The sequence below is a fragment of the Aliiroseovarius subalbicans genome (genome assembly GCF_022678625.1).
Classification (GTDB): domain Bacteria; phylum Pseudomonadota; class Alphaproteobacteria; order Rhodobacterales; family Rhodobacteraceae; genus Aliiroseovarius_A; species Aliiroseovarius_A subalbicans.
This window is the reverse complement of record NZ_JALBYQ010000008.1, coordinates 1-53741: the sequence shown is the minus strand read 5'-3', so window position 1 is coordinate 53741 and position 53741 is coordinate 1. Positions and strand designations below refer to the sequence as shown.

Sequence of the window (53741 nt, the reverse complement as noted above, 5' to 3'; positions counted from 1 at the left end):
AATGGAATGCGGCCCGGCACACGCGCTTTGTTGAACTCACGCAGCCGGGAAAACACATCTACGCCCAGCTGAGCATAGACGTCCAGCAGATCGACCAGCACCCAGTTTTCGCGGATCAACCCGCCCTCGATGCGCCAGAAATCGAGGCTTTTCATGGTGATTTTCTGCCCGGCGGGGGCGATGCCCAGCCAGCCGTTCCCGGTCACGCTCATTTGCATGTTGGGCCAGCCGGTGACGGCGACGAAATTGCCCTCGGCAAAGAAATGCGAATTCAACGGGCCTGAGGTGCCGCCGGTGCGGTCGGGCAGGGCGTTCAGAAACGGGATCTGGTGCCAGTTGCGAAACCCCGCCAGGCCACGTGCAGTGCCGATGCCCGCAGGCCCATACCAATTCATGCGCGGATGCCAGAAGCGTTCGGCCTGCATGATCTCGGGGCCGCCCTGGGACGGGTGGCGCGACAGCTGGGTCAGCATGTCGATCACCAGGTCATGGCTGGCCTGACTGGCACCCGGATCATGCGCGGACAGCCCATCCTGCGTCATCGGTCCCGGCACGCAGACTTCGCGCCCCAAGCTTGGTACCATCGGCCAGGCCCCGGCCTGCATCATCAATTCCGGCAGATCCCAGATCGCCTGCATTTCGACAATGCGGCCCCCGTCCAGGCGAAAGAACTCGTGAAACCGCATATGGGCAAGGTGGCCGGTGGGGGGGATATCAAGAAAGGGCGCGGCGAAGGTGCCCATGTAGTGCCCCATGCAGCCAACCCAGTCACCGCCGTCGCCATCGTTTCCCGCAACCACGATCAGGTCGCGGCGTTCCAGGTCCGGCAGGGCTGCAAACAAGGGCGCAAAGGCGTTGTCGTAGAGCGCGGCCCCCGCCATTTCGCCCAACGGGTGAGAGAGGCGCACATGCGCCGTGTCAGCCAGAACATCGCCCAAGACCGCACGCACTCCATCCTCGGAAAACTCCGCCATGGCCTTGCGCAATGGGGCAATCAGGGATTTGAGATGCGCGGGCGTGGACATCACTCGGCAGCCTCGCCGTAAGGCACGTTCTTCCCGCCATAGCGGCGCACACGCAGGTTGCATTGCTCGGCATGGCCGACAAAGCCCTCCAGCAGGCACAGGCGCGAGCCATAGGCGCCGATCATGGCGGCGGCCTCGTCCGTTGTGACGCGCTGATAGCTGTGTGTTTTCAGATACTTGCCAACCCAAAGCCCGCCGGTATAGCGCCCGGCCTTCTTGGTGGGCAGCGTGTGGTTGGTGCCGATGACCTTGTCGCCATTGGCCACGTTGGTGCGCGGTCCCAGGAACAGCGCGCCATAGCAGGTCATATTCTCAAGGAACCAATCGTCGCGGTCGGTCATCACCTGCACATGTTCCGACGCAATATCATCCGCGACCGCCAGCATCTCGTCATAGCTGTCGCACAGGATCACCTCGCCGTAATCGCGCCAGCTGACGCCCGCGGTGCCGGCGGTGGGCAAGATCTTCAGGATGCGGTCAATCTCGCTCATCGTGTCGCGGGCAAGCTTGGGCGAGTTTGTCACCAGCACGGCGGGTGAGTTGTAGCCGTGTTCGGCCTGGCCCAGCAGGTCGGTGGCGCACATCTCGGCGTCCACGGTGTCATCGGCGATCACCATGGTTTCGGTCGGGCCGGCGAACAGGTCGATGCCGACGCGCCCGAACAGCTGGCGCTTGGCCTCGGCGACGAAGGCGTTGCCGGGGCCAACCAGAAGGTGCACCGGGTCAATCGTTTCGGTGCCAAGCGCCATCGCGCCGATCGCCTGGATGCCCCCCAGCACATAGATTTCATCCGCCCCGCCGATCTTCATCGCAGCGATCACCGCCGCATTTGGCTTGCCCTCGAAGGGCGGCACGCAAGCGATGATGCGCGGCACGCCGGCGACCTTGGCGGTGGCCACCGACATGTGGGCCGAGGCCACCATCGGGAACTTGCCGCCGGGCACATAGCAGCCCACTGATTGCACGGGGATGTTCTTGTGGCCCAGGATGACGCCGGGCAGGGTCTCGACCTCGACGTCCTTCATGCTGTCGCGCTGGATCCGGGCGAAGTTCACCACCTGGTCATGGGCGAAATGGATGTCCTCAAGGTCGCGCGGTGCGACCTGGGCCATGAGATCGGCAATTTCTTCCTCGGACAGGCGGTAAGAGGGCCGGTCGAAGCCATCGAATTTGACAGCCAGCTCATGCACCGCGCTGTCGCCGCGCGCCTCGATGTCTTTCAGCGTCGCCTCGACAACGGCACGCACCTTGGCGTCATCTTCGGCACGGTCGGCTTCGGGCATGCCGCGTTTCAGGTATTCAATTGCCATTGTATGGTCCTCACTTGTCGGGCCGGGGGGCGTCACGTTCCCCCCGATCATAGGCTTCCCAGCCTTCCCCATTGAAAATATCCACGCCCAGCTGCGCGGCCACATGGGCAAAGTCCACGTTCACCCAATTGTCGACGATTTTGCCATCGACGACCTTCCAGAAGTCCATATAGCGGATTTCAATTCGTTTTCCGGTGGCCGCGATCCCCAGGAAGGTCCCCGAATGGGTGGCCTCTTGTCGCCCGAACGCCGCCGCCCATTCACCCATGTAAAGCCGCGCCTCGTCGATGCAGGTCTTGTCGGAAAACGCGGCCTGAAACGGGCGCTGCCAATTGTCCTGAAACTCCTTCAACCCGGTTTTCGTGCCGCAGCCTTGATTGCCCATCCAGCGGAATCCTTCGCTGAAAAACTCGCCGATGTCGGCAATGCGATGGTCGTTAAGGCCATCCACCATGCTTTCGATCACCCGGCGGGTGTCGTCGGTCTTGGACATGTCCGTGTCGCGGGTCAGGACCGCTTGTTCGGGGCGGGAACCTTTCATGCTGCATCCTCACTTATGAATTCTGCGGCCCGGTAGCCGATCATCATCGACGGGGCGTTTGTATTGGCGGATGTGACCGCGGGCATGACCGACGCATCCGCGACCCAAAGCCCGCGGACCCCCGCGACAGCCAGGCGCGGCGTGACCGGCGCCGTGCCGTCGCCCATCCGCAAGGTGCCGACGGGGTGGTAGGCGGTCGCGCCCCGCGTCTTGATATGCTGGCGCAACGCGTCGTCCGAAGACACCGCGGGGCCGGGATGGACTTCGGGCGCGCGGTGGGGGCCGAACGCGGCCTTGTTCATCAGCGTGCGCAGGCGCTTCAACCCGGCGACCAGCGTTTCAACATCGTCAACGTCCTGGAACAGCCCAAGGTCGATCTCTGGCGCGACCCTTGGGTCGCTGGACACAAGGCGCAAGCGCCCGCGTGATTTTGGCCGACACACGCAGACATCGGCGAAATAGCCCGACCCAAGCGTGAAACGGCTGCCTTTCCAGTCCAGCATGAAGGGGATGAAGTGGCATTGCACATCCGGCGCGCCCGTGTCGCCACGCGCGTTGAAGAAGGCGCCGCCTTCGACCGTGGGCGAGGCAAAGCGCCCCGTGCGGGTGAAAAGATAGCGAAACGGCGCAAGGGCCCAGGCCAGCAATTGAGAAAAAGTCAGGCCATAGCCAGACCCGGGCCCGGCAAAGTGCAGCCCGGCGGCGGGATGGTCGTGAAGGTTCTCCCCGACTTCTTGTGCGCTGTGAACCAGCTCGATGCCAAGCTCCTTCAGGTGCTCTTCTGGGCCAACACCCGAACGCATGAGGATCGCCGGAGAGCTGATCGACCCCGCCGAGAGGATGACGCCCTTGGCTGCGCTCAGCTTCGTACCATCCACCAGCACGACCCGTTTTGCCTGCCCATTGTCGAACTCGACCCGGTCAACCACACATCCGGTCATGACCTTCAGGTCATGGGCGTCTTGTGCCGGGCGCAGGAACGCGTCCGCCGCCGACCAGCGCCGCGCGTTGCGCATGTTGAAGCAGAAAATGCCGGCACTTTCGTATTCCGGTGTCGGCGCGTCATCCGAATTGCCGCCAAACAGCCCGGACAGCGCCTGAACCAAGGGATGCACGCCGGTCATCTGCTTTGGCTGTAGCTTTGCCTCAACCGATTCAAACGCCGGTTCAACGTCGCGCCAGGACCAGCCTTTCACGCCCCAGCCATCAAAATCGTCACGCCGTCCGCGAAACCAAACCATGGAGTTGATCGAACCTGATCCTCCCAGCATCCGCCCACGCGGCACGGCAAGTTGGCGCCCGCCAAGGCCCTTTTGCGGTGAGGTCTTGAAACGCCAGTCCCGCTTGCTTCCCATCAGCCACGCCAGGCCAAACGGCATTTTGACAAGGGGGTGGTTATCTGTCGGACCCGCCTCCAACACCAGAACGCGTCCCACGTTCCGGCGCGCCAATTCGGCAGCAGCGATACAGCCCGCCGATCCCGCGCCTACAACGATGAAGTCAGCCGAGGGGGTCATGCTGCCTTCTCCACCTCGGCAAACAGGTCGTATCCGAGCTGCATCAGCACATGCGGGATGTCGAGCATGCACCAGTTTTCAATGATCTTTCCGTCCTCGCACCGCCACCAGTCGCAGTCACGCATAAAGACGCGTTTGCCGGTCGGGGCCAGCCCCAGGAAGGGGCGCACATGCACGCCGGTGATCATCGGCCAGCCGCTGAGAAAGGCATAGTCGCCATCCCCGGCCTTGCAATCGGCGCCAACCCCGGTGATGCCCGCCTCGCTGCCATCCCCCCAGCCGTCAAAGGTCAGTTCGAAGGGGCGTTGAAACGCGGCAAAGGCCTCTAGGGTGGCATAGGATCCAAGACCGCCGGGACCATACCAGACCATGCGGTCATGCCAGTCCGGGCGCCAGGCTTCGTCTTCGGAGGTGAGTTTTTTCAACATGCCTTCGACAAGGTCCGCGGAGGCACGGGAGCGGGCGGGGTCTGCCGGGTCGACAACGATCCCGTCATGGGTCGCGGGTCCCGGCACCACGCCCTCATATCCCTGGCTATTGGCCAGGGGCCACAGCCCAAGCGCGATGATCAGCTCGGCAAAGCCCAGAAAAACGTGGCTTTCGACGATCTTTCCGTGCTCCATCCGGTGAAATTCACCGAAGCGCAGAAAGGCCAGCTTGCCGCTGGGCGGAATGCCGAAAAGCGGGCGGGTGAAATGCCCGTGGAAATAACCTGTTGAAGTCACCCATTCGGTGCCGAGGTATTCCCCCCCGATCACAACATAATTCTGGCGCGTGCAGCCTTGGAACGCCGTCGTGATCGGGGCGACCACATCGCTGTAGTAACCAACACCGTCCTGCGCCGCATTGATGGGATGGCTGGCGTTTATCTTCGCTTCTGTATGGAAAGCCCCTGTCACAGCCCGTTCAACATTACCGGTTTCACACGCGCTCAGAAACTGACGATAGCGCGCCTTGTTTTCATGCGAGACATCGGTGGCGACACCCATCGCCGGGCGATTTGCACGTGCGCTCATGTCAATTGCCTCGCAACGGTAAGACGGAATCTCGGCCCATCCAGCTTACCCCTTGACCGCACCGGCGGTCAGGCCGCCGACGATTTGGCGCTGAAAGAACAAGACCATCAGGAACAGCGGTGCCGTCACCGAGACAACCGAAGCCACCGCGAACATGACATTGCCCTTGGTCTGGGTGGTGCCAAGGAAACTGTTGATCTTAGGGATCATCGTCTGGTTTTCCTTCGACAGCAGCATCGCGGTCACCGCAAAGTCGTTATAGGCCAGCAAGAAGGAAAACAGCCCCGTCGTGATCACACCCGGCCACATCACCGGGATGATCACATTGCGGAACGCCTGAAACCGTGTGCAGCCATCGACCATTGCGCTTTCATCCAGCTCGGCCGGAATGTTCTTGAAGAACGAGTGCAGCATCCACAGTGTGAACGGCTGGTTAATCGCAACCAGCACGACGATGGTCGTGGCTGTATGCCCCCAAAGGTTCCACTGGAAAAACACCGGCAGGTAACCCGAGACCAGGGTGATCGGCGGCATCGCGCGAAAGATCAGGGCGGCCAGCAGAAACCAGAACGCATAGCGATAGGTGGACCGTGCCAAGGCATAGCCGCCAAGTGTGCCCAGCGTCAGCGAAATTGAGACCACGAAGACGCAAACGATCAGAGAGTTCAGCGCCGCGCGCCAGAATTCTTCCTGAACCCAGGCGCCGTGGTAGCCATCGCCGGTGAAGCTTCCGCCGGTCTCAACCTGTGTCAGGGTTCCTTTTATGGCGTTTGCCCAATCGGCCTTGGAAAAGAAGTCGCCTTCGACTTTGAATGATCCCCAAAGCGTCCATAGGAACGGAAAGGCTGCCAGCATCATCCAGATCGCAAGAACAGCAACGACAAGAAAAGTGACGGCTGCGGGTTGGCGTTTTACTTTGTTAGACATGCTTCACCTACTTCCGATCGAAATCGCGCCACGTGCGCACTAGGACGGGGGACAAAAGAATGGCCACGCCGATGATTGTCAGAACCGAGGTTGCAGCCGCTGAGGATAGTTGCCGGGTCTCGCCCCCGAGGTCGTTGTAGATCGACCAACTCAGCGATGTGGCATGCGCGTTGGCGGCAAAGCTGACGATGGGTTCGAACACCCGGAAATTGTCCATCAACTGCATCAGCGCGATAAAGGTCGTAAGCGGCAAAAGATGCGGGATCACCACATGGCGGATCTGCAGCCAACGGTTTGCACCGTCCACGCGGGCGGCTTCCAATGTATCCTGACTGACAGTCTGAAGCCCGGCATAGTAGACGATGAAGGCAAAGGGTGCTGCGTGCCAAACGCCATAGACCATCAGCATGATCCACATCAGGGGCGTGGACGCTTTGACCGAGAGGTCCGGGTCGCCTGCAAGATATTGCAACGTGGTCCCGATGATGCCGCGTGCATCCACCATCCAAAAAAGGATCAGCGCGCCGACAAGGGGCGTGATCATCATGGGCAGAAGCGAGAAAAAGATCAGCGGGCCGCGCAGTGCTTTTGTCGCACTGTTCACCGCGATCGCAATGACGAAACCAAGGATGATGACCAGAGGCGTCACGATGAACGTGAATGTCAGCGTGAAGCCGATCGCCTTGTAAAAGGGCAGGTTCAGCATCTGCGACCCGAATTCGCGCCACCCGTTGCTTGACCCCCAGGTCGACTTTACCTCGTCAACGGCAAGGTGATTGCGATCCAGGTACGTCGCGAAACCGGCGAATTGGCCAAGAGGCTTGGCCTCGCGCAGGGCTGCAGTGGCCTCCTGGTCGATTGTCGTGGATTCCTTGCACCCGAACAGATCGCAGGTTTCGACTGTCTGGATGACCTGTTCATGATCAACGTGAAAGGATTGAACGATCACCGAAATAATCGGGAAGAATATGAACAGAAGCATCGCCAAAGCTGACGGAAGAACAAACCAAAAGAACGATTTATGTTTCATTGTCCAGCTGCCCCCGGGCGTTTGGTGGTGATGCTTGGAAGTGTCCGGGGCCGCCAGCGCCGCCCCGGACAGTTCGGTTTCCTTACTTCAGGAAGCCTTTTTCTTTCGCGGCTGCAGTATAGGCAGCTTCGGCGTCGGCCAGCGCCTGCTCGGCGCTTTCTTTGCCCAGCAGGAAGTCAGCCAGGTTGTCGCCCAAAGCCGTGTGCAACAGACCCTGGTAAGGCAGCATGGGATAGGACTTAGTGCCCATGGAAATCGCGGCAAAGACGCCGTCATTCACCGGTGCAGGGGTGTAGCCTTCGATCATCCAGACGGCCTGGCTCATCGTTTCGTCGTTCAGGATCGCCGGGCTTGTGCCATGCGCCATAGCCTGGAAAGTGGCCGCAGCATCTTCATCCGAGATATTCTTGGCCACAGTCCAGCCATCCCACCACAGGGTCGAAGCCGGGATCGACCCGCCACCAACGGTCAGCGGGGCGCCAACGGTGATGTTAGAGTAGACCTGCTCTTCAGCGCCTTCTTCGTCCATCAGGTTGCCCATGCGAGAGCCCCACATGTTCATCATCATGACGTTGCCAGCTTCCATCTCGGCGCCGGTGGCGTTGCTGTCATGGGTCAGGTAGTCGGGGTTCATGTACTCGGTCAGCGCTTTCATCATGTTCAGCGCGGCGACGCCCTGTTCATTGTTGATCGCAACTTCGGCAGAGCCGGCTTTGAAGAACTCGCCGCCGAAGCCGGTGTACATGTTCACAAACTCTTCAGCCAGGTTCCAACCAGCCTTGTATGCGCCGCCAACCGGGTATTCGCTCAGCCCGGCCGCACGGATCTTTTCAGCGGCTTCCAGAACCTCTTCATATGTCTTGGGAACATCCACGCCGATCTCTTCCAGCACGTCCTTGCGATAGGCAAGTGTCTGGGCGTTCGCCATGAAGGCCACCGCCATCACCTTGCCACCGATCGTGATCAGCTGTTTCTTCGGAATGTCCTGGCCGTATTCGGCAACCAGATCGTCCAGCGAGCGAATGACGTCCTCGTTCATCAAGGCAACAACCGAAGAGTTCGCGATGATCGCGCTGCTGTATTCCGCCGGATTTCCCTGCATGCCTGCAACGTTGATTTTCTGGTGATCCGCGGTTAGGTTCGATTTGACCTCACCGCCGGTGCATTCTGCGGCGCCGTTTGCCACCGTGTGAATGGCCGGAAATTCGTTGCCGACAATGCTGACATTGCCGGAGATCTGGCAATCTGCCAGGGCCGTGCCGGTCATCAAGGCCATCGCACTGGCCAAAGCTGCGTGTTTCAGAAACATCTTGTCTCTCTCCCTGTGTGGTTGGATGCACCTTCGAAGACTGCACCCGATTGTCCCGTCATGCGGGGTGTTGCGAGGGGGTTAGCCCTCGATACGCGCCCCTGTTTCGGTGTCGAACAGGTGGCAATGATCCTTGTGAACCTGGATGGATACAGCATCGTCGATGTCGGCGCGGAAGGTCTTGTCCGCCTTCACGCTGACCAATGCGCCGCTGATGCGGACCGACACCATTGTGGCGTCGCCCAACAGCTCCATCGTGTAGATCGGAGCGTTAATCTCGCCGCCGCTTTCGACCACTTCGGCGTCCTCGGCACGAAACCCCAGCGTGACCTTGCCGTCTGCCCCGGACAGGCCGGAAATCTCGGTGTTCTTGGCCCGGAAAACGCCATCTTTCAGCTCTCCGTCCACAAGGTTCATCGCTGGGCTTCCGATGAAGCTGGCGACAAAGGCATTTGCCGGGGTGTCATAGATCTCGGTCGGGCTGCCGACCTGTTGAACGACACCCTGTTTCATCACCACGACGCGGTCGGCCAGGGTCATCGCCTCGATCTGGTCGTGCGTCACATAGATCGTGGTCACGGCCAGTTCGTGGCTGAGGTTCTTGATCTGCGCGCGGGTCGAGACGCGCAGTTTCGCGTCAAGGTTCGACAGCGGCTCGTCCATCAGGAACACGTTGGGTTCACGCACGATCGCACGGGCCAAAGCCACGCGCTGGCGCTGGCCGCCTGACAGTTCGGCGGGCTTACGGTGAAGAAACTCGTCCAGTTCGACCATCGCACTGGCCCTGCGGACTTTTTCGTCATGGGTGTCGGGATCGATGCCGCGCACTTTCAGCGGAAACCGAATATTTTCATAGACATTCATGTTGGGGTATAGGGCGTAGCTTTGGAACACCATCGCCACATCGCGGTCCTTAGGCTCCAGGTCATTGACGCGCGCGCCATCGACCATAATGTCCCCCTCGGTGGCATCCTCAAGCCCCGCAATCATCCGCATCGTGGTGGTCTTTCCGCACCCCGATGGGCCGAGCAGAACCAGGAATTCCTTGTCGGCGATTGTCAGGTCGAAATTGTCGACGCCAACAAATGAGCCCCAACGCTTGGATAGATTGCGCAGTTGAATTTCGGCCATGGTTCCCCCCGGGCGGAATCGTTTGCATACGTTTGCAAGAGGCTAGACTCCGCTTCTGCGTTTTGGCAAGGTATTTTTGCAAACGTATGCAAAAACCAGTTCGGGCGAGGCGGATCAAACATGGGAAAACCATCTTTTCAGGATGAAAAGAAGCTGGTTAGGGACTACTACGCCCGACTTGATGCGGCTTCACCCGACGGTATGAAATCTGCGCAAGCACAGTATGTTGCGACCGATTACCTGTGGCGCGGCTTTCACCCATTCCATGAGATTCGCTGCGCTGAAGGGGTCGTGGATCAGTTCTGGACCCCGCTGAAAACCGCTCTTTCGCACATGCAGAGGCGCATGGATGTGTTCATGGCCGGGCAGAACACGATTGAAGACCAGGGCGGCGTTTGGGTCGTTTCCATGGGGCATCTGATGGGCCTGTTTGATCAGCCCTGGCTTGGCATTCCCCCCACTGGCAAGATGGCGATGCTGCGCTATTGCGAATTTCACAAGGTGGAAGCGGGCAAGATCACCGAAACCGCGATGTTCTTCGACATCCCACACCTGATGATGCAGGCAGGACTTGACCCGTTCCCACCGCAAACAGCGGCGCATCTGGTGCAGCCGGGGCCGATGACTCACGACGGGCTGATGTTCGAGGCACAGGACCCCGGGGAAGGCCGCAAAACGCTGGCCGCCATCGACCACATGGTAAGCGATATCAAGACCTGGCGCGGCGGGGTCGAAGAACCCCTGGTGGACGAGCTCAGGCGCAGCTGGAACGAAGACATGATTTGGTGGGGACCTGCCGGGATCGGCGCGACCTATACAATTGAACGCTATGCCCAGCAGCATTCCGGCCCGTTTCGGGCGGGCCTGACGGATCGCTCCTTCAACGGCCACATCTGTCGCATCGTCGAGGGCCAGTTTGGTGGCTTCTTCGGCTGGCCGAATCTCACACTCACCCCTGCGGGCGGGTTCATGGGCATGCCCGCAACCAACACGCCGGGGGACATGCGGGTGATTGATATCTACCGGCGCGACGGCGACAAGCTGACTGAAAACTGGATCTTCATCGACCTTCTGCATTTCTGGAACATGCAGGGCATCGACATCCTTGCCCGCACGACCAATATCGCGGCCGGGCAGGAAACCGGCGCGCGGGGGGCGGCGCCATGATCGACGCTCACCATCACCTTTGGGACCTGGGCGCGGTACATTACCCATGGCTGATGGCGCGTGGGGTAAGGCGGTTCTTTGGGGACCCGGCGCCAATCCAGCGCGACTATCTACTTGATGAATTTCGCGCCGAGGCCGGGGCGCAGGGCATCACCGGCTCGGTCCATATCCAGGTCGGGGCCGAGGATGGTTTGAGCGAAGCGAAATGGGTGCACTCCGTGGCCGAGGCCAACCCGGATTGGCCAATAAAACAGGTGGTGTTTTGCGACCTGACTGCGCCGGACCTGAACACGCAACTTGATACCTTCCAAAGCCTTTCAACGGTCGTTGGCGTGCGCCAGATTGTCGGGCGCGCACCCGAAGAAGATGCGGCGACCGGCACGAATGACCTTCTGGACAATCCGAAGTTTGCCGAGGGGCTGCGTGAGGCCGGCGCCCACAACTTGAGCTTCGATCTGCAGCTTATCCCAGAGCTTATGGAGAAAACGGCGCACGTGCTGAAACAGGCCCCCGATACCAGAATCGCGCTCTGCCACGCGGGCTCCCCTCATGACCGATCGGCACTGGGCTTAGCTGACTGGGCCGAGCAATTGCAGCACCTCTCGGCACTGCCGCAAGTGTACTGCAAACTTTCCGGGCTCGGCATGTTCGACCACAACTGGACGCCAGAGAGCATTCAGAAAATCGTGGAAACTTGCCTGGAGCAGTTCGGCCCCCACCGCTGCATGTTCGGTTCGAATTTCCCGGTGGATAAGCTCTACTCAGAATATGGCACCATCATTGCCGCATACCGAAAAATTGTACCGCAAGGGGACTACGAAAGGGTCTTTCAGAAATCCGCTGCCGAGTTCTATGCATTTTCGTAGAGCTATCGGAGGTTTCCGGCGCTGAACCCGCTACAGGAAAAGTATGCAAAGTCCCGTAAGGCTGTTCAGACGAACTGCATCTTGAATGATGGGTTTTGCGTTCTGTGGCAGACAAAGGACTTCCTGTTGGAAAGGCAGGGCTTCGCCATCGAAATTTTCGTTTTTGAGCTAGCACGCCCTGCAACGACGATTTCCATTCCTCAAAGACACAAATCCCCTCGTGCGACCCAGCACCCCCTGGTCAAAGGTTCAAGAGTGCTTCTTGGTGTATGTTTGTCTCAAGTTGCGTTCCATCAAGATACACATCCAGGGTTCGACGATCGACCATAGGAATGGCACTTCTCATACTGGCGGTCATCACGGTCTGGACTGCGAGGCCTGCCAAAAAGATCTCATGATGTCGCAAAAACCTCGCATCCAACAGTATCAACCCGACATCGATTAGGCGACCACAGCACGAGTGGCTACGGTATAACTTTGCTTCGCCAAGCTGTTTCAAGGCCGATGAGACAACGAGCTTTCAAGACACGGGCCTGAGAATACTGCGAAGGCAGTTTAGGGTGTCGGATTATTAAGCTGGTAGGGGGAAATACAGTGGTGCAAAAAATTTCAAAGGCCATGATAATCGCCTGCCTTTGATTTGGGGCAGGCATCTTATCCGCAAATGCTCAGACCGCGCGCGACGCGCTTTTATCCCAACAGGCAGGCGATATTCTCGCGCGTGGGTTCCTCAATCCCGTCATCGCGTAGAAGCTCGCCACACAGCAGGTGGACTTTCTCAGGGGCTGGGCTGCCTACAATCATCATCTTTTCCTCAATCTGACCGCTTTGCGCGATCCGAGCACAGGCTTTCAGAGGTATCGATGGGTCGTCACGCGGCTGAAACATTCCATTTCTTTGCGAAATGTCACCAACACCACCAGTCGCCACAATAGATGCCGTCGGGAGGGCAAGGAATTGCTGTTTGGGCAGAATGTTGACCATCACCAAAGTGACCAAACCCCGGCATGGGCAGATGTAATTGGCTGAAATATTCGAGCCGAAACGGACCCGCACCAAATTCGCAATTGGGGGCAAGGCTTTTAGTAAACCGGCTAAACGGCTGATCTGTAACGGGTATTAAAAGAGGTGATGGCGGACCGAGGAGGATTCGAACCCCCGACCCCCTGATTCGTAGTCAGGTACTCTATCCAGCTGAGCTATCGGTCCGTGGAGGCGGGATGTAACGACAGGCGCACGGGTTTGCAAGGGCGAAAATCAACCAAATCGTACCCACCACCGGTTCTTGGCATTTCGGGGCCGTACAAGCCCACGATGAGAGCTGCAAGGCCTGAAGAGCTGGCCTAGCCCTCGTCGAGACCCTTTGGCAGGTGGATGGTAAAGGCGGTGCCTTCGGGGCTGGTGTGCTCCAGATCCAACCGCCCACCATGGCCTTTCACAAGCTCGGCGGCGATGGCCAGTCCCAGCCCGGTGCCGCCGCGTCGGTTGGTGCCGGCGAAGGGTTGAAACAGCAAGTCCTGCGCGCGGGCGGGCAGGCCGGGGCCGGTATCCGTCACGCGAATGGTCCATTCGTCGTCCCCGTCGCTACCTTGGATCGCGATCTCTCCCGGCTGGCCACTGGCCACGATGGCCTGGCGCGCGTTGCGCACAAGGTTCGACAATACACGGTACAATTGCTCGGGATCGGCGCGCAGGGTCAGGCCTGCGGGGATATCTTCGCCGTAAGACACGTCATGCTCACCAGCCGCCAACCGTTCGCTATCAACAACATCCGCGACCACATCGGCCAGCACGACACGAGACAGCGTCGGCGCGGGCTCCTCGGCCTTACCGAAGGCCAGCGTGCTTTCGCACAGGTTCACCGCGCGGGAAATCGAATTCACCAGCTTGGGTGCTGCGCGTTTCACGCCGGGGTCCTCGCTCATCTCCATCCGGTCGGCGAACAGCTGCGCGGTGGTCAGGATGTTGCGCAGATCGTGGCTGATCCGGGCCACGGCGCCGCCCAACTGGGCCAGGCGCTCTTTCTGCTTCAATGCACCAGTCAGCTGCGTTTGCATCGATTGCAGCGCCACCTCCGCCTCGCGCAGTTCGGTCACGCCCGACGTGGGCTCGATGATCGTGCGGGCGTCTTCTGGCGCGGCGGCATAGGACGCCATGTGATTCACCACGCCCTTGATCGGGCGCACCATCAGGACGCGCACGGCCAAAAACAACAGCACCGCCGTGATGACCGAGATGAAGGCGGACAGAAGCAGGATATTCAGGCCATAATCCAGCATCGCGCGGCGCAGGGGTGCGGTTTCCATCGTGACCTCGATCACCAACCCGCCCTCGCGCACCGGGTCGCCGATCACGCGGATCACCTCGTTCTCAGTATCCGTCAGGCGCATCATCGCGTCACGGATCAGACCGAACGGCATCGGGTCACGCAAGTCATACGACCCCGCAACGGGTCCGGGCATGGGCAAAGACAGCATCAGCTCGCGCGCCTCGTCGCGGCGCAGCACCACGTTGAACACCTCGGCGTTTTGCAAAAGCTCAACCTCAAGTGCGGGGTCGATCATGTCCTCGGCCAGCAGCACCAGCGACGCAATCTGGGCGCGTTCCAGCCGCGCCAGCAGATAATCCTCGCGAAACCGCGCGACGGAGGGCACGAAGATCAGGATCTCGGCCAGCATGACGAAGGCTGTCGTCAGGATCAAAAATCGGCCTGAAAGCGAGTTCAAATGAAACGTCCTCGTTCGCGCTACGGCAGGAACCTCTGCACAAGCCCCACAATGCGCTTCACCTTCGGATTGTCAAACAGGCGCGGGGTGAAATAGGCGCCCGCAACGCGCTTGTTGATCTCGCCCATCGTGGGATAGGGCGCGACCATCGCGGCGACCTGGCTCATTTTCATGCCGTTGGCCAGAACCAGCGCCCAGAGATTGATCAGCTCGCCCGCCCCTGGGCCTGCGATCGACACGCCAACCGGTTTGCCCTTCACCACCATCGCCTTCACCCGGCCTTCGGTCTGGCCGGTCGCGATGGCGCGGTCGTTGCCTGCGAAGTCGAACCGGATCACCTCAACCCGGTCGCCGTGCACGGCGGTGGCCTCGGCCTCGGTCATGCCGACCTGCGCCAGTTCCGGCGCGGTATAGGTCGCCCAGGGGAGATGCGTGGTTTTCGCCTTGGACGGCAGGCCGAACAGCATCGAGCGGATGATCACGCCCGCCTGATACCCGGCCACATGGGTGAACTGCAGCCCGCCCGCCACGTCGCCGATGGCATAGACCTTGCGGTTCGTGGTGCGTAGCCCGGCGTCGACCTTGATGCCGGTGCGGGTGGGCTCGATCCCGGCCTTGTCCAGCACCAGGCGGTTTGTGTTGGCCTTGCGCCCCACCGCCATCAGCAGGTGCGAACCCTTGAACACGCGCCCGTCCTGTGCCTCGACCTCGATCATTCCGGCGGTGCCGCGGATTTCCTGAGCCATCGCCTCTTCTTCAATGGCAATCCCGCGCGCGCGTTGGGCGTCCAGCACCATCTGCGCCAGCTCCGGGTCGTCCTTGCCCAGCGCCTTCTGGCCTTCGATCACGGTGACATCGCAGCCCAGCGCCCGGTGCGCTTCGGCCATTTCCATGCCGATCGGGCCGCCGCCGATGATCAGCAGGTGCTTGGGCTGTTCCGCCAAATCGAAAATCGTTTCGTTCGTCTCATAGGGCACCGTATCCAGACCGGGGATCGGCGGCACGAAGGGGGAGGAGCCGGTCGCGATCACGAAGCGCCGGGCAGTGATGATATGATCGCCCGCCTGTACCTCGCTCGGGCTGACGAAGGCGCCGTATTCGGAAATCACCCGCACGCCCAACCCTTCGAAGCGCTCCACCGAATCGTGGGGTTCGATCGTGGCGATGGTCTGGCGCACATGGCCATGGGCGTCGGCCCAGCCCATGCCCGCCCGTCCGGCGTGCAACAGCGCCTTCGACGGCACGCAGCCGAAATTCAGGCAGTCACCGCCCATCTTGTGGCCTTCCAAAAGCACCACGGACGCCCCCATCTGCACCGCCCCCGCCGCCACCGAAAGCCCACCCGAGCCTGCGCCGATGACGCAGACATCCACTTTGATCCGTTCCATGCTCAGGCGTCCTTTTTGAAGAAGTTCAGAACCATGGGCAGCGCCGACAGGGCGGCAAGCCCCAACATCGGCAGCAAAACATGCGGCTCAAAGATGATGCCCAGATCGGGGGCTTCGCCACGGGCAAAGACCGCGCCCAGCCCGGCACCGACCGAGGTGAAGACCAGCGCGCCGGGGATGATGCCGAAAAAGGTCGAGATCACGAAGCGGTGCAGCGGCACGCCGACAAAGGCGGGGATCAGGTTGGCAACAAAAAAGGGCACGACCGGCACAAGGCGGATCATGAACAGCACCGACCATTGGTTGTCGTCGATCCCGTCCTTGATGCGTTTGACCGCGCCGTCGCTGTGCTCCATTCGGTCCGCCAGGCGGTCCCCCAGGCCCCAGCGCGCCGCCATATAGATCGCCGTGGCGCCCAGTGTCGCGCCAATCAAATTGAACAGCACCCCGGGAAACACGCCGAACAGGAAGCCACCCGTTAACGTGGCAATGGTGGCCCCCGGCAGGCTGAAGCCTGCGATGATGACATAGGCCGTCACGAACAGGACAGCGGCCAGCAGGTAATGCGCGTCGCGATAGGCCAAAAGCGCCTCGCGGTTGTCCGAAAGCGCCTGAAAGCTGAGGTGATCGCGCAGGGTGATCGCGCCCAGAACGGCCACCACAAGGATGGCGATCAGCGGCAAGCGCCGCATCAGCGGGTGCGATTTCAATGTCACTTCATGCTCCATACTGGGCCTTTCCTGCCTGCTCCGGCCAACATGCGTGTTTCGCGCGCGCAATCCTACCCACATCACGTCGCGTTGATGTAGGGTGAGGATATGCGACACAAACGGGACCGCTCTGTAACATACCACCAAATTCAGCGCGAAAATGTTGCATGCAGCGTTTGACTTGCCCCGGATAGCTGCCTATAGACCGGGCTTCGATATTCACACGCGCCGAATCCACCGGGATTGCGCGCTTTGACGGAGATGAGCGATGAAACGCACCTTCCAACCCTCGAACCTGGTTCGCAAACGCCGCCACGGTTTCCGCTCGCGCATGGCCACCAAGGCCGGTCGCAAGATCCTGAACGCGCGTCGCGCCAAGGGCCGCAAGTCGCTGAGCGCATAAGCGTTCCGATTGCTTGAAATTTGGAGCCGCCGGAGGTTGTCCTGACCTCCGGCGGTTTCCGTGTGTCCGGACGGTGTTTGCCGCCGTGTGACAGGCTTGAGCCATCCCGCGCCCGTGATACACAGGATCCGACCCGCAACGAGGCCCGCATGACCGCAACCCGGATCGAAACGCTGAAGAACCGGCCGGATTTCCTGGCCTGTGCCCGCGCGGGTCGCGCCGGGGCGCCTGCGTTCCTGCTTCAGGCCCGAAACCGGCGCGATGACGACGCGGTGACGCGGGTGGGGTTCACATGCTCCAAGAAGGTCGGAAACGCAGTGGCCCGCAACCGGGCCAAGCGCCGCCTGCGCGCGCTTGCACGCGACATCCTGCCAGATCACGCCCAACCCGGCTGGGATTATGTGCTGATCGGTCGCGCTGGTGCGACCGCGACGCGTGACTATATGGACCTCAAGGCGGACCTGATCCGCGTTTTGTCCAAGGTCCACGCCCCGAAATGACCCCGCTTGCCCATATCGCCGCCCTGCCCGTGCGCGCATATCGCCTGCTGCTTTCGCCCTGGGTTGGGCATGGCTGCCGCTATCAACCGACCTGTAGCGCCTATGCGCTTGAGGCGTTGGAAAAGCACGGCGCGATCAAGGGCTGCTGGCTGGCCGCACGACGGATCGGGCGCTGTCACCCACTGGGCGGGCATGGCTATGACCCGGTGCCGGGGCACGATGGCGATCCGGGCGAGTCAGCCGACGATCAGCCCAAGTGACCCTCAGGCCACAGTTGCGGTTTCTCTGCCACAGCTGTTGGCGGTAACGGCGGCGGACCTTAAACAAGCCCCAGCTCACGCAACCACAAAAAGGAGGGCGACCATGACCACATTCGTTTTTGCTTCGCCCCCTCGCGTCGAGCGTTCGGGATATGCCCTCAGCGCCCTTGCCTGCTGGTCCGCCAGCGGCTGCTGCTAGGCCCCCGACTTTCCAACGCCCGACGCCGGGCATCCTGACATCATGATCGTTTTCTGACCCCGTGCAGGGTCCGTCTGCGCCCGTGATGTTCCTTGACCCAACCCAACAAAAGGACCGGTGCGCCAGGCGTACCGGAATGACATCATGACCTTGATCGAAAACCGGGCCGCTGACCTGCGGCCGCATCTTCTAATAGACGAACTCATCGCCCGCCATGGCGGCTGGACTGTGGCCCGCGCCCTGCTGCGCGGTCTGCTGACGGCGCGCCGACGGCGGCGGGATGCGTTGCACCTCAGCGACCACCTGCGTCGTGACGTTGGGCTTCCGCCCGGCCACCCTCCGCCAGGAATGCGGGACCTGCACCTGTGATCCGGGTTTGTCCGGGGGGATGATCTCTCCGGACACATCCTTTTTGCTCATATCACTGATGTTAAACCCTCTTGACCTAAAGCTAACTTGAGCAATTACGGTCACTCCGAATCAAAGGAGTTCGCCATGACCGATACACTCGCCTTTGCGCCAACCCCGTGCGCACCCAGCTTCGAACGCACCCTCAACACCTTGATCAAACGCCATGGCCGCTGGCGCGTGTTGCGGGCGTTGCTTGCAGCCCCCAAGCCCGCCGAAGCAAGGCGACGGGCCCGCGTGGTCCTTGCCCCCACCCGGCACCTGGCCCGAGACCTTGGGCTACCACCTGCGGAGGACCCATCGATGCGCCTGCGTGATCTGCACATATGACGCCAGGACCCGCCCCTTGCCCGGTCTGCGCATTTCCCCTATGCCGCGCCCATGCTTGACGATCTTGACGACATTCACCCGCTTTTCCACGGCGCCCCTTCGACGACCGAGTTCAAGAAGCTGCGCAAACGCATCGTGCGCAACGTGCGCGAGGCGGTGGAGCAATACGGCATGATCGAACCCGGCGCGAAATGGCTGGTCTGCCTGTCCGGCGGAAAAGACAGCTATACGATGCTGGCGGTGCTGCATGAACTGAAATGGCGCGGGCTTCTGCCAGTTGAGATTCTGGCCTGCAATCTGGATCAGGGCCAACCCGGGTTCCCGGCCACGGTGCTGCCTGAATTTCTGGAAAAGATGCAGGTGCCCCACCGGATCGAGTACGAAGACACCTACTCGATCGTGATGGACAAGATCCCCCAGGGCCGCACATTCTGCGCCCTGTGTTCCCGGCTACGGCGCGGCAATCTGTATCGCATCGCGCGCGAGGAAGGCTGCTCGGCGGTCGTGCTGGGACATCACCGCGATGACATCCTGGAAACCTTCTTCATGAACCTGTTCCACGGCGGGCGCATGGCCACGATGCCGCCGAAACTGGTCAACGAAGAGGGCGATCTGTTCGTCTATCGCCCGCTGGCCCATGTCGCCGAAGCCGATTGTGAGAAGTTCGCCACCGCGATGGGCTATCCGATCATTCCCTGTGACCTGTGCGGATCTCAGGACGGGCTGCAACGCCAACAGGTCAAAGCGATCCTGGACGGGTGGGAGGCCAACTCTCCCGGTCGCCGCCAGGTCATGTTCCGCGCGCTGATGAACGCCCGACCCAGCCACCTGCTGGACCCGAAGCTGTTCGACTTCGCGGGGCTGATCCGCCCGAATGCACCGGATACCGACAATTAGAAACTCTCTGTCCGCGCCGATTAACCGGTGGTTCACGACCTGATCCTAGTCTTGCCAGCGAAGGGGCCAGTGTGCCTGTTTTGCAAGAAGGATACGGGCGATGGCTGCCACTTCTGCCATGATGACCAGAAATCGGATCAAGCAGACACTGCGCGCGGCGCTTGTCGGGCCGCAACTTGCGGCGTTCATTCCCGCCCTGACACTTGGCGCCTATTGGTTTGGCGGCGAAGGGTTCTTGCTGTTTTCGGCGCTGCTGTTTCCTGCCCTGCTGGCGCTGACCAGCATCCTGACCCGCCCCGATCCGCCGGTTTTGGGCCGCAAAGACCCGATAACGGGTCTGCCTCGGGGCGACCATGCCCTGGCCACGCTGGATGACGCAGCGGCGGACGGCACCTGCACCTGTCTTGTGATCGAATTGGAAGACTTGTCCGGCCTGCGCGCACAATACGGTGTGCCCGCAGCCGAGCACATCCTGCAACGTTGCGCGGAGCGGCTGCAAACCACACTGCGCGACGGCGACGTTGTCACCAGCCTGGCCCCCGGGCGCTTTGCGGCAGTGATCGAAAAGAATAAACGGGTCGATCTGGAAACGATGATTCAGTTTGCCGGGCGGTTGCAATCGGCACTGTCTGATCCGATTGCTGTGGATGGCGCCCGTGTGTTGATGACAAGCTCGATCGGCTTTGCCCTGCCCTCGCGGGTCGATGACCAAACCGGGGAAGCCATGTTGGCTGCTGCAGAAAGCGCCCTGGACGAAGCCAAGCGCGCCGGGCCCGGGTCGATCCGCGCCTATACCGCCGGTATGCGCCCCCGTATCACCACCGCGGATCAGGGCGTGAAAGACATAGTGCGCGCCTTGGAAGACGGGCAGATCGTGCCCTGGTTCCAACCCCAGATCTCGACCGACACCGGCCAATTGTCCGGGTTTGAGGCGCTTGCCCGCTGGGAAGACCCTGAACGCGGCCATATCGCGCCGTCCTCTTTTCTGCCCGCCATTGCCGAAGCCGGGTTGTTCGAGCGTCTGGGCGAGGTGATCTTGTTCAAATCCCTCTCCGCACTGCGGGAATGGGACCGTGCCGGGCTGCACGTCCCCAACGTGTCTGTCAATTTCTCGGCAGAGGAATTGCGGAACCCCAAGCTTGTCGACCGGGTGCGCTGGGAACTCGACCGCTTCGAGATGTCGGCAGACCGTTTGACCATCGAAATCCTGGAAAACGTGGTCGCACAATCCGATGACGACATCACGACCCGCAACATCGCGGCGCTGGCGAAACTTGGATGCAGTATTGATCTGGACGATTTCGGCACCGGGAATGCCTCGATCGGCAATATTCGCCGGTTTGACGTGAACCGCATCAAGATCGATCGCAGTTTTGTCACCCATGTGGACACTGACCGTGACCAGCAAAACATGGTGGCGGCCATCCTGACGATGGCGGAACGTCTGAATCTGGAAACGCTGGCCGAAGGCGTCGAATCGCATGGGGAACACTCGATGCTGGCCCAACTTGGCTGCGGTCATGTTCAGGGCTTTTCGATCGCACGCCCCATGCCGCTCGAACAAACTGGCGCCTGGATTGCAGAACATGAACGCAAGCTGACCAAGACCCCCACGCTGCCACGCCGGACCGGATGATATGAAAACCGGCGGATTCCGTCGGTTTTGGCCCGCATCTGGTACCGTCGCACCCCTAAAAGCGCTTGACCTTTGGCCCCTTGCCCTGTTGAACCTCTCTGACCTGAATTGACGAGAGCGTGGGCGCGATATGGACGACCAGAACAAGAACCTGATCCTGGCCACGGTGCTGAGTTTCGTGGTGATCACCGCCTGGATGATCCTGTTTCCGCCAGCCGAGCCGCAACAAATTGACCCCAGCGCCCCAGCCGCGACCGGGCAGATGACAGCGTCGGACGTGGCGACCGTGATGCCGCCGATGACCGACGCGGCCGGCGCCGCCACTGCAGACACCACCGCTGATGTATCTGCCGAGCAGGCTGAAGCGGGCCGCATCGACGTCGACACCCCGGCCCTGTCCGGCACGATCTCGCTTCTGGGCGGCCGATTTGACGACCTGAAGCTGAAATCCTACCGCCAAACGCAGGAGGCAGGCTCGGACATCGTAACCCTTCTGCGCCCCACCGGCAGCGCCCACGCGTATTATGCCCTATATGGTTGGGTGCCCGGCGGGCAGACCGGAAGCGAAGACGTTCCCGGTCCCAAGACCTTGTGGCAGGTCGAAAGCGGCACGACTCTGACCCCGGACAGCCCCGTGACACTGGCCTGGAGCAATGGCAAAGGTCTGACTTTCCGCCGCATGATTGCGGTTGATGAGAAATACCTGTTCACCGTCACCCAATCGGTTGAAAACACCGGGGCGACGTCACATCGCATGGCGCCCTATGGCGTTCTGGCCCGCCACGGCGAACCGGACGACCTCAAGGGCTTTTTCATTTTGCACGAAGGCGTCGTGCGCCAGGTTGACAAAGAGCTGGAAGAAATGGACTACGGCGACGCCGCCGATCTGGACTTTGATCAGCGCGAAAACGCACGCGCCGATGTCATGCAGGTCGAAGAAAACGGCTGGATCGGCTTCACCGATCACTACTGGATGACGACCCTGATCCCGGCCCCGGGGCAGGCCTTCACCTCGGCCGTCCGCTATGCCGAGAACGCCGACGTCTATCAAACCCAGGTGCGCCTGCCGGCCATGGACGTGGCCGCTGGAGAGACCAAGAGCGTCGAAACGCAGCTGTTTGCGGGCGCCAAGGAATGGGAAACCATCCGTGAATACCAGAATGAAAACGGCATCTACCGCTTCCTCGACTCGATCGACTGGGGCTGGTTCTTCTTCCTGACCAAGCCGATTTTCGCCGTGCTGCACTGGCTGAACGGCCTGATCGGGAACATGGGTTGGTCGATCATCGGCCTGACCCTGATCATCAAGGCGGTGCTGCTGCCGCTGGCCTACAAATCCTATGTCTCGATGGCGAAGATGAAAGAGCTTCAGCCCGAGATGGAGAAGATCAAGGAGAAGGCGGGCGAGGACAAAGCGAAGCTTCAGCAAGAGATGATGGCGCTTTACAAGACGGAAAAGGTTAACCCGGCCTCGGGCTGCCTGCCCATCCTCCTACAGATCCCGATTTTCTTCAGCCTTTACAAGGTGATCTTCGTCACGCTCGAGCTGCGCCACGCGCCCTGGATTGGATGGATCCGCGACCTCAGCGCGCCGGACCCCAGTTCGATCCTGAACCTGTTTGGCCTTCTGCCCAATGCGGCCCCCAGCCCGGAAAGCTTCCTGGCGATCATCAGCCTGGGCATTCTGCCGATCATCCTGGGCATCTCGATGTGGCTTCAGCAGAAGTTGAACCCGGCCCCCACCGACGCGACCCAGGCGATGATCTTTGCCTGGATGCCGTGGGTATTCATGTTCATGCTGGGGCAGTTCGCCTCGGGCCTGGTGCTGTATTGGATCGCGAACAACACGATCACCTTCACGCAGCAATACCTGATCATGCGCAGCCATGGGCACCGGCCGGACGTTTTGGGCAACGTGCTGAAAAGCTTCAAGCGCAAGCCGAAGGATAGTGAATGAACGGACATGTCGCGGAAATCTGGCGGCACCCGATCAAATCGCACGGGCGTGAGGAGCTCGCCCGCATCCTTCTGACCGAGGCACGCACGATCCCCTGGGATCGACGCTGGGCGGTCGCGCATGAACTGGCCAAGGTTGATTTCGACGCGCCGGAATGGGCGCCCTGCTCGAACTTTTCGCGCGGGGCGAAGGCGCCGAAACTGCAGGCGATCGAGGCGCGGTGCAACCTGCCCTCTGGCAAGGTGACCTTCACCCATCCCGATCTGAAAGAGTTGACAATCAACCCCGATGACCCTGGCGACGCCGGTTTGTTTATCCAGTGGGTGATGCCGATTTCCCCGCCCGAGCGCGCCCTGCCCGCACGCCTTGTCCGGGTGACGAAACGCGGGATGACCGATACAGATTACCCGTCGATCTCGATCATCAACCGGGCCTCGCACGCCGAGGTGGCGCAGCGGCTTGGGAAGGATATCTCGATCAATCGGTGGCGGGGCAACTTGGTTCTGGACGGTCTGGATCCGTGGGTTGAGCGCGACTGGATCGGTCGAAAGATCCGCGTCGGCTTGGCTGAGCTGGAGGTGCGCGAGAACATCACGCGCTGTCGGGCCACCACGGCCAGCACCCGCACCGGGGAACGCGATGCGGATACGCTTGGCGCGCTGAACGGCGGCTGGGGCCATCAAGAATTCGGCGCCTACGCCGTGGTGACGAAAACTGGCGATTTGCGCCAAGGCGACACGATTGAGGTGCTGTCATGACCCAACTTCCTTTCCCGATGGCCGAAGAGCCGGACCAGTTTTCGCGCGAGGCCGGGCGGCTGTTGTTCGCCGGTGCGACAGACTTCCTGAAAGGGGTCGTCGCGATGGATGGCCTGCCGGATCCCGACCGGATCGAGGTCTGCTTTGCCGGCCGCTCCAACGTCGGAAAATCCAGCCTGATCAACGCCCTGACGGGGCGCAAAGGGTTGGCGCGGGCGTCAAACACGCCGGGTCGCACGCAGGAAATCAACTTTTTCACCACGACGGACGGCCCCTATCTTGTCGACCTGCCCGGCTATGGTTTTGCCAATGCGCCAATCCCGGTGGTCGAGAAATGGCAGCGGCTGCTCAAACGCTACCTGTCCGGGCGACAGAACCTGCGCCGCGCCTTTGTGCTGATCGACGCCCGTCACGGTGTAAAACCGGTCGATGATGAGATCATGAGCCTGCTGGACAGCTCGGCGGTGACGTTCCAGGCGGTTCTGACCAAGGCTGACAAGGTTAAGCTGAAGGACCGGGACCGCGTGCTGGATCAAGTTCGCAAGGCCTTGGCAAAACACCCCGCAGCTTATCCCGAGCTGGTGCTGACCTCGTCCGAAAAGGGCGACGGTATCGAAACCCTGCGCGCGATCATCGCAGGGTTGGAGTGATCCGCCCCCTTGGCACCCCGCTCGCAACGGCTTAACACGGGATGGACAAGGACAAACGGACCATGAAGACGCAAGAGATGAACCGCGACTGGATCGCCACCGCCCGAACCCTTTCCCAAGCCCTGCCGTATCTGCAGCGCTATGACGGCGCGACGGTCGTCATCAAGTTTGGCGGCAACGCCATGGGCGACGATGAGGAAATGGCAAGCTTTGCCCGTGACATCGTTCTGATGCGCCAGGTTGGGGTGAACCCGGTCGTGGTGCACGGCGGCGGACCGATGATCAACGCGATGCTGGACAAGCTGAACATCGAAAGCGAGTTCGTTGACGGCAAACGCGTGACCGATGCCGCCACGGTCGAGGTTGTCGAAATGGTTCTGTCGGGTCGGGTGAACAAGCGCATCGTGCAAGCCATCAATGCCGAGGGCGGCAAAGCCGTGGGCCTGTCGGGCAAGGATGCCAACCTGATGATTTGTGACCAGACAAACCCCGATTTGGGTTTCGTCGGAACGCCCAGCGACATGGACGCGTCCGTGTTGCGCACCCTGTTCGATGCCGAAACGATCCCGGTCATCGCCCCCTTGGGTTCGGGCCGAAATGGGGAAACCTTCAACGTGAACGGTGACACCGCTGCGGGCGCGATTGCAGCTGCGTTGAAAGCCGACCGTCTGCTGTTGCTTACCGATGTTGCAGGCGTGAAAAATGCCGCGGGTGAGGTGCTGACCGAGCTTACCGCAGGCCGCATCCGCGAACTGACCGAAAGCGGCGTGATCGCGGGCGGCATGATCCCGAAAACCGAAACCGCGCTGGCCGCGATTGACGGTGGGGTGCGGGCGGTCGTCATTCTGGACGGACGCGCGCCCAATGCCTGCCTGTTGGAGCTGTACACCGACCACGGTGCCGGGTCCCTGATCCGCGCGTAAAGGTCGCGTTTTCGTGCGTTGCACCTGCCCCGCCTCCGAGTAGACTCGGCGTCATGGAAAACGAACCCCTGATCCGACTTATCGCCTTTCTGGGCCTGTTCGCGCTTTTTGCCGGGATCGAGGCGCTGGTTCCGCGCCGCGCGCGCGCGCAGCCTCGCGCCACGCGCTGGGTGACCAATCTGGCAATCATCGTGCTGGACAGCCTGACCACGCGGCTGATGGCCGTCGTGTTGCCGTTCCTGGCCGTCGGCGCTGCGCTGGACGCAAGCGCGCACGGGTGGGGCGTGTTGAACCTGCTGTCGCTTCCGATGTGGGCCAGTGTTCTGGCCGCGATGCTGATCCTGGATTTCGCGATCTGGTTTCAGCACATGGTGTTTCACAAGGTGCCCACCCTGTGGCGCTTGCACCGGGTACATCACGCGGATCGGGACATCGACGTGACCACCGCGCTGCGGTTTCACCCGGTCGAGATCGCCGCGAGCATGTTGATCAAGATCGGGGTCGTCTATCTGATCGGCGCGCCCGCCCTGGGGGTGATCCTGTTCGAGATCGTGCTGAACGGCTCGGCCATGTTCAACCACGCCAACATGCGGCTTCCGCTGGCGCTGGACCGGGTGCTGCGGTTGGTGCTGGTCACGCCCGATATGCACCGGGTGCATCATTCGGTGCACAGGCATGAAGCCGACAGCAATTATGGCTTCGCGCTTTCGATCTGGGATCGCATGTTCGGCACCTATATCGCACAACCCGAAGATGGGCACGACGGTATGACCATTGGCCTGCAATGGCAGGACGACCGGCCGGCCAAGTTGGGGTGGAGCCTGATGCTGCCATTTCGGGACGAATAATGCTGGATCCAACGCCGGAAAGCGCGCAATTGGAGGTCTTTGGTATCCTGCACGACGCGGGCGACACGATTGTTCTGCTTGGACCGCACGAACCCGGCTTTTGGGCAGAGTTCAGCGCCTCGCCGGAATATCTGGATGATGCCCCCGACCCTCTGGACCGTTGGTCCAAACGGGTGATCGGCGCGCTGGCGGCTGCCTGGGGCGGGATGGCGGTGTTTCCCTCGGACGGGCCACCCTATCCGCCCTTTCTGGCATGGGCACAGGCCTCCGGCCGGGCCTGGTCGTCACCGGTTGGCATGCTGGTGCATGACCGCGCCGGGCTGATGGTATCTTACCGCGGGGCGGTGCGTCTTGCCGGGGTGATGAACTTGCTTGAAACGGGCGGCATACCGTGCACGGATTGCGCAGACACGCCCTGCCGCACCGCCTGCCCCGTGGACGCCCTGTCGCCCCGAGGCTATGACGTTGCAACGTGCCACGCGCATCTTGATACGTCGGAAGGACAAAATTGCCTGACCCAAGGCTGTGTTGCACGCAGGGCTTGCCCCCTTAGCGCGAGTTATGGCAGGTTGCCCGTTCAATCCGAATTCCACATGAAGGCTTTTCACCAAACATGACCCTGCGCCTGATCCTGACCCGCCATGCCAAGTCGACATGGGATGACCCGCTGCTTGCCGACAAGGACCGCCCGCTGAACAAGCGTGGGCGCGCTTCGGCAAAGGCGGTTGGCAAATGGCTGGCGCGTGGCGGGTATGGGCCGCAAGAGGTCCTGTGCTCCTCGGCCGTACGCACGCGCGAAACCTGGGCAAAGATCAGTGACAAACTGCTGCACCCGCCCAAGGCGGCCTATCTGGATGCTTTGTATCTGGCGGAACCGGACCAGATGCTGGCCGCGCTTCAGCGTGCGCAATCAGACGTCGTGATGATGATCGCGCACAACCCCGGATCGGCCTATATGGCGCAGGGGCTGGTGGCGACGCCGCCCGATCATGGCCGATTCCAGCACTATCCGACTTGCGCGACAACGGTAATCGATTTCCCGGTGAGCGACTGGTCCGACGTGGGCTGGGGCAAAGGGCAGGCGGTGGACTTTGTCGTGCCACGCGATCTTATCTAAGACCACATGCGAAACGGGCGCCCATTGGGCGCCCGTCGTCATTAATGCCATCCGGTTTACAGGATCTGGCTGAGGAACAGCTGGGTCCGCTCGGACTTCGGATTGTCGAAGAACTCATTCGGTTCGTTCTGCTCGACGATCTGACCTGCATCCATGAAGATCACGCGATTGGCGACCTCTTTCGCAAAACCCATTTCGTGGGTCACGCAGAGCATGGTCATGCCTTCTTCCGCAAGGCTGATCATGGTTTCCAGAACTTCCTTGATCATCTCGGGGTCAAGCGCCGAGGTGGGTTCGTCGAACAGCATGATGCGCGGCTGCATGCACAGCGACCGCGCGATGGCCACACGCTGTTGCTGACCACCCGAAAGCTGGCCGGGATACTTGTTGGCCTGCTCGGGGATCTTCACCTTTTCAAGGTAATGCATCGCCAGTTCTTCCGCTTCCTTGCGAGGCGTCTTGCGCACCCAGATCGGTGCCAGCGTGCAGTTTTCCAAGATGGTCAGGTGCGGGAACAGGTTGAAGTGCTGGAACACCATGCCAACCTCGGACCGCACCTTGTCGACGTTTTTCAGGTCCGAGCTAAGCTCGGTCCCGTCCACGATGATCGACCCTTCCTGGTGCTCTTCCAGACGGTTGATGCAGCGGATCAGGGTGGATTTTCCGGACCCGGACGGGCCACAAATCACGATCCGTTCGCCCTGGTTCACAGTCAGGTTGATGTCACGCAGCACATGGAACGATCCGTACCATTTGTTCATGCCGGTGATTTCGATCGCGACCTCGTCCGATACGGACATGTGGCTGCGATCTGCGTGTTGGTCAAATTGAACTGAAGACATCAGATCACTCCTTTAGCGGTGATCGGTGCGCAACTTGCGCTCCAGATACATCGAGTAGCGGGACATGGAAAAGCAGAAGACGAAGAAGATCAACGCGATGAAGCCGTACAGCTCCCACACGATGCCGTTCCAGTTCGCGTCCGCGCGGATGGCGTTGTTCAGACCCAGCGGGTCCAGAAGGGCGATGATCGACACCAACACCGTGTCCTTGAACACGCCGATGAAGGTCGACACGATACCCGGGATCGAGATTTTCAGCGCCTGCGGCATGATGATCAGCCGCTGCGCCTTCCAATAGTCCAGACCCAGCGCATCCGCCGCCTCATACTGCCCTGTGGGAAGGGCTGCCAGGCCACCCCGGATCACTTCGGCCATATAGGCCGAGGCGAACAGGGTCACCATGATCAGCACCCGCAGGATAATGTCGAAATTCGTCCCCGGTGGCAGGAAGATGTTCAGAAGCGTTGAGGCCACGAACAACAGAGTGATCAACGGCACACCGCGAATGAACTCGATGAAGCCGACGCACAGCGCCTTGACGATCATCAGGTCCGACTGCCGCCCCAGCGCAAGCACGATGCCAATGGGCAGCGAACAGGCAATGGCAACGACGCCGATGGTGATCGACAGCATGAAGCCCCCGAACTTGCGGCTTTCGACCGCTTCCAGACCGAAAGGAAGGATACTATCCATGAGGCTGGAAAAGCTGCCAACCAGGAACAGCCACCAGACGATCGGTACGATGACGGCCAAGATGAGGGCACCCAGGCTTCCGATTGCACCGACAAAGGCTCGGTAAACACCATAGCCGATGAGGAAGCCCAGCGCGGCGCCAATTGGCACCCACACAGACCCGCCCCACAACAGCCAGGGTGCGATGAACGGAAAGATCGCCGAGAAGATCAGCGGGTTGGGCAAACGTTTTGCGCCCTCCGCAATCTCCAATGCGCGATCGCCCTTGGAGGTGCCGAACATCTTGAACGCGACGTATACCGCCGCGGCCAGGAAGGCGACGCCGATAACAAGCGCGACGGCACCGCCACGGGTCATGATACCCACACCCAGCACGGCCAGAAGCAGCACCCAGTTCATCCGACGCGAAATCATGTTGAACAGGACCGGGATCACCGCCACGAACAAAAGCGCAAAGGCCAGGATCGGGCGCCAACGCTCGGCATCCGGGTAGAACCCGAACAAAAGCTGCTGCCAACGTTCGTTGATCACGCCCCAACAGGCCCCGGACGCCCCGTGTTCGCCGACCGAACCGGCGGCTGTCAGGATCTCGCGGCAGTTTTGCAGCGACGTTCCGTTCCAGGTCGGCACAAAGATCCAAGGCAGGATCGCGGCCAGAATGAAGTAGATCACAATCAGCGACAGCACGGTCAGAACCGAGTTCGCAACACCGTTGAACAGGTTTTGCCGTGCCCAACCAACGAGCCCTGTGCTGGACGACGGCGGCGCCTTTTCATCCAACATTTCAGAGCGGACATAAGAAAAATCAGTCATCTCAGCGCTCCTTCAGCTTCACGGATTCGTTGTACCAGTTCATCACACCGGAAATCGTCAGCGAGATGATGAGGTAGACGAGCATCAGCATGAGCAGGGTTTCCAGCTCGCGCCCGGTCTGGTTCAACGTGATGCCGCCCAGCGTGCCCGTGATATCCATGTAGCCCACCGCGATGGCAAGTGAGCTGTTCTTGGTCAGGTTGAGGTAATTCGAGATCAGTGGCGGGATGATCACCCGCAACGCCTGAGGCAGGATGACCAGCGACATGGTCCGGCGCGGGCGCAAGCCCAATGCGTTGGCCGCTTCGGTCTGCCCTTTAGACACGGCAAGGATACCGGCGCGCACGATCTCGGCGATGAAGGCTGCGGTGTAAAGCGACAGCGCCGCCCACAATGCGATGAGCGAGTTGCGCATATACGTCCCGCCCTTGAAGTTGAAGCCTTTGAGTTCGGGGTATCCAAGATAAAAGCCTAGGATCCACAGCACCAGTACGGTGGGCAAAACCACCACACCCAAGCGCCAGAACCAGACGGTCGGGCGGTCCCCCGTGGCGTTCTGAATGGCGTTGGCCCGACGGCCGATCAGGCCCGAAATCAGGATACTGGCCAAGAACACCGCGCCAACTGCGATCAGATCAAGACTGACATCAAAGCGCAGGGAAGAATTGCCCAGCAAATGGACGTCCCCCAACCCGCGGGAGAACAGCGGCTCGGGCACATAAAAGCCCCGGTTCGTCAGCGCAACACTGTCGCCCAGTAGCATTGACGCTTCGGGATTTTCACCCCGGAAGGCCTTGGGCGGCGGTAGTGTTTCGATCAGGATCGCCATGCCAAACACGATCCACAAAAGGACCGGCACATTGCGGAACCCTTCGACGTAGACCGCCATCAGGCGTGACACGATCCAGTTGTTGGACAGGCGCAGAACGCCGACGACCACACCGATGATCGTGGCCGCGATGCAACCCATGACGGCCACCAAAAGCGTGTTCAAGAGCCCGATCAGGGCGGCACGCAGGTGCGAATCCTGGGAATTGTAGTCCAACAGGCGCTGGTTGATGTCATAGCCCGCAGGCTCGGTCATAAAGCCGAAGCTGGGCTCTTTGCCCAAGGTAATCAGGTTTTGTGCGGTGTTCGAAATCAGCCAGCCGATCAGCAGTAGGAAGCCGATCAAGGCGACGATCTGAATGGTCATGGAACGGTAGCGGCTGTCGTAAATCAACATCGACAGACGGAACGACTCCGGATGTGGGTCGGTCGTGGTTGTCATGAAAAGGTCCCCGTTGTCCCTGGCTTACATAACGGCGCTGTTTCAGCTGCCATCCAGGGCTCTGTCGTTGAATGTGAAAAGGGCGCGGATTGACCGCGCCCTTTCCCAAAGTGTCTTAGCGGAACGGCGGCGAGTAGATCAGGCCGCCATCTTTCCATTGAGCGTTCAGACCGCGCGACAGGCCGATCGGGGTGTTTTCGCCGATGTTCTTTTCGAACAGTTCGCCGTAGTTACCACCCGCCATGATCGCGGCTTTCGCCCAGCCAGCGTCCAGGCCAAGCATTTCGCCCAGGTTGCCTTCGGTGCCGAGGATACGGTTGATTTCCGGGTTGTCGCCGGCGGCCGCAGCCATTTCACCGATGTTCGCCGAGGTGACACCCAGCTCTTCAGCCGAGATCAGCGCGTTCAGCGACCAGCGCACGATGTCGCCCCACTCGTTGTCGCCGTGACGGACCAGCGGGCCCAGCGGCTCTTTCGAGATGATTTCGGGCAGCAGAATGTGATCCGCAGGCGCTTCGAACGAGGCGCGCGTAGCGGCCAGACCCGAGGCGTCGGTGGTGTACACGTCACAGGCACCAGCAAGGTACTGCTGTTGCGCTTCAGCGTTGGTTTCGATCGGAACCGGCTCATAGCTCATATTGTTGGCACGGAAGAAGTCGGCCAGGTTGAGCTCGGTGGTGGTGCCGGTCTGGATGCAAACGGTGGCGCCGTCCAGTTCCTTGGCCGAGCTGACGCCCAGACCCTTGGGAACCATAAAGCCCTGACCGTCGTAGTAGTTGACGCCAACGAAGGTGAACTTCAGGTCAACGTCACGCGACAAGGTCCAGGTGGTGTTGCGGGCCAGAACATCGATTTCACCCGACGCCAGTGCGGTGAAGCGGGTTTTGCCGGTGGTCGGCACGAATTCCACAGCTTCTGCGTCGCCCAGAACAGCAGCGGCAACAGCGCGGCAGACGCCGACATCGAAGCCATCCCAGTGACCGTTCGCGTCGGGGGCAGCAAAGCCCACCAGACCGGTCGTGACGCCGCAGTTCAGCTTGCCGCGTGCTTTAACGTCGTCAAGCGTGGCAGCAGCCGAAGCGCCAGCAGCAAGGCCGGCGACAGTCAGTGCGCCAAGAAATACGGTTTTTTTCATGTTTACCTCTTCCTGATAGGTGCGCCCATACGGGACGCGTCTTCCGACTCGTTGGCCGGTGTGAACTTGAAAAGGGGGAGTGGTCCCCCCTCAGCGTGCAAGAGTTTGGGCGGATTCATAAGAATTCGTCAAGGGTTACATGGAAAATTCAGATGGGTGACGCCGGGGAAAGGGGCGCCCGTTGTCATGCGCTAACGCCCTGGTTGAAGCCAAGCCTCTATTCGCAAAGGCGGAAAAAGCGACCGGCATCCTCAAGGGCCTGTTTTTTAACGGCCGCTAGCGCGCTGGCTTCGTCGTCCTCGCCCCATTGCTCTTCCTGCCAGTTTTCGTCAACTCGCGAGATGTCCCAGGCCTCAGACACCGATTTGTGACCTTCGGTGACTGCGAATCCCAGGATGAGCGAGCCGGAAATGCTGACCAGGTCATGAAAGGCCGCCAGTTGGAACGGGGTGAAGGCGTGCACCCGGGTCGAAAGCGGGGCAAGCGCGGCCGAATCCTGGGGCGCGTGCATCACGCCCGTGACCGGGATCAACCGTGCCTCCAGCGCCTCTGCCGCCCAGTCAAGAACCGGGTCCCAGATCGCGATCTGTCGGTCAACCAGGCCTTGTGGATGGGTGGCGCGATAACACAGCAGATCGCTATCGCCATAGGCGGCCAGCATGTCGGCCACTTCAGCGTGCTGATGCGCGACCTTGTCGATCGCCGCATTTGCGGCCCGGGTCAGAGGCATCGTGGTCGGATCGACCTTTTCCTCCTGCGCGTCCCATTCGACCGCGATGGCACGGGCCATCGCCTTCGTCGGCAGGATCAAGGCAGATTTCGCCGGTGTGCGCACCGGGCGTGCATCCAGATGCACCGCCCATCCCTCATCGGTGTTCACCGCGCTCGTTTGTTTCCAAAACCGTTTCGCAGAAGCGTTCATGCCTGCCCCCAAAGTTCATCCAGCGCCGGGATCAGCCCCGCGAATGTATCGACCACGATGTCTGCCCCCGCTGCGACCAGATCGGCCGCCGGGTGATAGCCCCAGCTGACTCCGATGGTACGAAAGCCCGCTGCGCGGCCCATGTCGATGTCATAGGTCGTGTCGCCGATCATCACCGCATGCGCCGCCTCGGCACCGGTGTCCGCCAGCGTCGCCAAAAGCATCGACGGGTGCGGTTTCGACGGGTGGGTGTCTGCGGTCTGGCGGGTGATGAAGAACCCGTCCAGGTCATGCGCCGCACAGGCGTGATCCAACCCGCGCTTTGCCTTGCCCGTTGCCACGCCCATCAGCACCTCGTCCCGCTGGCTGAGCGATACAAGCGCGTCGCGCGCGCCGGGATACATCGGCGACGCGGCCTCGCCCCCCTTTTCGGCGCGCAGCGCGATGAAGGCAGTTTTGTAGGCGTCAGCGGCCGCGGCGACCTCGCCCTTGGACAGCGTCGGCATCAAACGTGCGATGGCGATCGGCAACGACAGACCGGTGATCGACAGAACATCCGCGCGCGCTGGCAGATCGACGCCCATATGGCCGAACGCCCGCAGCATCGCCTCAACGATGAAATCCTGACTGTCGATCAGGGTGCCGTCCACGTCGAAGACCGCAAGCTTCAAGTCGGTCATTTAAGCGCCTCGAACGGGTCGGCAGCGGCCAGATCCTCGGTCCAGCCGAAAGTCTCAAACGTGCGCGCCATGTGTTCGGGCAACGGCGCGGTGATGGTCACGTCCTTGCCCGTATCCGGATGGCGGAAACTCATCGAGCGAGCATGCAGGTGAAGCTTGTTCGAGATGATCCCGCCCAGCTTCGCACCCCAGCCGTCACCCATGTTATCCTGACCGGAGCCACCGTATTTTCCGTCGCCCACAATCGGGTGGCCGATCTCGGCCATATGCGCGCGCAGCTGGTGGGTGCGGCCGGTAATCGGCTCCAACGCGACCCAGGTCGCGCGGCCGGCCACGCGGTAAAGCGCCGAGTAAAGCGTATGCGCGCGTTTCGCGCCTTCGGTCTGGTTCATGTCGCGCGGATGCACACAGATCATCCTCTCACCCTCGCCGCGGGGGCCATGTCCGCCCGCCTTCACCAGGCCATAGCGAATTTCGCCCAGATAGGGCGTGGGCACGCCGGCGACCACGGCCCAATAGATCTTGCGCGTCTGCTTGTGACGCATTGCGGCGGTCAGCGCGGCGGCCATGCCGTGGGTGCGCGCGAGCAGCAAAACACCCGAGGTGTCCTTGTCCAGCCGGTGCACCAGGCGCGGTTTTTCGTCCCGGTCGAACTTCAACGCCTCGGCCAGCCCGTCCACATGTTTGGTCTGTTTCGATCCCCCTTGCGTCGGCAGGCCCGGCGGCTTGTTCAGCGCGATGATGAAATCATCCTTGTAGATCACGCAATCACGGATCATCTGCGCGTCCGCCTTGGAGATCGGCGAAGGGTCACGCGGCAGCGCGGTGATCTCGCCCGGTTCGGGCAGCGGCGGCAGGCGGATTTCCATGCCGGGGCCGACCCGGGTCGACGGTTTCACCTTTTCGCCGTCAACGCGGAACTCGCCCTTGCGGCAGCCCTTTTCGATGCGCCCCTGGCTTACATGCGGAAACTGGCGGCGCACCCAGCGGTCCAGCCGCTGTTCGCCGTCATCCTTGCCTACGGTCAGTAACTGAACACCGCTCATGCCAACACCATACGTGCGATCCACACGCCCAAAACGATTGCGATTAGAGAAAAGACAACTGAGCCCAGGACATAGCCCGCCGCAGCGGTCACCTGGCCGCGTTCGAACAGCGTAAGCGCGTCGAGAGAAAAGGCCGAGAACGTCGTGAACCCGCCCAAAAGACCAGTCATCAGAAGCGGCGCATAGGCTGTGCCGCCCTTCTTCGCCAAGACCACGACCAGCACACCCATCAGAAACGACCCCAGCACGTTCGTGACCATGATCGCGACCGGGAAGCCATGCCCGACCGCGCGCGTGATCGCGATGCCGGTCAGATACCGGGCTGATGCGCCAAGCGCGCCGCCAAGGGCTACTTGCAGAAGGGCTGTAAACATGGCGCCTGACTGATGCGCCCGGCGACTGTTGTCAAGCGTCGCGGTCTTTTCGCACCGCTTTCCAGCCGGTGATCATTGGGCGCACAAGATCTTCGCGCTTCCAGATTCGGTAAAACAGGATCGCCGCCAGATGAAGGGCAACCAGCGCCAGGATGATCAGCGAACCGCGATAGTGCCACGTCGTTGCCAGGCGATTGGTTTGGCTGCTGACCTGATCGGCCAGGGGACCGACATTGATGAAATCCTCGGGGTCTGACACCAACCCGGTTGCGACCTGAAGGATCAGGATTGCCAGAAGGCCAAAGACCGACAGCGCACCCACCGGGTTGTGGCCCGGCCAAAAGCTGGGCACGCGTTTGGGCAGGCGCTTGAGATAGGCAAGCGTGGCGCTTGGCCCGAACAGAAAGTGGCCAAAGCGCGCTGGGGCGGGTCCGACCAGCCCCCACAGGATGCGAAACGCCAACAGGCCAATCACCGCGTAACCGGCGTAAAAATGCAGCGTCATGATGGCCGGGCCGAACCGGCCCAGCCCCCAGGCGGTGACGACGCAGACGACCAGCGCCCAGTGAAACAGGCGCAGGGCAATGTCCCACACGCGGCGCCATTCGACGCCGTCCGGCAGCTGGTCCCGCATCGCTTACTTGGTCCGGTATTCGTCGTGACAGCCTTTGCACGACCCGCCCAATGCGCCCATTGCGCCGCCCAGCTCGCCCTGACCAGCACCGGCCACGGCCTGCATCGCACCCGCAGCAGCGGCAAACTTGGTATAGGCGGCGACAAAGCCCTCCAGGTCGTCGAACGCGACCTGTTTCAGGCGCGTCTTGTCGCCCATCGCTTCGGCGGTGGTGTCGGGCAACAACGTGTGGCTGAGGTCATAGGACGCCAGCACAGCCATGTTATCAGCGGCCTTCTGTGCCTTGGCGGCGTCATAGTCCATCTTGCCCTGCGCCATGCCCGCAAGCACGCCCATATTGGCGCCAACAAGCTTGAAATAGCCCTGGCGTGCGGCAATCGCGTCAGCGGCGGGATCGGCGGCAAAGGTTGCGGTGGGAATGGCAAGGGCGGCGGCAAGAATGGCGAAACGCATGGGAAACTCCTGGGTTGTACACGTTGGGGCCCGCATGGTGAAAACGCGCGGACCTGCGGCCAGCCTACCACCAGAAGGCGAAATTCAGGAAGTTCGACTTTTGCGCAATTTTGCGAAATAGTCTGTGCGTTTTTTCAACTCTCGCTCGAAACCACGTTCGACCGGAATGTAAAAAACGCCACGTTTCATCTCATCCGGGAAATAATTCTGGCCGGAGAAGCCGTCCGGCGCGTCGTGGTCATAGGCATAGCCGTCGCCATATCCCTGCTCCTCCATCAGCCGCGTGGGGGCGTTCAGGATGTGTTTGGGTGGCGGCGCGCTTCCGGTCTTTTTCGCCGCCGCGACCGCCGCCTTATAGGCGACATAGGTCGCGTTGGATTTCGGCGCCAGCGCCAGGTAGGTGACCGCCTGCGCCAAGGCCAGCTCCCCTTCCGGGCTGCCCAGACGCTCATAGCTCTGCCAGGCCTGCAAGCATATGGATTGCGCCTGCGGGTCGGCCAGGCCGATGTCCTCGACCGCCATGCGCGTCAGGCGGCGGGCCAGAAACCGCGGATCTTCGCCGCCGCCCAGCATCCGGGCGAACCAATAAAGCGCCGCGTCCGGGTCCGAACCGCGAATGGATTTGTGCAGGGCGGAAATCAGGTTGTAATGCTCGTCCCCTGACTTGTCATAGACCGCCGCGCGTCGCATCAGGCGCGTGCCCAGCGCTTCGGGGTCCAGTTTGCCGTCGACCTTCCAGGCGGTGACTTGTTCGATCAGGTTCAACAGCGCGCGCCCGTCGCCATCGGCCATTTCCAACAGCGCCTCGCGTGCCTGGCCTGTCAGGGGCAGCGGCGCGCCCAACTCCTGTTCGGCCCGTTGCGCCAAACGTTCAAGATCTGCCAGCGACAGCCGGGTCAGGACAAGAACCTGTGCTCGACTTAGAACAGCGGCGTTCAACTCAAACGACGGGTTCTCAGTGGTGGCGCCGACCAGAAGGATCGTGCCGTCCTCCATATGCGGCAAGAACCCGTCCTGCTGCGCCTTGTTGAACCGGTGAATCTCGTCGACGAACAGCAACGTGCCCTGCCCGTTCGCCCGCCGATGCTTGGCGGCTTCGAACACCTTGCGCAGCTCGGGCACCCCGGTGAAAATCGCGCTGATCTGGATGAAATGCAGGTCGGTTTCATCGGCCAGAAGCCGCGCGATGGTGGTCTTGCCCACACCAGGAGGCCCCCACAGAATCAGGGATCCCAAACTGCCCGCCGCCAGCATCGTGCCCAGCGGCGCGTCGGGGCCCAGAACCTGCTCCTGACCAATCACCTCGTCCAATGATTTCGGCCGCAATCGGTCCGCCAGGGGGCGGGGGCCTTCAGTCTTGGAGGTGGGGTCAGAGTCGAACAGGTCAGCCATGGCCTGACCCTACGCCCGCGCGCGCGCGAGTGCTAGAGCAGGTTGTATTCCTGCGCCCTCTGGATCGCCTCGGCGGTGGTGCGCACAATCAAACGATCCCTGGCCGAGCGCAACCGTGCCTTCAGCGCGCTTTCCGAAATGCCGAGAATCGCGGCGGCCTCGGCATGGCGGCTACCCTTCGCGATCAAACGAAGCGCCATGCGCTGTGCAGGGGTCAACTGTTCGGGTGGCGTCGAAGCGGCGTGAAGTTGGGTGACGACCGATTGGATCTCGGTGATCTCGTCGTCGTTGAATTCCCGGTCTTCGCGGGCAAACCCGCCGATCGTGCGCGAGGCAATCGCGCCGCACGACACGGTCAGCCCGAACTTCAACCCGAACTCGGCGGCCTGGTCCAGGATGCCGTGGCCATCGGGCAGGCCGACTTCGCTCCAGCGAATGGCGCCTTCATTGCCAAAGCCCCAAAACACGGTCGGGTCGGCCAGCATATAACCGTTCTCGGTATAAATCTGCGTCCAACGCGGGTCATAGGTTTGAAACATCAGGTGTGCGGCGGCAAAACGAATGTGCAGCCCAAGCGCATAGCCCTTGGGGGACAGGTCGGACAATCGCGCAAGCCCGCGATCCAATCCCTGTGTCTCATTCATCCCGTCTGTTCCCCATGCACCCTGCACGTTCTTGCGTATCCTTTTAGATAAGTTGCCTTATTTCGCAACAACCTTAAATTGTAAACCTATAGATACGCAAGAATCCATGAGGAAAATGTGAGCCATTCGGATCCAGACCTGATCGAGACACTGCAATGCCTCTCGGCGTCGGACCGTCAGGCGTTGATGGAATTCCTGGGAGATCGTCATCTTACCCCGGATCATGCCAGGCATCTGATGGACACCCTGCGCGCCTCGATGGTGTTGCACAGAAAAGGGCGTGACGGGCCTCCGAATTGAAAAAGCCCCGCATCCGGGCGGGGCTTCTCTCGAAATTCAAAGTGTGAGGATTACTCCTCGGCAGCCTCATCGGCGGCCAGGCGGGCCTTGTCGGCGGCGCCTTTCGCATCGACGTCGCGCTCGACCAGCTCGATGATCGCCATCGGCGCCATGTCGCCATAGCGGAAGCCAGCTTTCAGAACGCGGGTGTAACCACCCTGACGCTCGGCATAGCGCGGGCCGAGAATTTCGAACAGCTTGGCAACGTCTTTGTCCTGCTTCAGCTGTGCCGCAGCCTGGCGGCGGGCGTGCAGGTCACCGCGTTTGCCCAGCGTGATCAACTTGTCCATGATCCGCTTGAGTTCTTTGGCTTTCGGCAGAGTCGTCTTGATCTGCTCGTGCTCGATCAGCGAGCCGGCCATGTTCGAGAACATCGCTTTGCGGTGTTCGTGGGTGCGGTTCAGGCGGCGATAGCCTTTTGCGTGGCGCATTTTGTTATTCCTTCAACGTTTTGCTTTGTCTGGCGGCCGATGCGTGTGGGCCGCTCTCCTTGGGGCGTCATGCCCAGTTGTTCCCCGCAAGTGCGGGCATTTTGGGGGCCACCGTGGCAGCCCCCGCAGTCATCAGAACTGGTCTTCGAATTTCTTGGCCAGGTCTTCGATGTTCTCAGGCGGCCATTCTTCGACGTCCATGCCCAGGTGCAGGCCCATGCCCGACAGCACTTCCTTGATCTCGTTCAAGGATTTGCGGCCGAAGTTCGGCGTGCGCAGCATCTCGGCTTCGGTCTTCTGGATCAGATCGCCGATATACACGATGTTGTCGTTCTTCAGGCAGTTTGCCGAACGCACCGACAGCTCCAGCTCGTCCACTTTCTTCAGCAGAAGCGGGTTGAACTCGAGACCATCGTCTTCGTCCTGGCGACCAGCCGCTTCCGGCTCATCGAAGTTCACGAAGATCGACAGCTGGTCCTGCAGGATGCGCGCAGCGAAGGCCACGGCGTCCTCGGGCGTCACGGACCCGTCGGTTTCCAGCTTCAAGGTCAGTTTGTCATAGTCCAGCACCTGGCCCTCACGGGTCGGCTGCACGTCATAGGAGACCTTTTTGACTGGCGAATAGATCGCGTCGACCGGGATCAGGCCGATCGGCGCATCTTCCGGCTTGTTTTTGTCGGCAGCGACATAGCCCTGGCCGGTATTCACGGTCAGTTCCATGAACAGGTCGGCGCCATCGTCCAGGTGGCAGATCACGTGATCTTTGTTCAGGATCTCGATGCCCGCGCTTTCCGAGATGTCACCGGCGGTGACGACCTGCGGACCTTTGGCCGAAATCGACAAGCGCTTGGGCCCTTCGACTTCCATCGAGATCGCAACACCCTTCAGGTTCAGAACGATGTCGGTGACGTCTTCACGTACACCTGCGACCGAGGAGAACTCGTGCAGTACGTTGTCGATTTGCACCGACGTGATGGCAGCACCTTGCAGCGAGCTCATCAGCACGCGGCGCAGGGCGTTGCCCAAAGTCAGACCGAAGCCGCGCTCCAGCGGTTCGGCAATCACGGTTGCCTGACGCGACGGGTCGTTGCCCGGTTTCACGTCCAGCGATGTTGGCTTGATCAGTTCAGCCCAATTCTTATGGATCATGCGTCCCTCCATTCCAGTCCTGTCCCCATGTCCCAAGGCCAGGACGCCCGAGGTTAAAATATGACGGACTCGGGCCGCGCGAAAGCACAGCCCGAGCGATAGAAACTCAGACCCGACGACGTTTCGGCGGGCGGCAGCCATTGTGGGCCATCGGCGTCACGTCACGAATGGACGTGATGTTGAAACCGACAGCTGCCAGGGCGCGCAGGGCGCTTTCACGACCCGAACCGGGGCCCTGAACTTCGACTTCCAGCGTCTTCACGCCGTGTTCCTGCGCCTTCTTACCTGCGTCTTCCGCAGCCATCTGGGCAGCATAGGGCGTGGATTTCCGCGACCCTTTGAAACCCATGGTGCCGGCCGACGACCAGGCAATCGCATTGCCTTGCACGTCCGAGATCAGGATCTTGGTGTTGTTGAACGAGCTGTTCACGTGAGCAACGCCAGCGGCGATGTTCTTGCGCTCTTTGCGCTTCGTACGAGTCTTATCGCGTGCCATGGATTCAGACCCCCCTTATTTCTTCTTGCCGGCAATGGCCTTCGCGGGGCCTTTGCGGGTGCGTGCGTTTGTATGGGTGCGCTGACCGCGAACCGGCAGGTTGCGACGGTGACGCAGGCCACGGTAGCAGCCCAGGTCCATCAGACGTTTGATGTTCATCTGCGTTTCACGACGCAGGTCACCTTCGACGGCATAGTTGGCGTCGATGTGTTCACGGATGGCCAGAACTTCGGCGTCCGAAAGCTCGTTCACGCGACGGGTGTCATCGATTTTCACGGCTTCACAGATAGCCTTGGCCGAGGTGTGGCCAATTCCGGTGATATAAGTCAGGGCGATCGGGACCCGTTTGTGGGTCGGGATGTTTACGCCGGCGATACGTGCCAAGTGTACTTTCCTCTTCGTTGCGGTTCCGTAACTCCGGAACCTTTTTTCACAACGGAAGCCCGCGGGATTTTTTCCTGCGGGCCACGCTGAATTCTCTGGTCTGTGCGTCTCAGGGAGCGACCCCGACTCACACGATTCCCATATGGGATGGCGTGAGTTACTCGGGATTCACTATGGCGTCAAGGGGTTGCGTGTCAGCCGTCCAGCGCGGTCGCGATAGAACCGGCAACTTCGTCGATCTCAGCCAGCCCGTCGACCGATTTCAGGTCGCCCTTGGCATAGTAATAGCCGATCAGCGGCGAGGTCTTCTTGTAGTATTCCATCAAGCGCGTGCGCAGACTTTCTTCGTTGTCATCCGCGCGACGCTTGAACTCGGCCGCCTGACCACAATTCGAGCATTTGCCGTCGGTCGGGATGGGCTTGGACAGGTCGTTATAAACCTCACCACAATTGCCACAGGTCGAGCGGGCGGTGATGCGCGCCACCAAGGCGTCGTCGTCCACCTGCATTTCAATCACGGCATCCAGCGTGGCGCCGTGTTTCGCCAGCAGGGCGCCCAGGGCGTCTGCCTGCGGCAGCGTGCGCGGGAAGCCGTCAAAGATGAACCCGCCCCCGTGGTCACCTTCCAGCTTCTCCTCGATCAGGCCGATGACGATCTCGTCCGTCACCAACTCACCCGCGTCCATGATGGCCGCAACCTTCTGCCCCATCTCGGTGCCCGAGGCCTTCGCCTCACGCAGCATGTCGCCGGTGGAGAGCTGGATCATGCCACGCTCGTCCTCAAGCTTGCGGGCTTGCGTGCCCTTGCCGGCGCCCGGCGGTCCAAGCAGAATGATATTCATCGGCGGGCCGGTGCTTTCTTGCGCTTCTTGCCGCGCAGTTGGGATTTTTCGATCAAGCCTTCATACTGATGCGCCAGCAAGTGGCTTTGCACCTGTTGGATCGTGTCCATCGTGACGGACACGACGATCAGCACCGAGGTGCCCCCGAAGTAGAACGGGATCGCCAGCTGGCTGCGCAGGATCTCGGGCAACAAGCACACGGCGGCCAGGTAGGACGCACCCAATACCAGTACGCGGGTCACGACATAATCAAGATACTCGGCGGTCTTCTTGCCGGGACGAATGCCGGGAACAAAGCCGTTTTGGTTCTTCAGGTTGTCTGCAACCTCATCTGTCTTGAACGCAACTTCCTTGGTGTAGAAGAAGGTGAAAAACACGATCATTGCCGTGAAGAACAGCAGGTACAACGGTTGACCGGGGCCGAAATAGGCCAGGATCGTCGACATGATCGGACCGGTCGAGCCCGCCCCAAAGGTCGAAATCGTGGTCGGCAGCAGAAGCAGCGCCGAGGCAAAGATGGCCGGGATCACGCCCGCCGGGTTCACTTTTACCGGCAAGTGGGACGAACCACCGTCATAGACCTTCATGCCGACCTGACGTCGCGGGTACTGAATGTGGATCTTGCGCAGTGCGCGCTCCATGAACACGACGAAGGCGATCACGGCCACGATCATGACGATCACGCCGATGATTACCGCCGGGCTGATTGCGCCCGAGCGGCCCGAGGCCAGGAACTGGCCCAGAGCGGCGGGAATTTCCGCGACGATGCCGACGAAGATGATCAGCGAAATGCCGTTGCCGATACCGCGCGCGGTGATTTGTTCACCCAACCACATCAGGAACATGGTGCCACCAACCAGCGTGATGACGCAGGCGGTGATGAAATAGATACCGGGGGTGGTCACCAGATCACCGGCCTGAAGGCTGTTTGCCAGTGCAAACGCCTGTCCGGTGGCCAGCAGAACCGTGCCATAGCGGGTGTACTGGTTGATCTTCTTGCGGCCTGCCTCGCCCTCTTTCTTCAACTGCTTCAGGGGCTCCCACATGGAGCTGAGCAGCTGAACGATGATGGAGGCCGAGATATACGGCATGATGCCCAAGGCAAAGACGCCCATCCGCGACAGCGCGCCACCGGTGAACATGCCCAGCACGCCGGCAATGCCCGACTGCGCCTGCTCCATGAAGTCACGCAGCGCGCCCGCATCGATCCCCGGCACGGGGATATAGGTCCCAATGCGGTAGATAATCAGAAGGCCGATGGTGAAAAAGATCCGCTGCCTCAGCTCGGTCGCCTTACCGAAGGCGCCCCAGCTCATGTTTGCGGCCATTTGTTCTGCTGCAGATGCCATCAAGGCCCCCTGTGTCAGTGAAAACGCCGCCGGACCGTTTCCGGGCTCCAGCGGCGTTTGGAAAGCTTGTAACTATGTAAGGGGCAGCTGCGCCCCTCACAAGCGCTTATTCAGCGGCTGCCGCGGTTGTGACGGTCAGTTTGCCGCCCGCTTTTTCCACAGCTTCGATCGCGCCCTTCGAGGCACCGGTGACCGACAGGTTCACCTTGGCGGAAATCTCGCCTTTCGCCAGGATGCGCACGCCGTCTTTCACACGACGGACCAGACCGGAAGCAACCAGGACGTCTTCGGTGATGTCCTTCTTGGCGTCGATCTTCTTCTCGTCGATGAATTTCTGCAGCAGACCCAGGTTCACGACCGCGAACGACTTCCGGTTGCGGCTGTTGAAGCCCCGCTTCGGCAGACGTTGGTAGAGCGGCATCTGGCCGCCCTCGTAGCCCTTGATCGCCACACCCGAACGGGATTTCTGACCCTTGATACCACGACCACCGGTCTTACCAGTGCCGGAACCGGGACCACGGCCGATCCGCTTGCGGGATTTCGTGGCGCCGGGATTGTCGCGCAGTTCATTCAGTTTCATATCGCTTCTCCTATTGCCGGAAGTGACCCATGAAGCGAAGGGGCCAAACGCGGCGTTTCTTGGTTTTGATTCTGTGGTGCAGTTGACCACCGGGGGCGTATAGACCCAAGGCGCTTTCGTTGCAAGAGGCAGCGACGGGCAGCGCCCGACCCTGGGTGGGCGCATGCACCGATGGTTGGATGCACCCGTCCCCACACCCGAAACGTTCCTGAGTTCCGCTACGACGCAAAAGCGCCCTCCCGTGGGGAGGGTCGGGCGCTGCCCGGCGGTGCCGGGCGGGGGTATGAAGCTAGGCTACCGAACTTGCTCGCATAAAAAAGTCCCAACGGTTCCGGCTGAGCTAAGCGCCGTTGCGAGTTCATCGCACGCGGCTTCGTTGTCCACATAGCCGAATATAACACCGACTACCGATCGAATGGTCTCTCGTTTCACAAGAAAAAAAACGCGGTTCTCAGGTAGCGACAGCTCCAACGACAACGCAGCCTTTCTCATCTTTTCGACATTTGGATCAGGATCGGCACTGACTATGGAAGCGCTGCAAACAAACACACTCAGTAGTGAGAAAAATGCTCTTTTCATCTTCATTCTAAATCCTCCAAAAACAAAAAACGCCCCGGCCATTCCAGACCGGGGCGCTTCAAATCTCACATGAGGGGCTGAAATCAGCCTTTCTCTTCGATGATCTCAACCATGTGCGGGATCGAAGCGACCATGCCGCGCACGGCGGGGGTGTCTTCGAGTTCGCGGGTCTTGTGCATCTTGTTCAGGCCCAGGCCGATCAGCGTCTGGCGCTGTTTGGCGGGGCGACGGATCGGGGAACCGATCTGTTTCACAACGATGGTTTTTGCCATTGGTCAGGTCTCCTTACGCGTCAGCGTCTGCAGCGGCGTCGGCGGCCGGTGCGTCGCCTTTGCCACCCAGGATGTCGGCGACTTTCTTGCCGCGACGTTGGGCGACCATGCGAGGGCTGCTTTCTTTCTGCAGACCGTCGATGGTGGCGCGGATCATGTTATAGGGGTTCTGCGAACCGAGCGACTTGGACACAACGTCCTTGATGCCCAGCATTTCGAACACGGCACGCATCGGACCACCGGCAATGATCCCGGTGCCTTCCGGCGCGGTGCGCATGACGACTTTGCCAGCGCCGTGACGGCCGGCCATGTCGTGATGCAGGGTGCGGCCTTCGCGCAGCGGCACGCGGATCATCTGGCGCTTGGCTTGCTCGGTGGCTTTGCGGATGGCCTCGGGGACCTCCTTGGCCTTACCTTTGCCAAAGCCGACGCGGCCTTTCTGGTCGCCAACCACAACAAGTGCGGCGAAGCCAAAGCGCTTACCACCCTTTACGGTTTTCGACACACGGTTGATCGCGACCAGACGGTCGGCGAATTCCGGGGTTTCTTCTTCGCGGCGGCCACGGCCCCGGCGATTGTCATCTCTTGCCATCTGGCATTCCTTTTCAAGGTGGCGCGTGCGCGCCGAATGGGGTCAATCCAAGTGGACCGAAGCCCCCGGATCATCGGGGCGGCGCGAACGCCGCCCTCAAGGTCTTTAGAACTTCAGGCCACCTTCACGGGCAGCGTCGGCCAGGGCCTTCACTTTGCCGTGGAACAGGAAGCCACCGCGGTCAAAGTAGCATTCGCTGACTTTGGCCTTCTTGGCGCGTTCTGCGATAGCCGTGCCGACTTTGGCGGCGGCTTCGACGTTGTTCTTGCCGACCACGCCCAGATCCTTCTCGAGAGAAGACGCCGAGGCGAGGGTCACGCCATTCACATCGTCGATCAGCTGAACGCTGATGTTCTTGTTCGAACGGTGCACGGAGAGGCGGGCGCGCCCGTCTGCCGTTTTCCGCAGTTTGTTCCGGACGCGCAGGCGGCGCTTCAAGAACAGGTCTCGTTTGCTGTTTGCCATCTGACTGGTCCTTACTTCTTCTTACCTTCCTTGCGGAAGATATATTCATCTTTGTACTTGATACCTTTGCCCTTGTAGGGCTCGGGCTTACGCCAAGCGCGAATGTCGGCGGCGACCTGGCCTACGGCCTGCTCGTCGATGCCTTCGACGATGATGACCGTCTGCTTGGGCGCAGTAACGGTCACACCTTCGGGGGCGACATAATCGACATCGTGGGACAGGCCCAGGTTCAGCTTCAGGGTATTCCCTGCCATCTGAGCCCGGTAACCAACGCCGTTGATCTCAAGTTCTTTCTTGAAACCATCGGTGACGCCGGTGACCATGTTCGCGACCCGTGTGCGGCTCATGCCCCACTGCTGACGGGCGCGCTTGGACTTGCCACGCGGCTCGACGGAAATGACGTTGTCTTCGACCTTGATCGTGACATCGTCCGTGGCGGTGAAGTTACGGGCGCCCTTGGGGCCCTTCACTTCTACGGTCTGGCCAGACACAGATGCGGAAACACCTGTGGGCAGCTCGACCGGTCGTTTACCAATTCGAGACATCAGAACCTCCTTAGAACACGGTGCAAAGCACTTCGCCGCCAACATTCTGGCTGCGAGCGTTTGCGTCCGACATCACGCCCTTGGGCGTGGAGACGATCGACACACCCAGGCCCTGACGGACCACGGGGATATCCTTGACGCCCATGTAGACGCGGCGGCCGGGGGTCGAAACCCGCTTCAGCTCACGAATGACAGGGGTGCCATCGAAGTATTTCAGCGCGATCTCAAGGGTCGGGTGACCATTGGCATCGGTGCCGGTTTCATACCCGCGGATGTAGCCTTCGTCGGCCAACACATCCAGAACCCAAGCGCGCAGCTTGGAGGCGGGGGTGGAGACGATGGATTTACCACGCATTTGCGAGTTGCGGATGCGGGTGAGCATATCTGCGATAGGATCGTTCATATCTTCTCTCCCTTACCAGCTCGATTTCACCATGCCGGGGATCTGGCCATTCGACCCAAGATCCCGCAGCGCGATCCGCGACACTTTCAGCTTACGGTAGTAAGCGTGCGGACGACCGGTCAGCTGGCAACGGTTGTGCAGCCGGGTCGCCGAGCTGTTGCGCGGCAGTTTTGCAAGCTTCAGGCGCGCCTTGAAGCGCTCTTCCATCGGTTTGCTCTCGTCATTCGCGATTTCTTTCAGCGCGGCACGTTTGGCGGCATACTTCTCCACCAGCGCCTGACGCTTCTTCTCGCGTTCGATCATTGCTTTCTTAGCCATGTCTTTTTCCTTCCCGCGGATCAGCTGTTGAAGGGCATGTTGAAATGCTTCAACAGGCTCTTTGCTTCCGCGTCGGTGTTCGCGTTGGTGGTGATCACGATGTCCATGCCCCAGTTCTCATCGACTTTATCAAAGTCGATTTCCGGGAAGACGATGTGCTCTTTCAGGCCCATGGCGAAGTTGCCACGACCATCGAAGCTCGGCTTCACGCCACGGAAGTCGCGGACGCGCGGCAGGGCGATGGTGACCAGACGATCAAGGAATTCAAACATGCGATCGCCACGCAGAGTGACCTTGGCGCCGATGATCATGCCTTCACGCAGACGGAACGGGGCGTGCGACTTGCGCGCCTTGGTGCCGACGGCCTGCTGACCGGCGATCTTGGTCAGATCCTCGATGGCCGATTTGGCCTTCTTCGAGTCGCGAACCGCAGCGGCACCGCAGCCGATGTTCAGCACGATCTTTTCCAGCGACGGGATCTGCATGTCGTTCTTGTAGGAAAATTCTTCCTTCAGAGCGGGGCGGATCGTGTCGGCGTATACCGTCTTCAGACGCGGGGTGTAGGTTGCTTGGTCCAACATCAGACGGCCTCCCCGGTGGTTTTTGCGAAACGGACCTTCTTGCCGTCTTCCTCACGGAAGCCGACGCGGGTCGCTTTGCCTTTCGAATCCAGCAGTGCCAGGTTCGACAGGTCGATCGGCATCGCTTGCGGGACGCGACCACCTTGCGAGGTCTGGCTTTGCTTGATGTGACGGATGGCGATGTTCACGCCGTCCACGATGGCCTTGCCGGACTTCGGGTTCACGGACGAGATTTCGCCCTCTTTGCCCTTGTCCTTGCCGGCCAGCACGACGACCTTGTCGCCCTTTTTCAGCTTAGCAGCCATATCACAGCACCTCCGGAGCCAGCGAGATGATCTTCATGAAGTTCTTCGCGCGCAGTTCACGGACGACCGGTCCAAAGATCCGGGTGCCCATCGGCTCGTTGTTGTTGTTCAGGATGACGGCCGCGTTGCGGTCGAAGCGGATGGCGGTGCCGTCTTCACGACGGACCTCTTTGGCGGTGCGCACGACGACGGCCTTACGGACGTCACCTTTCTTCACGCGGCCGCGCGGGATGGCTTCCTTCACGGACACGACGATAACGTCACCGACGCTTGCGTACTTCCGCTTGGAGCCACCCAGGACCTTGATGCACTGAACACGGCGTGCGCCGCTGTTGTCAGCAACATCCAGGTTGGTCTGCATCTGGATCATTTGGTTTCTCCCGACCTATGGGGGGCGATGCATTGCCAGGTCCCCAGGGTTTCGACTGACTGTCAGGTCTGTCGGCTTACGCCTCCAGAACCTCCCAGCGTTTCGTTTTCGATTTCGGCGCGCATTCCTGAATGCGGACTTTGTCGCCGGTCTTGAAAGCGTTCTTTTCATCGTGAGCCCGGTATTTCTTGGACTTACGAATGGTTTTCTTCAGAACCGGGTGTGTGAAGCGACGCTCGACGCTCACGGTCACGGTTTGGGCGTTGGCGTCCGAGGTCACGGTGCCGTTCAGAATACGTTTGGGCATATCTCAGGCTCCCCTTACTCGGTCGCAGCTGCGGCGGCAGCTTTTTGGTTCAAAACGGTCTTAACGCGGGCTGCGTCACGGCGCACCTGGCGAACACGCGCGGTGTTTTCCAGAGCCCCCGAAGCCTGCTGAAAACGCAGATTGAAGGATTCTTTCTTCAGCTCGGACAGCGCATCGCGCAGCTCTTCCGGGCTCTTATCGTTCAGTTCCTTGGCGTTCATCGCCTTTTCCTTTCCACATCACCAGCGAGCCCCCGACATTTGCACAGGGTCACCCGTATCCTGATGGATGAATGACAAAACACACGAATCCCGGTTGCCCGGAATCCGCGAGATGGGCGTCTATACGAGAGCCACCCTGTGAGGGCAAGGGAAACTTGGCATTTTCTGCAGTTACAGCCCGTGGCGTGATGCCCCCTCGCGCTTTGTGCGCGGCTGCGCTATCACCTGCGCCATGTCACAGATTGAATCACTCTTCGTCACCCGCCTGTATCACGCCGCCTTGTCTGAGTTGGGCAAGCCCATCGACCCGGAGGAACTGGAAGCGTCCTGCTGGGCCATTGCCGAGGAAGATGAGGCTGGTCAGGATTGGTGCGAGGAAAACGGATACCCGGGCTATACCTCTTATGCGTCGCTGGATGACCTGACCTGGCGCTCGCCGGTGTTCAAGGACCTTAGGAAGGTTCTGAACAAACACGTGAAGGCGTTTTGCCGGGATCTGGAATTCAATCTGGATGGGCGCAAGCTGGTGCTGGAAGACCTGTGGATCAACATCCTTCCCGAAGGCGGATACCACTCGGCCCATATCCACCCGCATTCGGTGATTTCCGGCACGACCTATGTGGCCATGCCCGAAGGCGCCTCACCCCTCCGGTTCGAGGACCCACGCCATGCAAGCATGATGGCCGCCCCGCCCCGGACCAAACACGCCCGGCGCGAGATGCAGAGTTTCATCTATGCCAAGCCCCAGGTGGGCGACGTACTGCTGTGGGAAAGCTGGCTGCGCCATGAGGTTCTGATGAACCAGTCCGAAGAAGAACGGATATCGGTGAGTTTCAACTACAAGTGGGGCGACTGACCGCTTGGGCGACCTGGCCGACACCCCTCTTGCCGACCTGACGGTTGATTTTGGAAACCGCCCATTGGCACCCGCCTTTCCCAAGGCGACCGATGCAGATCGACGCGTGGGAAAGCGCTTGGCGGCCATCCACCGGATGCACCTGAACGACCTTGGGCGGATCGGCATCGTGCTGGACCAGATCGAGACTGGCGAGGCGTCTGGAAGGGATCTGTCAGACGCTTTGGGCTCGGCCGAGTTTGCCCAGAATGTGCGGCAATTCGGCTCGCTCTGCGGGCGCGAATGCAAAGTCCTGACGTTTCACCACGACGCCGAGGAATATAGCCTTTTCCCGCAACTCGCACAGAGCGGCAACGATGCGCTGCGCGCGGTCGTCACCCGCCTGCAGGAAGAGCACAGGGTTGTGCATGAACTGCTGGTCCGACTAGAGCGCGCCTCAATGACGTTGATGTTCGACGTGGATCAGAAAAAGTTTGACGCCACGCGCGCGGTGTTCCGGCAATTGGAAACCGTTGTACGCTCGCATTTCGGCTATGAAGAAACCCAGCTGGAAGAGGCAATAGGGGTGTTGGGGATCGGGATATGAATGTCACCTTGAAGTTTCGCGACAGCGTCTGACACCTCATCCCTTCTTTCACAATTTGCCGGCCGGCTTAACGACCACTCCCCAAAGCCCACCCTTTCCGCGTTGATACTGGGTCACACATTTGTTTGCTCTGAATGACAGAACCCCCGCCGATTGCTCAGCGGGGGTTCTTTTTTCTTAACGGGGTGCGGTCCGCAAGTTTCTTTCAGAAACTCACTTCACCGCACTGGCGACGGTTCGCTTGCGCGAACCGCACCTTTTTACCAGTCTTCACGCACCACGGTGCGGGTTTTCACCGGCAGCTTCATGGCGGCAAGGCGCAGGGCTTCGCGGGCAGTCACTTCATCGACACCGTCGATTTCGAACATAACGCGGCCCGGCTTCACTTTGCAGGCCCAGAAATCCACGGAACCTTTACCTTTACCCATCCGAACTTCGACGGGCTTGGAGGTCACCGGGGTGTCCGGGAAGATGCGGATCCAGACACGGCCTTGACGCTTCATGTGACGCGTCATGGCACGACGTGCGGCTTCGATCTGGCGCGCGGTGACACGCTCCGGCTCGACCGCTTTCAGACCATAGGTGCCAAAGTTCAGGTCCGAGCCACCTTTGGCTTGGCCCTTGATCCGGCCCTTGTGCATCTTGCGAAATTTAGTGCGCTTCGGTTGCAGCATTTTTCATGCCTCCTTAACGACGGCCGCCGGCGCCACGGGGCGCGGGACCTTCTTGGAGTTCAGCGAGACGACGGTCATGCGCAGCAGGATCGTGCTCCATGATCTCACCCTTGTAGATCCAGACCTTGATCCCGATGATGCCATAAGCAGTCATCGCTTCGCAGTGTGCATAATCGATGTCAGCACGCAGCGTGTGCAGAGGCACACGACCTTCGCGCGTCCACTCGGTCCGGGCGATCTCGGCGCCGCCAAGACGGCCAGCGACGTTGATCTTGATGCCCAGGGCGCCCATGCGGGTTGCGTTCTGTGCCGCACGTTTGATGGCGCGACGGAAAGCAACACGGCGTTCCAGCTGCTGCGCGATCGACTCAGCGACCAGGGCAGCGTCCAGCTCGGGCTTGCGGACTTCGACAATGTTCAGGTGCAGTTCGCTGTCGGTCATCTTGGCGATCTTGCGACGCAGGGTTTCGATGTCTGCGCCTTTCTTGCCGATGATGACGCCGGGACGGGCGGTGTGAACGGTCACGCGGCACTTCTTGTGCGGACGTTCGATGATCACACGGCTGACGCCGGCTTGCTTGCACTCTTCTTTGATGAAGTCGCGGATTTTCAGATCTTCCAGCAGCAGATCACCATAGTCTTTGGTGTCGGCATACCAGCGGCTGTCCCAGGTGCGGTTGACCTGAAGGCGCATGCCGATCGGATTGACTTTGTTACCCATCAGGCTTGCTCCTCAACTTGACGCACTTTGATCGTGAGTTCCGCGAACGGCTTCATGATCTTGCCGAAACGACCACGGGCCCGCGGGCGACCGCGTTTCATGGTCAGGTTCTTGCCAACCCATGCCTCGGCGACGATCAGTTCATCGACGTCCAGGTTGTGGTTGTTTTCGGCATTTGCGATCGCGGACTGAAGGCATTTCTTCACGTCCTGCGCGATCCGCTTGTTCGAGAACGTCAGATCGGTCAGAGCGCGATCAACCTTCTTGCCACGGATCATCTGTGCGACCAGGTTCAGTTTTTGCGGGCTGGTACGAAGCATCTTGGTTTTCGCCATTGCTTCGTTGTCTGCCACGCGGCGGGGATTTTTATCCTTGCTCATGGCTTACTTCCGCTTCGCTTTTTTGTCGGCGGCGTGGCCATAATAGGTGCGGGTCGGCGAATACTCACCGAACTTCTGACCAATCATGTCTTCCGTGACGTTGACAGGGATGTGTTTCCGGCCGTTGTAAACGCCAAACGTCAGGCCCACGAATTGGGGCAGGATCGTCGAGCGGCGCGACCAGATTTTGATGACTTCGTTGCGACCGGATTCTTTCGACTTCTCGGCTTTCTTCAGCACATAGGAGTCGACGAACGGGCCTTTCCATACAGAACGCGACATGATTACCGGCCCTTTTTCTTAGCGTGACGCGAGCGGATGATCAGCTTCGACGACGCCTTGTTCTTGTTCCGGGTGCGCGCACCCTTGGTCGGTTTGCCCCAGGGCGTGACCGGGTGACGACCACCCGAGGTCCGACCCTCACCACCACCATGCGGGTGATCGACGGGGTTCATGACAACACCACGCACAGACGGGCGGATGCCCTTGTGACGCATGCGGCCAGCCTTACCGAAGTTCTGGTTCGAGTTGTCGGGGTTCGACACGGCACCAACGGTGGCCATGCATTCCTGACGAACCATGCGCAGTTCACCCGAGGACAGGCGGATCTGAGCGTAACCACCGTCACGACCCACGAACTGGGCGTAGGTGCCAGCAGCACGGGCGATCTGACCGCCTTTGCCGGGCTTCATCTCGATGTTGTGCACGATGGTGCCGATGGGCATGCCCGAGAAGGGCATTGCGTTGCCGGGCTTGATGTCGGCCTTTGCGGACGCGATCACCTGATCACCAACCGCCAGACGCTGCGGGGCCAGGATATAGGCCTGCTCGCCGTCTTCATACTTCACCAATGCGATGAAGGCGGTCCGGTTCGGGTCATATTCGATCCGTTCCACGGTTGCTGCGACGTCAAACTTGTTCCGTTTGAAATCAACGATGCGGTAAAGACGCTTTGCGCCCCCACCACGGCGACGCGACGTGATCCGTCCGGTGTTGTTCCGGCCGCCCGATTTCGTCAAACCCTCAGTCAGGGATTTGACGGGACGTCCTTTCCAAAGCTCCGAACGGTCGATCAGAACCAGCCCACGCTGGCCTGGCGTCGTCGGTTTGTACGACTTAAGTGCCATGCTTTCTGTCTTCCGTTTAGCTTGAGAGATGCAGCGAGTTTACCCGCCATCACCGCTCTTCATGTTAAGCCCCCTGCATGTGGCAGGTGACCGTGTTATAGGCCCCCGAAGGTTCCCAAATTCCAAATGTCTGAGGCCCCGGAACGAATCCGAGGCCACGCGACCTGCGGGATGTAACAGGGATGGATGGGGGTGTCTATAGGGTGAAACCGAGCTTCTGTGGCCTCGTCCGAACTTTGTGACCCGCAGCTTGGAAGTGGCCTCGTCAAAGCGCGCGTTTGGCACGCACCCCTTACGCTGTTTCCACACAAAACCCCCGCGCCATTTCTGGAGCGGGGGTTTTGTAATATTGGTTGCGGGAGTAGGATTTGAACCTACGACCTTCAGGTTATGAGCCTGACGAGCTACCGGGCTGCTCCATC

The 53741-nt window shown here is 60.6% G+C and carries 68 protein-coding genes and 1 tRNA gene (1 of these 69 running past the window's edge); 19 read left to right on the top strand and 50 right to left on the bottom strand.

The features are described 5' to 3' along the window. The 9 genes from MN188_RS17215 to MN188_RS17175 all read right to left on the bottom strand — a co-directional run. Positions 1–1025 carry the 5' portion of an ester cyclase gene (locus MN188_RS17215; RefSeq protein WP_242110559.1) on the bottom strand. It extends 19 nt beyond the left edge of the window, so 1025 of the gene's 1044 nt are visible here — the first part of the coding sequence; the start codon lies at positions 1023–1025; its stop codon lies off the left edge, out of view. Beyond that, positions 1025–2335, bottom strand: coding sequence for a histidinol dehydrogenase (hisD, locus tag MN188_RS17210; protein ID WP_242110557.1), 1311 nt, complete (start codon positions 2333–2335; stop codon positions 1025–1027). Before hisD ends, MN188_RS17215 begins: the two co-directional genes overlap by 1 nt. A gap of 10 nt (positions 2336–2345) precedes the next feature. Further along, a complete protein-coding gene (locus MN188_RS17205; protein WP_242110556.1) occupies positions 2346–2876 on the bottom strand; it encodes an ester cyclase in 531 nt (176 codons plus the stop codon). Further along, a complete protein-coding gene (locus tag MN188_RS17200) occupies positions 2873–4393 on the bottom strand; it encodes a GMC family oxidoreductase (RefSeq protein WP_242110555.1) in 1521 nt (506 codons plus the stop codon). The genes MN188_RS17205 and MN188_RS17200 overlap by 4 nt, the downstream gene beginning before the upstream one ends. Continuing rightward, positions 4390–5409, bottom strand: a complete 1020-nt coding sequence (locus tag MN188_RS17195) for a nuclear transport factor 2 family protein (RefSeq protein ID WP_242110554.1) — start codon at positions 5407–5409, stop codon at positions 4390–4392. Before MN188_RS17195 ends, MN188_RS17200 begins: the two co-directional genes overlap by 4 nt. Before the next feature lie 45 nt (positions 5410–5454). After that, on the bottom strand, positions 5455–6336 hold the full coding sequence (locus tag MN188_RS17190; RefSeq protein ID WP_242110553.1) for a carbohydrate ABC transporter permease: 882 nt from the start codon (positions 6334–6336) through the stop codon (positions 5455–5457). A 7-nt stretch (positions 6337–6343) separates the two neighbouring features. Continuing rightward, positions 6344–7366 (bottom strand): carbohydrate ABC transporter permease, encoded by a 1023-nt coding sequence (locus MN188_RS17185; RefSeq protein ID WP_242110552.1) that lies wholly within the window; start codon positions 7364–7366, stop codon positions 6344–6346. An 82-nt stretch (positions 7367–7448) separates the two neighbouring features. After that, positions 7449–8675 (bottom strand): ABC transporter substrate-binding protein, encoded by a 1227-nt coding sequence (locus MN188_RS17180; RefSeq protein WP_242110551.1) that lies wholly within the window; start codon positions 8673–8675, stop codon positions 7449–7451. 81 nt (positions 8676–8756) lie between these two features. Next, the gene (locus tag MN188_RS17175) at positions 8757–9806 is read right to left on the bottom strand and encodes an ABC transporter ATP-binding protein (RefSeq protein WP_242110550.1); all 1050 of its coding nucleotides are present in this window, start codon (positions 9804–9806) and stop codon (positions 8757–8759) included. Positions 9807–9926: 120 nt separating this feature from the next. On the opposite strand from MN188_RS17175, the gene MN188_RS17170 reads away from it, so the two are divergent. Both MN188_RS17170 and MN188_RS17165 read left to right on the top strand, forming a co-directional pair. Continuing rightward, positions 9927–10973 (top strand): nuclear transport factor 2 family protein, encoded by a 1047-nt coding sequence (locus MN188_RS17170; protein ID WP_242110547.1) that lies wholly within the window; start codon positions 9927–9929, stop codon positions 10971–10973. Further along, entirely contained in the window at positions 10970–11839 is an 870-nt protein-coding gene (locus MN188_RS17165) for an amidohydrolase family protein (RefSeq protein WP_242110546.1), read from the top strand. The genes MN188_RS17170 and MN188_RS17165 overlap by 4 nt, the downstream gene beginning before the upstream one ends. 690 nt (positions 11840–12529) lie before the next feature. Here MN188_RS17165 and MN188_RS17160 read toward each other — a convergent pair. The 5 genes from MN188_RS17160 to MN188_RS17140 all read right to left on the bottom strand — a co-directional run bounded on the left by MN188_RS17160 (position 12530) and on the right by MN188_RS17140 (position 16681). Next, positions 12530–12823: a hypothetical protein gene (locus MN188_RS17160; RefSeq protein WP_242110545.1), complete on the bottom strand. Its 294-nt coding sequence runs from the start codon at positions 12821–12823 to the stop codon at positions 12530–12532. Positions 12824–12971: 148 nt separating this feature from the next. After that, positions 12972–13048 (bottom strand) — tRNA-Arg (locus MN188_RS17155). Between the two features lie 134 nt (positions 13049–13182). Further along, a complete protein-coding gene (locus MN188_RS17150; protein ID WP_242110572.1) occupies positions 13183–14517 on the bottom strand; it encodes a sensor histidine kinase in 1335 nt (444 codons plus the stop codon). A gap of 68 nt (positions 14518–14585) precedes the next feature. Continuing rightward, positions 14586–15953, bottom strand: a complete 1368-nt coding sequence (locus MN188_RS17145; RefSeq protein ID WP_242110544.1) for a dihydrolipoyl dehydrogenase family protein — start codon at positions 15951–15953, stop codon at positions 14586–14588. A gap of 2 nt (positions 15954–15955) precedes the next feature. Further along, entirely contained in the window at positions 15956–16681 is a 726-nt protein-coding gene (locus MN188_RS17140; protein WP_242110543.1) for a TVP38/TMEM64 family protein, read from the bottom strand. Positions 16682–16931: 250 nt separating this feature from the next. Between MN188_RS17140 and rpmH the strand changes: the two genes are divergently transcribed. The 14 genes from rpmH (at position 16932) to MN188_RS17070 (ending at position 27549) form a co-directional block, all read left to right on the top strand. After that, positions 16932–17066, top strand: a complete 135-nt coding sequence (rpmH, locus tag MN188_RS17135) for a 50S ribosomal protein L34 (RefSeq protein WP_009157868.1) — start codon at positions 16932–16934, stop codon at positions 17064–17066. A 149-nt stretch (positions 17067–17215) separates the two neighbouring features. Beyond that, the gene (gene rnpA, locus MN188_RS17130) at positions 17216–17566 is read left to right on the top strand and encodes a ribonuclease P protein component (protein WP_242110542.1); all 351 of its coding nucleotides are present in this window, start codon (positions 17216–17218) and stop codon (positions 17564–17566) included. Further along, entirely contained in the window at positions 17563–17826 is a 264-nt protein-coding gene (gene yidD, locus MN188_RS17125) for a membrane protein insertion efficiency factor YidD (protein WP_242110541.1), read from the top strand. The genes rnpA and yidD overlap by 4 nt, the downstream gene beginning before the upstream one ends. Positions 17827–18169: 343 nt before the next feature. After that, positions 18170–18394 (top strand): hypothetical protein, encoded by a 225-nt coding sequence (locus MN188_RS17120; protein ID WP_242110540.1) that lies wholly within the window; start codon positions 18170–18172, stop codon positions 18392–18394. Positions 18395–18520: 126 nt separating this feature from the next. Beyond that, complete coding sequence (locus MN188_RS17115; protein ID WP_242110539.1) at positions 18521–18763, top strand: hypothetical protein; 243 nt, start codon at positions 18521–18523, stop codon at positions 18761–18763. A 51-nt stretch (positions 18764–18814) separates the two neighbouring features. Then, positions 18815–19660: a tRNA 2-thiocytidine(32) synthetase TtcA gene (gene ttcA / locus MN188_RS17110; RefSeq protein ID WP_242110537.1), complete on the top strand. Its 846-nt coding sequence runs from the start codon at positions 18815–18817 to the stop codon at positions 19658–19660. Between the two features lie 100 nt (positions 19661–19760). Next, positions 19761–21296, top strand: a complete 1536-nt coding sequence (locus tag MN188_RS17105; protein WP_242110536.1) for a putative bifunctional diguanylate cyclase/phosphodiesterase — start codon at positions 19761–19763, stop codon at positions 21294–21296. Positions 21297–21426: 130 nt separating this feature from the next. Further along, the gene (yidC, locus tag MN188_RS17100) at positions 21427–23253 is read left to right on the top strand and encodes a membrane protein insertase YidC (protein WP_242110535.1); all 1827 of its coding nucleotides are present in this window, start codon (positions 21427–21429) and stop codon (positions 23251–23253) included. Then, the gene (locus MN188_RS17095) at positions 23250–24011 is read left to right on the top strand and encodes an MOSC domain-containing protein (protein ID WP_242110534.1); all 762 of its coding nucleotides are present in this window, start codon (positions 23250–23252) and stop codon (positions 24009–24011) included. The genes yidC and MN188_RS17095 overlap by 4 nt, the downstream gene beginning before the upstream one ends. After that, a complete protein-coding gene (gene yihA / locus MN188_RS17090; protein WP_242110533.1) occupies positions 24008–24661 on the top strand; it encodes a ribosome biogenesis GTP-binding protein YihA/YsxC in 654 nt (217 codons plus the stop codon). The genes MN188_RS17095 and yihA overlap by 4 nt, the downstream gene beginning before the upstream one ends. A gap of 62 nt (positions 24662–24723) precedes the next feature. Beyond that, complete coding sequence (gene argB, locus MN188_RS17085) at positions 24724–25584, top strand: acetylglutamate kinase (protein WP_242110571.1); 861 nt, start codon at positions 24724–24726, stop codon at positions 25582–25584. A gap of 53 nt (positions 25585–25637) precedes the next feature. Beyond that, positions 25638–26432: a sterol desaturase family protein gene (locus MN188_RS17080; protein ID WP_242110532.1), complete on the top strand. Its 795-nt coding sequence runs from the start codon at positions 25638–25640 to the stop codon at positions 26430–26432. Further along, positions 26432–27049, top strand: coding sequence for a ferredoxin (locus MN188_RS17075; RefSeq protein WP_242110531.1), 618 nt, complete (start codon positions 26432–26434; stop codon positions 27047–27049). Before MN188_RS17080 ends, MN188_RS17075 begins: the two co-directional genes overlap by 1 nt. Then, positions 27046–27549 (top strand): SixA phosphatase family protein, encoded by a 504-nt coding sequence (locus MN188_RS17070; RefSeq protein ID WP_242110529.1) that lies wholly within the window; start codon positions 27046–27048, stop codon positions 27547–27549. Before MN188_RS17075 ends, MN188_RS17070 begins: the two co-directional genes overlap by 4 nt. A 56-nt stretch (positions 27550–27605) precedes the next feature. Here MN188_RS17070 and MN188_RS17065 read toward each other — a convergent pair whose 3' ends face one another. From MN188_RS17065 to MN188_RS17010, 12 genes are all read right to left on the bottom strand, one after another. Next, positions 27606–28391 carry an amino acid ABC transporter ATP-binding protein gene (locus tag MN188_RS17065; protein WP_275116264.1) on the bottom strand — a complete coding sequence of 262 codons (786 nt, stop codon included), beginning with the start codon at positions 28389–28391 and terminating at the stop codon, positions 27606–27608. Positions 28392–28403: 12 nt separating this feature from the next. Then, positions 28404–29897 (bottom strand): amino acid ABC transporter permease, encoded by a 1494-nt coding sequence (locus MN188_RS17060; RefSeq protein WP_242110527.1) that lies wholly within the window; start codon positions 29895–29897, stop codon positions 28404–28406. A gap of 1 nt (position 29898) precedes the next feature. After that, on the bottom strand, positions 29899–31167 hold the full coding sequence (locus MN188_RS17055; RefSeq protein ID WP_242110525.1) for an amino acid ABC transporter permease: 1269 nt from the start codon (positions 31165–31167) through the stop codon (positions 29899–29901). Positions 31168–31282: 115 nt separating this feature from the next. After that, positions 31283–32302, bottom strand: coding sequence for an amino acid ABC transporter substrate-binding protein (locus tag MN188_RS17050; RefSeq protein ID WP_242110523.1), 1020 nt, complete (start codon positions 32300–32302; stop codon positions 31283–31285). Positions 32303–32519: 217 nt separating this feature from the next. After that, positions 32520–33224, bottom strand: coding sequence for an ATP12 family chaperone protein (locus MN188_RS17045; protein WP_242110522.1), 705 nt, complete (start codon positions 33222–33224; stop codon positions 32520–32522). After that, entirely contained in the window at positions 33221–33904 is a 684-nt protein-coding gene (locus MN188_RS17040) for an HAD-IA family hydrolase (RefSeq protein ID WP_242110520.1), read from the bottom strand. The genes MN188_RS17045 and MN188_RS17040 overlap by 4 nt, the downstream gene beginning before the upstream one ends. Continuing rightward, positions 33901–34950, bottom strand: a complete 1050-nt coding sequence (locus tag MN188_RS17035) for an RluA family pseudouridine synthase (protein WP_242110518.1) — start codon at positions 34948–34950, stop codon at positions 33901–33903. Before MN188_RS17035 ends, MN188_RS17040 begins: the two co-directional genes overlap by 4 nt. Continuing rightward, the gene (crcB, locus tag MN188_RS17030) at positions 34947–35324 is read right to left on the bottom strand and encodes a fluoride efflux transporter CrcB (protein WP_242110517.1); all 378 of its coding nucleotides are present in this window, start codon (positions 35322–35324) and stop codon (positions 34947–34949) included. Before crcB ends, MN188_RS17035 begins: the two co-directional genes overlap by 4 nt. Before the next feature lie 31 nt (positions 35325–35355). After that, positions 35356–35958, bottom strand: coding sequence for a cytochrome b/b6 domain-containing protein (locus MN188_RS17025; protein ID WP_242110516.1), 603 nt, complete (start codon positions 35956–35958; stop codon positions 35356–35358). 3 nt (positions 35959–35961) lie between these two features. Further along, positions 35962–36411, bottom strand: a complete 450-nt coding sequence (locus tag MN188_RS17020; RefSeq protein ID WP_242110515.1) for a cytochrome c — start codon at positions 36409–36411, stop codon at positions 35962–35964. 84 nt (positions 36412–36495) lie between these two features. Then, positions 36496–37803 (bottom strand): replication-associated recombination protein A, encoded by a 1308-nt coding sequence (locus tag MN188_RS17015; RefSeq protein ID WP_242110514.1) that lies wholly within the window; start codon positions 37801–37803, stop codon positions 36496–36498. 32 nt (positions 37804–37835) lie between these two features. Then, on the bottom strand, positions 37836–38447 hold the full coding sequence (locus MN188_RS17010) for a helix-turn-helix transcriptional regulator (RefSeq protein ID WP_242110513.1): 612 nt from the start codon (positions 38445–38447) through the stop codon (positions 37836–37838). Positions 38448–38564: 117 nt separating this feature from the next. Here MN188_RS17010 and MN188_RS17005 point away from each other — a divergent pair, with 117 nt between their 5' ends. Further along, entirely contained in the window at positions 38565–38747 is a 183-nt protein-coding gene (locus MN188_RS17005; RefSeq protein ID WP_242110512.1) for a hypothetical protein, read from the top strand. Positions 38748–38797: 50 nt separating this feature from the next. Here MN188_RS17005 and rplQ read toward each other — a convergent pair whose 3' ends face one another. The 19 genes from rplQ to rpmC form a co-directional block, all read right to left on the bottom strand. Beyond that, positions 38798–39217: a 50S ribosomal protein L17 gene (rplQ, locus tag MN188_RS17000; RefSeq protein ID WP_242110511.1), complete on the bottom strand. Its 420-nt coding sequence runs from the start codon at positions 39215–39217 to the stop codon at positions 38798–38800. Positions 39218–39349: 132 nt separating this feature from the next. Beyond that, positions 39350–40366, bottom strand: a complete 1017-nt coding sequence (locus MN188_RS16995; RefSeq protein WP_242110509.1) for a DNA-directed RNA polymerase subunit alpha — start codon at positions 40364–40366, stop codon at positions 39350–39352. A 106-nt stretch (positions 40367–40472) separates the two neighbouring features. Continuing rightward, positions 40473–40862 (bottom strand): 30S ribosomal protein S11, encoded by a 390-nt coding sequence (gene rpsK, locus MN188_RS16990; RefSeq protein WP_242110507.1) that lies wholly within the window; start codon positions 40860–40862, stop codon positions 40473–40475. Positions 40863–40877: 15 nt separating this feature from the next. Then, positions 40878–41246, bottom strand: a complete 369-nt coding sequence (gene rpsM, locus MN188_RS16985) for a 30S ribosomal protein S13 (RefSeq protein ID WP_242110505.1) — start codon at positions 41244–41246, stop codon at positions 40878–40880. A gap of 194 nt (positions 41247–41440) precedes the next feature. After that, positions 41441–42088 (bottom strand): adenylate kinase, encoded by a 648-nt coding sequence (locus MN188_RS16980; protein WP_242110503.1) that lies wholly within the window; start codon positions 42086–42088, stop codon positions 41441–41443. Further along, the gene (gene secY / locus MN188_RS16975) at positions 42085–43437 is read right to left on the bottom strand and encodes a preprotein translocase subunit SecY (protein ID WP_242110501.1); all 1353 of its coding nucleotides are present in this window, start codon (positions 43435–43437) and stop codon (positions 42085–42087) included. Before secY ends, MN188_RS16980 begins: the two co-directional genes overlap by 4 nt. A gap of 106 nt (positions 43438–43543) precedes the next feature. Continuing rightward, positions 43544–44017 carry a 50S ribosomal protein L15 gene (gene rplO, locus MN188_RS16970; RefSeq protein WP_242110499.1) on the bottom strand — a complete coding sequence of 158 codons (474 nt, stop codon included), beginning with the start codon at positions 44015–44017 and terminating at the stop codon, positions 43544–43546. A 294-nt stretch (positions 44018–44311) separates the two neighbouring features. Further along, entirely contained in the window at positions 44312–44602 is a 291-nt protein-coding gene (locus MN188_RS16965; protein ID WP_242110497.1) for a hypothetical protein, read from the bottom strand. Positions 44603–44679: 77 nt separating this feature from the next. After that, on the bottom strand, positions 44680–44868 hold the full coding sequence (gene rpmD / locus MN188_RS16960) for a 50S ribosomal protein L30 (protein ID WP_191286621.1): 189 nt from the start codon (positions 44866–44868) through the stop codon (positions 44680–44682). 13 nt (positions 44869–44881) lie between these two features. Further along, positions 44882–45460 (bottom strand): 30S ribosomal protein S5, encoded by a 579-nt coding sequence (gene rpsE / locus MN188_RS16955; RefSeq protein WP_242110496.1) that lies wholly within the window; start codon positions 45458–45460, stop codon positions 44882–44884. A 105-nt stretch (positions 45461–45565) separates the two neighbouring features. Next, positions 45566–45925, bottom strand: a complete 360-nt coding sequence (gene rplR, locus MN188_RS16950; protein ID WP_242110495.1) for a 50S ribosomal protein L18 — start codon at positions 45923–45925, stop codon at positions 45566–45568. Positions 45926–45936: 11 nt separating this feature from the next. Then, a complete protein-coding gene (gene rplF, locus MN188_RS16945) occupies positions 45937–46470 on the bottom strand; it encodes a 50S ribosomal protein L6 (protein WP_242110494.1) in 534 nt (177 codons plus the stop codon). Positions 46471–46480: 10 nt separating this feature from the next. Then, positions 46481–46873, bottom strand: a complete 393-nt coding sequence (rpsH, locus tag MN188_RS16940) for a 30S ribosomal protein S8 (protein ID WP_242110493.1) — start codon at positions 46871–46873, stop codon at positions 46481–46483. A 12-nt stretch (positions 46874–46885) separates the two neighbouring features. Beyond that, positions 46886–47191 carry a 30S ribosomal protein S14 gene (gene rpsN / locus MN188_RS16935; protein ID WP_242110492.1) on the bottom strand — a complete coding sequence of 102 codons (306 nt, stop codon included), beginning with the start codon at positions 47189–47191 and terminating at the stop codon, positions 46886–46888. A gap of 20 nt (positions 47192–47211) precedes the next feature. Further along, positions 47212–47772, bottom strand: a complete 561-nt coding sequence (rplE, locus tag MN188_RS16930; protein ID WP_242110491.1) for a 50S ribosomal protein L5 — start codon at positions 47770–47772, stop codon at positions 47212–47214. Next, positions 47772–48077, bottom strand: a complete 306-nt coding sequence (gene rplX, locus MN188_RS16925; protein ID WP_242110490.1) for a 50S ribosomal protein L24 — start codon at positions 48075–48077, stop codon at positions 47772–47774. The genes rplE and rplX overlap by 1 nt, the downstream gene beginning before the upstream one ends. A gap of 1 nt (position 48078) precedes the next feature. Beyond that, positions 48079–48447: a 50S ribosomal protein L14 gene (gene rplN, locus MN188_RS16920; protein ID WP_011453726.1), complete on the bottom strand. Its 369-nt coding sequence runs from the start codon at positions 48445–48447 to the stop codon at positions 48079–48081. A 76-nt stretch (positions 48448–48523) separates the two neighbouring features. Continuing rightward, positions 48524–48754 carry a 30S ribosomal protein S17 gene (gene rpsQ / locus MN188_RS16915; protein WP_242110488.1) on the bottom strand — a complete coding sequence of 77 codons (231 nt, stop codon included), beginning with the start codon at positions 48752–48754 and terminating at the stop codon, positions 48524–48526. Positions 48755–48768: 14 nt separating this feature from the next. After that, positions 48769–48975 (bottom strand): 50S ribosomal protein L29, encoded by a 207-nt coding sequence (gene rpmC / locus MN188_RS16910; protein ID WP_242110487.1) that lies wholly within the window; start codon positions 48973–48975, stop codon positions 48769–48771. Between the two features lie 232 nt (positions 48976–49207). Here rpmC and MN188_RS16905 point away from each other — a divergent pair, with 232 nt between their 5' ends. Continuing rightward, complete coding sequence (locus MN188_RS16905; protein WP_242110486.1) at positions 49208–49831, top strand: 2OG-Fe(II) oxygenase family protein; 624 nt, start codon at positions 49208–49210, stop codon at positions 49829–49831. 106 nt (positions 49832–49937) lie between these two features. Continuing rightward, positions 49938–50417, top strand: a complete 480-nt coding sequence (locus MN188_RS16900; RefSeq protein WP_242110485.1) for a hemerythrin domain-containing protein — start codon at positions 49938–49940, stop codon at positions 50415–50417. A gap of 260 nt (positions 50418–50677) precedes the next feature. Here the strand turns inward: MN188_RS16900 and rplP are convergent, their stop codons facing one another. Genes rplP through rplB form a run of 5 tightly spaced genes read right to left on the bottom strand, consistent with a single transcriptional unit; the run spans position 50678 to position 53319 of the window. Continuing rightward, on the bottom strand, positions 50678–51091 hold the full coding sequence (rplP, locus tag MN188_RS16895; protein ID WP_242110484.1) for a 50S ribosomal protein L16: 414 nt from the start codon (positions 51089–51091) through the stop codon (positions 50678–50680). Between the two features lie 13 nt (positions 51092–51104). Then, entirely contained in the window at positions 51105–51812 is a 708-nt protein-coding gene (gene rpsC / locus MN188_RS16890; protein WP_242110483.1) for a 30S ribosomal protein S3, read from the bottom strand. Further along, the gene (gene rplV / locus MN188_RS16885; RefSeq protein WP_242110482.1) at positions 51812–52192 is read right to left on the bottom strand and encodes a 50S ribosomal protein L22; all 381 of its coding nucleotides are present in this window, start codon (positions 52190–52192) and stop codon (positions 51812–51814) included. Before rplV ends, rpsC begins: the two co-directional genes overlap by 1 nt. Before the next feature lie 3 nt (positions 52193–52195). Continuing rightward, complete coding sequence (gene rpsS / locus MN188_RS16880) at positions 52196–52474, bottom strand: 30S ribosomal protein S19 (RefSeq protein WP_011453714.1); 279 nt, start codon at positions 52472–52474, stop codon at positions 52196–52198. Positions 52475–52476: 2 nt separating this feature from the next. Then, positions 52477–53319, bottom strand: a complete 843-nt coding sequence (gene rplB, locus MN188_RS16875) for a 50S ribosomal protein L2 (protein ID WP_242110481.1) — start codon at positions 53317–53319, stop codon at positions 52477–52479. Positions 53320–53741: the final 422 nt, after the last annotated feature.

Coding starts and splice junctions, on each gene's coding strand:
- MN188_RS16965 (WP_242110497.1), bottom strand. CDS start 44,602: ATGAAGATGAAAAGAGCATTTTTCTCACTACTGAGTGTGTTTGTTTGC.
- rplO (WP_242110499.1), bottom strand. CDS start 44,017: ATGAAACTGAATGAACTGCGCGACAATCCCGGCGCCACGAAATCCCGC.
- rpsH (WP_242110493.1), bottom strand. CDS start 46,873: ATGAACGATCCTATCGCAGATATGCTCACCCGCATCCGCAACTCGCAA.
- rplF (WP_242110494.1), bottom strand. CDS start 46,470: ATGTCTCGAATTGGTAAACGACCGGTCGAGCTGCCCACAGGTGTTTCC.
- MN188_RS17150 (WP_242110572.1), bottom strand. CDS start 14,517: ATGCTGGCCGAGATCCTGATCTTCGTGCCCTCCGTCGCGCGGTTTCGC.
- secY (WP_242110501.1), bottom strand. CDS start 43,437: ATGGCATCTGCAGCAGAACAAATGGCCGCAAACATGAGCTGGGGCGCC.
- MN188_RS17020 (WP_242110515.1), bottom strand. CDS start 36,411: ATGCGTTTCGCCATTCTTGCCGCCGCCCTTGCCATTCCCACCGCAACC.
- rpmC (WP_242110487.1), bottom strand. CDS start 48,975: ATGAACGCCAAGGAACTGAACGATAAGAGCCCGGAAGAGCTGCGCGAT.
- rplX (WP_242110490.1), bottom strand. CDS start 48,077: ATGGCTGCTAAGCTGAAAAAGGGCGACAAGGTCGTCGTGCTGGCCGGC.
- rplE (WP_242110491.1), bottom strand. CDS start 47,772: ATGTTGGACCAAGCAACCTACACCCCGCGTCTGAAGACGGTATACGCC.
- MN188_RS17145 (WP_242110544.1), bottom strand. CDS start 15,953: ATGGAACGGATCAAAGTGGATGTCTGCGTCATCGGCGCAGGCTCGGGT.
- rpmD (WP_191286621.1), bottom strand. CDS start 44,868: ATGGCAAAAACCATCGTTGTGAAACAGATCGGTTCCCCGATCCGTCGC.
- MN188_RS17175 (WP_242110550.1), bottom strand. CDS start 9,806: ATGGCCGAAATTCAACTGCGCAATCTATCCAAGCGTTGGGGCTCATTT.
- rplQ (WP_242110511.1), bottom strand. CDS start 39,217: ATGCGCCACGCAAAAGGCTATCGCCGCCTGAACCGCACCCACGAACAC.
- rpsK (WP_242110507.1), bottom strand. CDS start 40,862: ATGGCACGCGATAAGACTCGTACGAAGCGCAAAGAGCGCAAGAACATC.
- yidD (WP_242110541.1), top strand. CDS start 17,563: ATGACCCCGCTTGCCCATATCGCCGCCCTGCCCGTGCGCGCATATCGC.
- ttcA (WP_242110537.1), top strand. CDS start 18,815: ATGCTTGACGATCTTGACGACATTCACCCGCTTTTCCACGGCGCCCCT.
- rplV (WP_242110482.1), bottom strand. CDS start 52,192: ATGAGCAAGGATAAAAATCCCCGCCGCGTGGCAGACAACGAAGCAATG.
- MN188_RS17025 (WP_242110516.1), bottom strand. CDS start 35,958: ATGCGGGACCAGCTGCCGGACGGCGTCGAATGGCGCCGCGTGTGGGAC.
- hisD (WP_242110557.1), bottom strand. CDS start 2,335: ATGGCAATTGAATACCTGAAACGCGGCATGCCCGAAGCCGACCGTGCC.
- MN188_RS17055 (WP_242110525.1), bottom strand. CDS start 31,167: ATGACAACCACGACCGACCCACATCCGGAGTCGTTCCGTCTGTCGATG.
- MN188_RS17080 (WP_242110532.1), top strand. CDS start 25,638: ATGGAAAACGAACCCCTGATCCGACTTATCGCCTTTCTGGGCCTGTTC.
- MN188_RS17045 (WP_242110522.1), bottom strand. CDS start 33,224: ATGAACGCTTCTGCGAAACGGTTTTGGAAACAAACGAGCGCGGTGAAC.
- MN188_RS17180 (WP_242110551.1), bottom strand. CDS start 8,675: ATGTTTCTGAAACACGCAGCTTTGGCCAGTGCGATGGCCTTGATGACC.
- MN188_RS17015 (WP_242110514.1), bottom strand. CDS start 37,803: ATGGCTGACCTGTTCGACTCTGACCCCACCTCCAAGACTGAAGGCCCC.
- rplR (WP_242110495.1), bottom strand. CDS start 45,925: ATGGCAAACAGCAAACGAGACCTGTTCTTGAAGCGCCGCCTGCGCGTC.
- rpsE (WP_242110496.1), bottom strand. CDS start 45,460: ATGGCAAGAGATGACAATCGCCGGGGCCGTGGCCGCCGCGAAGAAGAA.
- MN188_RS17040 (WP_242110520.1), bottom strand. CDS start 33,904: ATGACCGACTTGAAGCTTGCGGTCTTCGACGTGGACGGCACCCTGATC.
- rpmH (WP_009157868.1), top strand. CDS start 16,932: ATGAAACGCACCTTCCAACCCTCGAACCTGGTTCGCAAACGCCGCCAC.
- argB (WP_242110571.1), top strand. CDS start 24,724: ATGAAGACGCAAGAGATGAACCGCGACTGGATCGCCACCGCCCGAACC.
- rpsC (WP_242110483.1), bottom strand. CDS start 51,812: ATGGGTAACAAAGTCAATCCGATCGGCATGCGCCTTCAGGTCAACCGC.
- MN188_RS17050 (WP_242110523.1), bottom strand. CDS start 32,302: ATGAAAAAAACCGTATTTCTTGGCGCACTGACTGTCGCCGGCCTTGCT.
- MN188_RS17120 (WP_242110540.1), top strand. CDS start 18,170: ATGACCTTGATCGAAAACCGGGCCGCTGACCTGCGGCCGCATCTTCTA.
- MN188_RS17165 (WP_242110546.1), top strand. CDS start 10,970: ATGATCGACGCTCACCATCACCTTTGGGACCTGGGCGCGGTACATTAC.
- rpsS (WP_011453714.1), bottom strand. CDS start 52,474: ATGTCGCGTTCTGTATGGAAAGGCCCGTTCGTCGACTCCTATGTGCTG.
- MN188_RS17070 (WP_242110529.1), top strand. CDS start 27,046: ATGACCCTGCGCCTGATCCTGACCCGCCATGCCAAGTCGACATGGGAT.
- rpsN (WP_242110492.1), bottom strand. CDS start 47,191: ATGGCTAAGAAAGCAATGATCGAACGCGAGAAGAAGCGTCAGGCGCTG.
- MN188_RS17075 (WP_242110531.1), top strand. CDS start 26,432: ATGCTGGATCCAACGCCGGAAAGCGCGCAATTGGAGGTCTTTGGTATC.
- yidC (WP_242110535.1), top strand. CDS start 21,427: ATGGACGACCAGAACAAGAACCTGATCCTGGCCACGGTGCTGAGTTTC.
- MN188_RS17190 (WP_242110553.1), bottom strand. CDS start 6,336: ATGTCTAACAAAGTAAAACGCCAACCCGCAGCCGTCACTTTTCTTGTC.
- MN188_RS17065 (WP_275116264.1), bottom strand. CDS start 28,391: ATGTCTTCAGTTCAATTTGACCAACACGCAGATCGCAGCCACATGTCC.
- MN188_RS17195 (WP_242110554.1), bottom strand. CDS start 5,409: ATGAGCGCACGTGCAAATCGCCCGGCGATGGGTGTCGCCACCGATGTC.
- MN188_RS17010 (WP_242110513.1), bottom strand. CDS start 38,447: ATGAATGAGACACAGGGATTGGATCGCGGGCTTGCGCGATTGTCCGAC.
- rplB (WP_242110481.1), bottom strand. CDS start 53,319: ATGGCACTTAAGTCGTACAAACCGACGACGCCAGGCCAGCGTGGGCTG.
- MN188_RS17185 (WP_242110552.1), bottom strand. CDS start 7,366: ATGAAACATAAATCGTTCTTTTGGTTTGTTCTTCCGTCAGCTTTGGCG.
- MN188_RS16980 (WP_242110503.1), bottom strand. CDS start 42,088: ATGAATATCATTCTGCTTGGACCGCCGGGCGCCGGCAAGGGCACGCAA.
- MN188_RS17205 (WP_242110556.1), bottom strand. CDS start 2,876: ATGAAAGGTTCCCGCCCCGAACAAGCGGTCCTGACCCGCGACACGGAC.
- MN188_RS17035 (WP_242110518.1), bottom strand. CDS start 34,950: ATGAGCGGTGTTCAGTTACTGACCGTAGGCAAGGATGACGGCGAACAG.
- MN188_RS17170 (WP_242110547.1), top strand. CDS start 9,927: ATGGGAAAACCATCTTTTCAGGATGAAAAGAAGCTGGTTAGGGACTAC.
- rplN (WP_011453726.1), bottom strand. CDS start 48,447: ATGATCCAGATGCAGACCAACCTGGATGTTGCTGACAACAGCGGCGCA.
- rnpA (WP_242110542.1), top strand. CDS start 17,216: ATGACCGCAACCCGGATCGAAACGCTGAAGAACCGGCCGGATTTCCTG.
- MN188_RS17060 (WP_242110527.1), bottom strand. CDS start 29,897: ATGACTGATTTTTCTTATGTCCGCTCTGAAATGTTGGATGAAAAGGCG.
- crcB (WP_242110517.1), bottom strand. CDS start 35,324: ATGTTTACAGCCCTTCTGCAAGTAGCCCTTGGCGGCGCGCTTGGCGCA.
- MN188_RS17140 (WP_242110543.1), bottom strand. CDS start 16,681: ATGGAGCATGAAGTGACATTGAAATCGCACCCGCTGATGCGGCGCTTG.
- MN188_RS16995 (WP_242110509.1), bottom strand. CDS start 40,366: ATGATCCATAAGAATTGGGCTGAACTGATCAAGCCAACATCGCTGGAC.
- yihA (WP_242110533.1), top strand. CDS start 24,008: ATGACCCAACTTCCTTTCCCGATGGCCGAAGAGCCGGACCAGTTTTCG.
- MN188_RS17160 (WP_242110545.1), bottom strand. CDS start 12,823: ATGGTCAACATTCTGCCCAAACAGCAATTCCTTGCCCTCCCGACGGCA.
- rpsQ (WP_242110488.1), bottom strand. CDS start 48,754: ATGCCCAAACGTATTCTGAACGGCACCGTGACCTCGGACGCCAACGCC.
- MN188_RS17200 (WP_242110555.1), bottom strand. CDS start 4,393: ATGACCCCCTCGGCTGACTTCATCGTTGTAGGCGCGGGATCGGCGGGC.
- rplP (WP_242110484.1), bottom strand. CDS start 51,091: ATGCTGCAACCGAAGCGCACTAAATTTCGCAAGATGCACAAGGGCCGG.
- MN188_RS17105 (WP_242110536.1), top strand. CDS start 19,761: ATGGCTGCCACTTCTGCCATGATGACCAGAAATCGGATCAAGCAGACA.
- MN188_RS17115 (WP_242110539.1), top strand. CDS start 18,521: ATGACCGATACACTCGCCTTTGCGCCAACCCCGTGCGCACCCAGCTTC.
- MN188_RS16905 (WP_242110486.1), top strand. CDS start 49,208: ATGTCACAGATTGAATCACTCTTCGTCACCCGCCTGTATCACGCCGCC.
- MN188_RS17095 (WP_242110534.1), top strand. CDS start 23,250: ATGAACGGACATGTCGCGGAAATCTGGCGGCACCCGATCAAATCGCAC.